Here is a 55,398-nt window from a genome sequence, read left to right on the forward strand (position 1 = left end):
CCCCCAATGCGGAGCTTTCCCATGCGACAACAGCGCACGCAACGATCGCTTGTGGCAGCGCGGGCGGCAACGATCAGGGCGCCGACCGACCTTCCGACAAATGGTTACGCCCTCATCGTGGATGGCCACGCGAAGCGAGAGTTCAAAACCCAAGAAGCTGCTATCCCGGTAGCCAAAAATTTGAAGACGCGTTTTCCCAACCTTCAGATTAAAATTTACGATGCGGAAGCAAAACGGGTTGAGCAGATCGAAATCGAACTTGCTCCAGCGTAAAATGTCCCTGCGGAGGACGTCTATTCCGTCAGAGCCAGGATCCCGGACTGCTAAAAGCTTGGCTCCTCCGGGACCGGACAGGCACATTCCTAGGTTAGAGTCACTGTCCCGCTCTGCGTCAGCTTTCACGACCGTTCCGCTCTCGTGCAATTCCAACCAGGCTAGTGCAATCGCGCGATCGCCCGCCGCGTATCTCGCCACCGGCGCCGCCTGGCGGCGACGGAATCCTTGCGAGGAGCGGGACGGTCCCGGCAATGGCCATGTGGTGTATTGCCCGCATAGTCTTTGTCTGTGGGGCAGTCTCAGCTAGGAACTAGCGGCTTCTAGTGCACTTGAATCCATAGGCCAGTTCCAAAATGTTCTGGCCTAGCACGGTCCCGCCGATAAGCCCCCATTACCCCAGAGGAGGGGCCGTGCTCCAACTCGGAGGATGTGATGCCCGAACCGAGCAAGGAAGAGATCGAGGCCCGAGCGTATCAACTCTGGGAACAAGCCGGCAAACCGGTTGGCCGTGAGAAAGAGTTTTGCAACTTGGCTGAACAGGAGCTGCGCAACGGGGACAAATCCTCGCCAGTGCGCACTCCCGACACGCTGTGAGTCTTCATGAATAGCGACGAAACTCCCGCGTCGGGCAAAAGGGCCGAACAACGGATCGATAGCGCCGTGGATGCGATCCGCAGCATGTCCCAGGACCTTGCCGACGAGCTCGTGCCGCAGCCGACGTGGATTGACCAGCTTAGTATGGCTACACGCGAGGCACCCATTCAGACATTGGCAATTGCATTCTTCATTGGTGTGATCCTGGCACGCCGATGATGCGCCGCGGGTGAAGCAAACCGTGGCAGGGACATTACTGTTGCGGACCGCCCAACACATTTCTCGCTACTAGCTGCCCACGAACGGGAGTAGGACGGACGAATAGAGTCTGCAGGCGGCGTAGCGAGCGTACTGCCACCAACACGTCCAGGCCATCAAAGTGGCCATCTGACCACTACCGGGATTGCCGTGGTCGCCGGAATTTATGACCGTCTACGAAAAGGCCATGGCGACCACCAAACCAACGGTCTCGAAGATTGGGGCCGATCGCATTGTGCCGCGCTCGATCCGTGCGCTCGCAATCGCCTATTACGACAGCGCATCCTTTAAGGCGCTGAAGCCGATTACGCAGGGCGTCTACCGCAATATCATCGACCGCTTCTGTCGCGAGATCGATCATGCCGGGCGGGCATGCGGCGATAAGAGCGCCGTCACGTTGAAGCCGAACCACGTCGAAAAATTGATGGAAGCTCGAGCCGCGAAACCCGATAGCGCCAACGGCCTGCGCAAGGTGTTGCGGGCGATGATGCAGGTGGCAGTCAAGCTGGATTGGCGCGAGGACGACCCGACCCTGAGCGTAAGGAAAATCAAGCCGAAAAAGAGGGGCGGCTTCCACCGCTGGACCGATGCCGAGGTGCGGCAATTCGAGGCGGTGCACCCCATCGGCAGTAAGGCGCGGCTGGCGCTGACGCTCGGGCTCTACACTGGGCAGGCGCGGCAGGACGTGGTCCGGATGGGCGAACAGCACATCAACGACGAGGTGCTGGACTGGATCCGGATGAAAACCGAGGATAGGACCGGCCTTAAATTGGCGATCCCGGTGCACCCGGAACTGCGCCGGATCATTGACGCCACGCCGAGTAAGCATCTGACGTTCCTGGTCACCGAGTTGGGGGCTCCGTTCACCGCCGCAGGTTTCGGCAACTGGTTTCGGGACCGCTGCGACGAGGCAGGGCTCAAACATTGCGCCTTCCATGGCCTGCGCAAGGCTGCGGCCACCCGGTTGATCGATGCAGGGTGCGACGTGGTCGAAGCTGCTGCCATCACTGGCCATGCCAGCCTGAAAGAACTGCAACGCTATATCGAGACACGCGACCGCAGAAAGGCGGCGATGCGCGCGATCGATAAGCTCATTTCAGGAACAAAAGTGGCCAACCCGATTACCCGGTTAGCCAAGCAGGAGAAAACGCGATGAAAGATCAATGGGCAAAAAAGGTGATGGCTCCCCGGGCTGGATTCGAACCAGCGACCATTCGATTAACAGTCGAATGCTCTACCGCTGAGCTACCGAGGAACAGGCGAACCAAAGGCTCGCGAGCGGGGAGCGTATAACAAAGCCGTTCGCGCTTGCAAAGGACCAAATCACGGCCGGCGCATTTGCTCGAAGCGGGCCGGAAAGCTCCCGTGCGCCAATGATTTGTCGGCATTTTAGGCGTCCGGGGGCGGAGGGCGGAACCAATCGCGCGGAATTCCGTCATCCCCGGGCGCCATGGATCGGGCCGCCAGTTCGACCCAATCCGCCCGGAGCCTCTGGCGCGCCGGGTTTCAAGGGAGCTGATTCGATGCCAGCCATTGCAACCGACCTGATGCGGGCCGTGCCTTCGATCGTCCCGAGCGACATTCCCGCCATGAGCGACGACGAATGCCTGCTTCGGCTCGCGCAAGCCATTGAAGCGCACGATACCGACCATTTGGATGAAGTCGCGCGGCTGATCGCCCGGCTCGCCGTCACGGTCGAATAGGCGGCCTTTCCGCTTCACGCGCGGATGGCCTTATCCGCGGCCGGGCGCATGTTGCGTTTTGCCGGAGCTTGTACCAAAGATGGCCTCGGCTTTCAGCCGTCGGTTCCAGTTCTCTTGCGGTAACGCCGCATGCTTTCAGGGTCTTAGCCCAAGGGTCTTAGCCTATGTCCGGTTTTGCGGCCGCGCGCCAGAATATGGTCGATGGTCAGGTGCGTCCGAGCGACGTGACCGACTCCCGAATCATCGATGCCATGCTGGCGGTGCCGCGTGAGGCCTTCGTTCCCGAGAACAAGCGGGCTCTGGCCTATCTGGACCTCGATCTCGATGTCAGCGAAGGCGGCGCGGCCAAGCGCTACCTGATCAAGCCGGCGGTGCTGGCGAAGATGCTGCAGGCGGCCGAGATCAGGGAGAGCGACCGCATCCTGGTGGTCGGCTGCGCCACCGGATACGCCGCCGCCGTGATCGCCCGATTCGCATCCCCGGTGAGCGCGACGGAGAGCGACTCGGCGCTGGCGGCGAAGGCGCAGGCGACCCTGGCTGCCAATGGCTGTGGAAATGTCACGGTCCGGACCGCGGCCGCTGCGGATGGAGATCCGGCGGGCGCGCCTTATGATGTGATCGTGCTTAACGGCGCAACCGAGATCGTGCCGGAGCAGCTCTACGGGCAATTGCGCAGCGGCGGCCGATTGGTCGGCGTTTTTGCGACGTCGCGGCCGGCACGGGCTACCATCGTGACCGCTTCACACGGCGATTTCGGTAATCGCACACTGTTCGATGCTGCTGCCCCGGTACTGCCGGGCATGGAACTTGTTCCAGCCTTCGTTTTCTAGCCTTTCAGCCCTTTCGACGCCCAATATTCGCCCTCCGTGGCCGGCTAAATCCTCTTCGAAATCAGAAGTGTGGCCGGATTGCCCCACGTGAAGAGTTTCGACGGCCTATGCTTCCGGAGTGGTTCCGTCGGGCTTACGTGCGGACTAAGGTGAGCTGGGACTCACTTCGAATGAAGCGACGTTCGGTTAATGATCATGTGGGACCATTGGTCATGGGCCGGGCGACCAAATAGATCGGATTGCTTGGGATGCGTGGGGTGAAGGAATTTGCCGGAGCTGCAGCTTCGGCCCTTCTATTAGTGTTCATGGGCTCGACACCCGTCTTGGCCGACACGATTGAGGCGGCCTTGGTGCGCGCCTATCAGAATAATCCGCAGCTCAATGCGCAGCGCGCGCAGGTGCGCATCACTGACGAGAACGTGCCGCAGGCGCTGTCGGGTTATCGGCCGAGAGTCGCGGTCACGGCGAGCGCGGGTTACCAATATACGGACACGCTGAGCACGCAGGGCGGCGACGCGAACAACCTCGTGCGCACCAATATTCACGGCGCCAATCCGCCGCGCAGCGTCGGCGCCACCATCACGCAGACGCTCTTCAACGGCCAGCAGACCGCGAACCGGACCAGGGCCGCGGAGAGCCAGGTCTCCGGCGCGCGCGAAGCCTTGCGTTCGCTTGAGTCGACCGTCTTGCTCAGCGCTGCGACCATCTACATGGACTATCTGCGCGATGCGGCGATCGTCGAAGTGCAGAAGAGCAACGTCCGCGTGCTCGAGCAGACGCTGAAGCAGACGCGCGATCGCTTCAACGTCGGCGAAGTCACCCGCACCGACGTTGCGCAGTCGGAAGCCCAACTCGCCGCCGGCAAGACGCAGCTCCTGACCGCAGAAGCCAATCTGAACACGACGCGCTCGAACTTCCGTCGCATCATCGGCAACGAGCCGCAAAACCTGGCGCCGGGCTCGCCGGTCGACCGCTTCCTGCCGGCGACACTGCCGGCTGCCGTCGAACTTGGCCTGACGCAAAATCCGAACGTCACCGCGGCGATGTTCGGCATCGACGTCAGCTTCCTCCAGGTCAAGGTGGCCGAAGGCGCGCTGTTGCCGGTGGTCACGCTGCAGGCATCGGTGCAGCAGTCCTATGAGCAGAGCCTGATCCAGTTCCGCTCGTTCGGCGCGTCCGCGGTCGCGCAGCTCAACGTTCCGATCTATCAGGGCGGCGCCGAATATTCGCTGATCCGGCAGTCCAAGGAAACGGCAGCGCAACAACGTCTCGTGCTCGATCAGACCCGGGATCAGACCCGCGCCAATGTGGTCACGGCATGGGGGCAGCTCGTCGCCGGCAAGGCGCAGGTCGCTTCCGCCCAGTCGCAGGTGCAGGCGTCGGAAATTGCGCTCAATGGCGTGCGCGAGGAAGCCAAGGCCGGACAGCGAACCACACTCGACGTGCTGAACGCGCAGCAGGCGCTGGTCAACGCGCGCGTTGCGCTCGTCACCGCGCAGCATGATCGCGTGGTTGCGTCCTATTCCGTGCTGAACCAGGTCGGACGGCTGCAGCCGCAGGTGCTCAACTTGCCGACCACGATCTACGACCCGAGTGTGCACTATCATCAGGTGCGGGATAGCTGGGCCGGCGTTCGGACACCCGACGGCCGCTGATATCTGAGTCTATTCCCGCACAGTCGGGACGAATATCGACGCCCGGCGCCTGTTGCGCCGGGCGCTTTGCTTGCAATCATTTGTGGCCATGACGTACCGTTTCCTGGGCGAGCTGAGCGATTCGCGATCCGCGTCCTTGCATTCGCATGGACGCGCGTCGGGTCGCACATTTGAGGGGAGCAGGTCCTCCCGCGCGGTGCGGCGGGCGGGCTTGATCTGGGGACAAGTCAGGCTTCTGCGATGAAAATCCCGACCTGCATTTCCGGAACCGGCAATTCCTCCGCGGCTTTGGTATAAAATGGTTTCGATGTGGAGTCGGAGATGACGCAGCCTGCAAAGGTCCAAGAGCCCTCGATGGAGGAGATTCTGGCGTCGATCCGTCGCATCATCGCCGACGACGAGGCGAAGCCTGCGGCCGCCAAGCCGGAGGCCGCGCCGGCACCGAAACCGATGATGAAGGACATTCCGCCCTCGGCGCTTGCTCCCAAGCCGGCGGCGCCCAAGCCCGCGCCGGCTCCGCCGCCACCGCCTGCGCCCGAACCGGCAGCCAGCAACAACCAGGATGACATCGACGCGATGCTGGCGAGCCTCGATGCGGCGACACCCGAGGCCGATATCAGGCCGGCGCCGCAGCCCGAGGCCGACGTGTTCGAACTCACCGACGAGATGGCGTTGCCTGACCCGGCACCGCCACCGCCGCCGGCGGCGTCGTTCAGCAAGATCGAGCCGGCGGACGACATCGAATTCAGCGAGGCCCGCAGGGCAAGGCAACCGGTTCACGAGCCGTCGTTCGATAACTCACCACCTGGGCCGGCGATCTTGTCGCATTCAACCGTTTCCGCCGTAGAGTCCGCCTTCAATTCCCTGGCCAATACCGTGCTGAGCAACAACGCGCGAACATTGGAAGATCTGGTCAAGGAAATGCTGCGGCCGATGCTGAAGTCCTGGCTGGATGACAATCTGCCGGGGTTGGTGGAGCGGATCGTCAAGGCCGAGATCGAGCGGGTTTCGCGCGGGCGCTAGTTCCAGGACGCCGGGCGAGACTGCATCAGGGCCCCATCCGGACATTCAAACCGGCGTTATCGCGGCTTCCGGCTGCCCCGGACCGAAGTTGTCAGGTTGACTTGAGGCGCTGTGGCGGGTTTCTAGGGGCCGTCCGGCGTCGATCACATCAGAACCGGCCACTACCACGTTGATTTGACGCGTATTCTTTGAGCAGTCCGGTAACGGATGGCTCGAAGGCGTTCCCCCAGCACCCAACTGCATTGTCATGATCGAGAAAAACTACCAGCCCGCCGATATCGAAAGCCGCATGTCCCGGATCTGGGAGGAGAGCGGCGCGTTCATGGCCGGCCGCCCGGAACGGAAGGACGCCGCGCCGTTCACCATCGTGATCCCGCCGCCGAACGTGACGGGCTCGCTGCATATGGGCCACGCGCTGAACAACACGCTGCAGGACATCCTCTGCCGCTTCGAGCGGATGCGCGGCCGTGACGTGCTGTGGCAGCCCGGCACCGACCATGCCGGCATCGCGACCCAGATGGTGGTCGAGCGCCAATTGATGGAACGGCAGGAGCCGGGCCGCCGCGACCTCGGCCGCGCCAAATTCCTCGAACGCGTCTGGCAGTGGAAGGCCGAGAGCGGCGGCACCATCGTCAACCAGTTGAAGCGCCTCGGCGCTTCCTGCGACTGGTCGCGCGAACGTTTTACGATGGACGAGGGCCTGTCGCGCGCGGTCGTGAAGGTGTTCGTCGAGCTTCACCGCGAAGGCCTGATCTATAAAGACAAGCGGCTGGTCAACTGGGACCCGAAACTGCTCACCGCGATCTCCGATCTTGAGGTGCAGCAGGTCGAGGTCAAGGGCAGTCTCTGGTATCTGCGCTATCCGATCTCGGGCAAGACGTTCAGTCCTGAAGATCCCTCGACCTTTGTCGTCGTGGCGACGACGCGGCCCGAGACGATGCTCGGCGACACCGCGGTGGCGATTCATCCAGACAATGAACGCATCGGCCGCCTGATCGGCCAGCACGTCATCCTGCCACTGGTCGGCCGCCGCATCCCGATCGTCGGCGACGATTACGCCGATCCCGAAAAGGGATCGGGCGCGGTCAAGATCACGCCGGCGCATGACTTCAACGACTTCGAGGTCGGCAAGCGTCACAACCTGCCGCAGATCAACGTGTTCGATCGCGAGGGCTGCATGACCCTCGTCGACAACGAGGACTATCTGCGCGGATTGCCGGAAGGCGCGCTGATGCTCGCCGAAGAGCTGCACAATGTCGACCGCTTCGCCGCGCGCAAGAAGATCGTGGCGCGGCTGGAAGATTTCGGCTTCCTGGAAAAGATCGAGCCGAACACGCACATGGTGCCGCACGGCGACCGCTCCAACGTGGTCATCGAGCCCTATCTGACCGACCAGTGGTATGTCGACGCCAAGACCATGGCGCAGCCGGCGATTGCGGCCGTGCGCTCGGGCGCGACCAGCTTCGTGCCGAAGAACTGGGAGAAGACCTATTTCGAGTGGATGGAGAACATCCAGCCCTGGTGCATCTCGCGCCAGCTCTGGTGGGGCCACCAGATTCCGGCCTGGTACGGGCCTGACGGCAAGGTGTTCGTTGCCGAGACCGAGGAAGAAGCCGTCGGCAACGCGCTCGGCTATTACGTCGAGCAGGAAGTCATCACGGAAGAGCAGGGGCGGGCGATGGCGGAAGACCCCGCCAAGCGTGAGGGTTTCATCACCCGCGATGAGGACGTGCTCGACACCTGGTTCTCCTCGGGCTTGTGGCCGTTCTCGACGCTCGGCTGGCCCGACGACACCGCGGAAGTGAAGCGCTATTACCCGACCAGCGTGCTCGTCACCGGCTGGGACATCATCTTCTTCTGGGTCGCCCGCATGATGATGATGGGCCTGCACTTCATGAAGGATGCGCCGTTCTCCACCGTGTACATCCACCGTCTCGTCCGCGACGAGAAGGGCGCGAAGATGTCGAAGTCGAAAGGCAACGTCATCGATCCGCTCGGCGTGATCGACGATTTCGGCGCCGACGCGCTGCGCTTTGCGCTGGCGCGCGGGGCTGCGCATAACCACGACATCAAGCTCTCGCCGCAACTCGTCGAGGTCAATCGCAATTTTGCGACCAAGCTCTGGAATGCGTGCCGCTTTGCCGAGATGAACAGCTGCGACAAGCCCGACGGCTTCGAGCCGACGGCGGCGAAGGAAACGTTGAACCGCTGGATCGCGCACGAAACCTCGCGCGCCACGCGCGAGGTGACCGAGGCGATCGAGGCCTATCGCTTCAACGACGCGGCGAACGCGATGTATCGCTTCGTCCTGAACATTTATTGCGACTGGTATGTCGAATTGGCAAAACCCTTGCTGATGGGCGAGGAGGGCGCGGCGAAAGCCGAGACCCGTGCCATGGTGGCATGGGCGCGCGACGAAATCCTCAAGCTGCTGCACCCGTTCATGCCGTTCATCACCGAAGAGCTCTGGGCGGTGACGGCGAAGCGCGACGGCCTCCTGGTGCTGGCCCAATGGCCGCGCAAGGCGAGCGCGGTGACCGAGGAACAGATCGCGTCGATGGCGATGGCGGGTCCGGGCGATCCCTTGATCGCGCCCGTGATGGCCGCGCTCGACGCCGGTGATTTCAGCGATCCCGCGGCCGAGGCCGAGATCGGCTGGGTAGTCGATCTCATCACCGCCATCCGCTCGTTGAAATCGGAAATGAACATCCCGCCGGCAACCTTGATTTCGTTGGTGCTGTCGGCTGCGTCTGCTGAAACCAAGGATCGCGCGGGACGCTGGAGCGACATCGTCAAGCGTCTGGCGCGTCTGTCGGACATCTCGTTCGCCGATCGCCCGCCCGAGGGCGCGGTGCAGTTGCTCGTGCGCGGCGAAGTGGTGGCACTGCCACTCAAGGGCGTGATCGACCTCTCGGCCGAAAGGACCCGGCTCGACAAGGAAATCGTCAAGGCCGACGCCGACATCAAGCGCGTCGACGCCAAGCTTTCCAACGAGAAGTTCGTGGCGAATGCGCCCGAAGAGATCGTCGAAGAGGAAAAGGAAAAGCGCGAGGCGGCGGTTGCGCGCAAGGCCAAGCTGCAGGAAGCACTGGAGCGGCTGAAGCTGGCGTCCTGACGGACGCAAGACGCCGAACCATCCCCGTCACTGCGAGCGAGGCGAAGCAATCCATAGCGCCACACGCGGAGAGGTGGATTGCTTCGTCGCTTCGCTCCCTTGCGCAAACGCTTCGCGTTTGTCGCAGGCAATGACGACTGAGAGAGTCATCATCGAGGGCCTGATCGATGCTCGACCACGTCTCCATCACCGTATCCGATTTCGCCGCCGCCGAACGCTTCTACGACGCCATCATGGCCGCCCTCGGCGTCGTCAAGGTCGGCCGCAGCGACCGCTGGCTCGGCTACGGCGAACGCGCCGACGCGCAGTATCCGGACCGCGTCTACCTTGCGATCTACCGGGGCGAGAGGCCGGACGAAGCCACCAGCCGCCACTGGTGCTTCAAGGCCAGATCGCGAGCCGAAGTCGACGCCTTCTGGCGCGCCGGCATCGCCGCCGGCGGCACCGACGACGGCCCACCAGGCCTCCGCCACTACCACGCCGCCTATTACGCCGCCTTCCTGCGCGACCCCGACGGCAACAAGGTCGAGGCGGTGTGCCACCGGGCGGAGTAGCGCGGGAGAATTGTAGCCCGGATGAGCGAAGCGATATCCGGGGCCAGTGGTCCCGCTACTTGCTATCGCAGCGAAGCCCGGGCAGCGTCACTAAACCCGAATTTAATGGAAGCGACGGAGAGCGAGCCCCACCTGTTCATTGTGTAACGGTCTTGGCACAGCAACTCGAAAGGGCAAAGCCATGAAAGTCGCAATGACAGTGCTGGTCGCTGTGTCAATGCTCTCAAGCACGTATGCATTCGCCAATACGGCGCATCATGAAGCTGTAGTCAGATACGCTGCTCCGCACGTCGTCCTGCATCCGAACTACGGCAATCCGAACGGAAATCCGGATGGTCCGACCACGTTGAGCGGCACTGGCGATTCTCAATTCGGCGGCACGTCGGCCGGCACCAGCGGCTACAACTAGGTGCGAAGCAGCAGCGAGGACGAAGCGTGGCCCGGATGAGCGGCTTGTCCGCCGTAGCTCAACGAGCGAAGGCGGAAGCGGCATCCGGGCCACGCTTCGTCCTCGCAGGTCGCTCATGCAGGCGCCTTACTTGCTATGACAGCGATTCGAGGCCCTGCGGGCGCTGCGCGAATACACGAATTTTCTCCGCAACTTCAAGGTGATTTGCCCCGTCCAGCCGTCATCGCGAAAATATTCCGCTTCGCGCGAGACCCAAATCACCCGTAAAACTCCGGCCATCCCGTTCCGAGAGAGGGGCGTTGGCCATCGTCACGAACGTTGGGGCGGGTTGCGGTGGACGCGGCAGCGTCGGGCGCGTGATTGTGGTCGCAGGGCGGTTATCCGTGAGTGAACCCAGCGCGCAGACGACCGGCGCTTAAACGCCTCCCGTCAGAAGCTTCGACCGGCAGGCACTTTGGCTGGTTGACGTCTTTGGCAGAGGTCGCTGCGTACGGCAAAACCGTGTGGACTATATTATGCAATCCCGTGAAAGACGCTGAAAGCAACAAAACTCTATAAAACAAGCGGTTTGGCGCTATGCTATGCCAGCCGTTTTCAGCGCATTTCATCAAATCTAGGTCCATGGGACCTAAGCGATGGAGATTGCACACGATGACCACCCGGCCAAGCCAAACCGCCGACGAAGCCACCAACAAACCCGTCCCTGCCAAGCGGCAGCGCCGCAGCATCATCCTCACCGACCGGCTCTGCGAGAAGCGCGTCACCCAGCGGGACAAAATCTACGACCGCAAATGTCCCGGCCTGTTCGTCTCCATCACGCCGCGCGGTGTGGCGACCTTCTCGGTCAAGTACACCGACAAGGCTGCTGGCCGCCAGCGCATCGGCTGGCTCGGCGTCTACAATCCGGAGACCTTCACGGTCGATCACGCCCGCAGCGAGGTCTGGCGGCTCAAGGGCAAGGGCGGCGATGCCGTGGCTGCTACCTTCCGCCAACAGAAAGCCGCCACTGCCAAGCGCGGCAAGACCGTCGATGAGATCATCGAAGAGCGGATCGCGTGGATTCAGGTGCCGGTCAAGAAGCCTGACGGGGAAATGCGGCCCCGGCTCGAAAGCTGGGAATGTACCGCGAGCCACCTCCGGCGCTTGGTCAGCCCGCGCCTTGGCAAGAAGCTCGCCAGCGACGTCACCAAGAACGACATTGCCAGCCTGTCCAACGACATTGTTGCCGGACGCCACGGCGGCAAGCCATCGGTCTCCAATGCCCGGCACATGCGCCGCGCCGCGTCAGCCCTGTTCAATTGGGCCGCCGAGGCGGGCCGCGAATACGTGACGGCCAGCCCGTGCGTCAACCTGCCGAAGCTCGACGCCGAGCATGCGCGTACCCGCGTGTTGTCTGCCGACGAGATCAGAATTTTCTGGCACGGTCTGGACCGGGAGGACTTGCCGTGGGATCGCAAGACGCGGCTGGCGCTCAAGTTTGAACTCGTGACCATGCTGCGCTCGGGCGAACTGCTTCCCGCCCATCGTGACGAACTGCTGGCGCTTGATGGCGACGCGCCTTGTATCCGCGTCCCTGCCAAGCGGGTCAAGAAGCGCCGCGTGATCGAGCAGCCGTTATCCGATCTGGCGGTCGAGATCATCCGCGAGGCAATGGCCACCGAGGGCCAGCAATTCGTGTTTGAAAGCCCGCTCTATCCGGGCCAGCCGATGCACCGCACCTCGATGGCGACCGCGCTGCGCGGTACCCAGCACGAAAACAACAAGGACAAGAGCAAGAAACCGGGTCTTTGCGAACTGCTCGGCCTCAAGAAGTTCACGCCGCACGACCTGCGCCGTACCGCCGCGACCTTGGCCGGTAACCTTGGTTACTCGGATGCCGCGATTGCCAAGTGCCTCGACCACGCCGTGACCAAGGATGACGGGGAGCGGATCAACCGCGTCACTGGCATTTACAACCAATCGAAACGCATGCAGCAGAAGCGTGCCGTGCTTGAAGGCATCGCCGCCGCGCTGCGGCGGATCGTTGGCGAGCCCGCAGAAAAGGCCGTCGAGCAACCAAAGGTGCTCGTCGCGGCGTAAAATCCGGAGGCGCGGCGGCACAAAAGCCATAGCGGTACGGCAGCGGTTGTAATAAAGTTTCGCACAAAGGAGATCACCACTCTGGATGAGGCGCGCGCCTCGCGCGCCGTGGAGGAAGGTGATGTCCCTCGAACTTATCGAACTGCTCAAAGAAGTGCGCGCCACGCGCGACAATTTCGGTGATGCCGACAGCCACCGCAACGCCCGCATCGACCAACTCGAAGCCACCATCAACGACTTCGCGCGCCGCATCGGCCGCCCCGGCTATAACGGCGAAGGCGGCTTCGTCGATGAGCGCAGGCGCTCGTCAGATTATCTGCGGCTTCGCCATCTCTTGAAGGCCGGTTCATCTGCACCACGCATCGATTTCGCGCCGGAGGAGATCGATTCTGCCGCTATCGCGCGTAGGGCCTTTGGCTCCTATTTGCGATCCGGTGACTTTCAGCGGATGCCAGAGGTTGAGCGCAAGAGCCTGTCCGAGTTCACGATGGGCAATATCGGCCTTCTGGTGCCGCCGGAAGTTTCGGACCGGATTTTGTCGTGCCTTGCCGACCCCGGCGACCTGACTGGCGTCGTCGATAACATGACGATCTCATCGAGCGCGGTGCAATTCCTGATCGATAATTTCGACGGCGAGGAATTGTTCGGTTGGGCCTGTCAAGAAACGTGCGCCTTCAACCAGCCCGGAGCCGATATCGCCAAGGGATTGAGCCAGCTCGAACTTCGGCCAGAGGAATTGCGCGGCCTGATCTGCGCCAGCCGCTCATTCCTAGAAGACGCCGCGGTTGACATCGAAGGCTGGATCGCGCGCAAGGGCCAGCAGGGCGTGCGCCGGATCGCGAGCCGCGCCATCGCGGTCGGTAGCGGCGTCGGCATGCCCATGGGCATTCTCAATCCGAATGCTGGCATCCCGGTATGCGAGACCTCGGCGCTGACGCCTGCGGGGCAGTTTACGTGGCAAGATTTGGTCGGACTGTTGTTCGAGGTGCCAGTCGAATACCACAGCAATGGCGTTTGGCTGATGAACCAGCGCACGCTAGGCCAAGCCTTCTCGATGAGTGATGCTGCCGGTCGCCCGATACTAATTCAGGATTTGCAAAATCCGTTGCGCTGGATGCTGCTCGGCCATCCGGTCATCGTGAGTAATTTTTTCCCGGACGTGATTCCTGGCGCTACTCCAGTGGCTTTCGGCAATTGGAAGGAAACGTATCTGCTGGTCAACCGACGCGCGCTTACAATGCTCCCTGATCCCTATTCCGCGGGATGGTGTGTGCTGTATCGGCTATTTGCCCGGCTCGGCGGCGGAATCATTTGCCCAACAGCCGCTCGGCTGTTGAGGATCAAATAAGGGAGGATGCCATGATCTTTGCAACTCCCAACGACGAGGCCGGGCGCATGCTCTGCCTGGCAACCATGAAGCTGATCGCGCGCAGTGGCAGTCAGGCGACGCACTTGGACGAGGCGGATCGCGTCCATCAGTGGAAGATGGCGAAGCGTGGGCGCTTTGCCTTCATCGAAAAACCGGAGGATGCGCGGCTGCCGCGAAGGATCGATTGTTATGCAATCAAGGAGACACGCGGCGATGCATTCCGGCTCGACCCCAAGCGCAAGCTATTCTCGCTGCATTACAAGGACAAGGGCAATCCACCGGGCCTGCATTTGATCATCCTGCAGCCGTGCGAGGCATGGTTGGCCGAAATGATGCTAGTGCTGTTTACGGCATTAGATGAGCGAGACTAAAGCGCAGGCAATCGCCGCCGCGACTGCATTGCGCTGACTAAATCAGTGTGCAAGCGCTTTGCCGAGGCGCAGTATTTTGTCGCCCACGATCCTTCGGCACTGCGGAAATGCCGTGCAAGCGACGGTGGACCAAGTAGCAATCGTGATAGGCTTCGGCAGTGGAATCTCGCTGCGCCTGATTGTGACGAACTTCCAAGTAAACTCGAACGGCGGCTTTATGACGATCTTATCATTATCAAATGTGTAATGCCGCGGCTCGGCATGCGCCTTCGACCACCCGCAAATGCAAAGTACTATCGTCAAGGCAAGGCTAAATGCTCTGAACGTCATGTGAGCCTCCTATGGCTTTAGTATTGGTGATTGCAGGGTGCTAACCTCTGCAATCGTTCAGATCGGTGATGTAGATCACAGGGTGGGATGGTTCCTTGCACCTGTGGTGCGCGGTCAAGGCCAGTAGCGCCCGTCCCAGGGTCGCGCCCCAAGCCCTAGTGGCTTGCCGATTCCCTTCACGGTGACGCATTCTTTCAATCCATGGGCACCAGATCACGGGAAGCGATATACGGCGGTTCAATACGAGCGGCGACCCTACAAGCGTAGCCCTATCTAGTGGCGCTGCGGCCGACGAAAATTTCGGCTAACGATCCGGCGCGTACATGGTGGCCGGGCGAGCGAGACTGAGAGAAACCATGTCCGCATTTCGCTCACGAGCGGACATCCGCGTGGACATCGTGCGTCCGCTAGGGCCAAAGGCGGACATTGCATGCTAGAGTATGCAGCAACGCCCTCCCTCTCCATGAAACACAGGTACTCGATATGGGGCAATTGCTAAGGCTCGGCGATGTGATTGACAGGCTCTCCGAATTCGACAGTGAGGATACCGTCTACGCCTCCGAGCCGTGGACAGAGAAATCAGAAGCGGTGGTAGCGCGCGAACCGGACGACGGCGGGCTTCCGTCCGATGCGCTGCATGCGGGAATGAAGTATTTTTTGGAAGTCGGTATCGCGAATGAAGTTGTGCAAGACTGGGTTGCTTCATTGAACGAGCGACCAGAACCATCAGCCGTTTGTCGGCGCGTGATAGACTATGCGATCAATGATGCTTAGCTTGTGCAGGAGAAATTTAGCCTGTCCGCTAGGGGTCAAAAGGCGACCTGCGGACGCGGCTGATTTAGGTCTGTTTAACCCCCAAAAGCGGACGTCGAAAGATTAGCGCGTCCGAAAATGCCAGCCTAGCGCCGACGCCACCGTCGAGCCGCAAGCTGTAGTGGCTTGCCGATCCCAGTCTGGCTGACGCATTCTTTCGGCCCATGGGCACCCGGTCACGCGAATCCATCTACGGCAGTTCGATACGGGCGGCAGCGGAGCGCGCGGCCGAGGCACGCAAGGAAGCTGACCGGCTGGCCTGCGAGGCTTGGAACAAGCGCATGCTCGGCTTCCAGGGTCCAGCCCAGCCGTCGCCCGCGCTGGGTGACGCGCTGAATGCGGGCTATCGCTATCTGGAAGTCAAATGCCTTGGCTGCAACACGCACCAGACCGTCGCGCTCGACGTGGTGCGACGGCCGAAGGCGACACCTATCCATGAGCTAGAACGATATATGCGCTGCAAGGATTGCTCGCGGCTTCAAGGGCGGCCATACAAGCGCAGCCACCTCGTGGCGCTACGGCAGACAAAGATTTCGGCGAACAGTCCACCCTCGACATGGTGGCCGGGCGAGCGGTAGGTGGAAGGGCAAATGAACGACATTTTCAGCCCAGAGACTTGGGATTGGCTTTCCACGGTATGGAAGGCCGCCGTCGGCGCGGGCATCGGGACGGCAGCAGTTCAGGGTGGTGTTGCCCTTTACCGGGACCGAACACAAAAGAATGAGAAAGCCGCCTATCTCGCCTTGCGCTTAGCCGTTCTACTGGAGGGTTACGCTTCCAAATGCTGCGATTTTTACTTTGACAATTTGAACGCAGCGGAGCCGCAGGATGAACCATATCCAGCTTGGCGAACGGATTTGCCCGAGATGCCTGAACTTCCGGACGATACCGAGGCTTGGCGCGCGATGGATAAGAAGTTGCTGGCCAAATGCTTGGAGTTTCCTAATCGAGTTCGTGCAAGTCAGAATGCGATTGAATCTTGCGCTGAATACACGATGGATGATCTCGGCGTGACGCTGGACGAACAGGCGTCTGCCCGCGGCGTAGAAGCTTGCGAGATCGCCGCGTCGCTGCGGTCCACGTACAAGCTTGGTCGAGCCGAACCTGTGTTCGACTATTACAGCAGACTTCTCCAAGTCCTGAAAACGTCGAAGCAGCAACGCGAAGAACGCGAGAAGTCTCAAGCCGAATTTCTGCGGGAGTTGTCAGCGAGAGAGAGCAGCTTTCCGGGCTGAAAAGTGTCAACGAGCTATGTGTAACCTCTACAGCATCACCACGAACCAAGAAGCGATCTCGCGCCTGTTCCGCGTCGTCAACCGCTATGTCGGCAACCTCGCGCCGATGCCGGGCGTGTTCCCGGATTATCCTGCCCCAGTGATCCGCAACACTGACGCCGGCACTGAGATGACCCTGATGCGTTGGGGCATGCCACCACCACCACGCACTGGCGGGCCGCCCGTCACCAACATCCGCAACACCTCATCGCCGCATTGGCGCGGCTGGCTCAAGCCGGAGAACCGATGCTTGGTACCGGCCAATAGTTTTGCCGAGTACGCGCCGGAGCCAAACCCGGAGACCAAGAAGAAGGACGTAGTGTGGTTCGCGCTCAACAATGACCGGCCGCTGTTCGTCTTCGCGGGCATCTGGACGACGTTCAACGGTAGTCGGGGCACCAAGTCGAAGCCGATACCGGGGCCGCATCAGGTCTACGGCTTTCTGACCACGGCACCCAACGCCATCGTCGAGCCAATCCATCCAAAGGCAATGCCGGTGATATTGACGACCGATGAGGAGCGGGACATCTGGATGCGCGCGCCATGGGATGAAGCCAAGGCGATGCAGCGGCCATTGGCGGACGATGCGCTGAGGATTGTGATGCGAGGTGCGGACAAGGAAGATATTGCCAACGCTACTTGAAATACTCCGCAGAATGCCAATTCTGCCGGTTTAAGCGCCAACGCGAAAACGAAGATGGGTGCAACTCAGGAAAACCTGTGGACTGTAAATTGCTCCTGCTCGCGAGTACAGCCTCTGATGTGCAATCTGGAACAATCGATTCGCACGAAGGAAGGCTGCGCAGTGCCCGCATATCCTTACGTTCCGAGCCCCGAGAAGGTGATTGCACTTCTCAAGAAAATTGAGGGTATGGGCATTCCTCAGAAATTCACGAACAAAACCCTAAAAAGCCTTGGGTTTACGAGTAGCAACGACCAGCGGCTACTTGGTGTTATTAAATTCATTGGGCTTGTTGATCAGTCCGGCGGACCAGCGCCACTGTGGTCCGAATACCGCCGAGGCCCGAAGACTGCCCTAGCTAAAGCCGTTCGCGCCGCCTATTCGGACCTCTTCCAACATTTCCCAAATGCCAACGAACGGGACGCGGAGGCCCTAAGAACCTATTTCGCAGCGAGCAGCAGCTTGGGTTCAGTCGCCGTCGGACAGATGGTCAGCACGTTCAAAGCGCTCTGTCAGCTCGGTGATTTTTCGACTTCGGATGGTTTTGAGGACAACGAAATCGAACCAGCCGTAAGGGTCAAAGAAATTCCAGCCGCACGGCAGGCAGCGATTAACTACTCGGGAGCGGGCGAATTGACTGTTAACATCAACATTCAATTGCAGTTGCCTGCCGATGCAACGGCGGACACATATGACCGGTTCTTCGAGGCGATGCGAAAACATCTTCTCGCTCCGGCCTGATTGATGTTCGATCAGCTAGTAAAACGCGCTGTCAAGTTCGAGCAGGCCGCACACAAGCTGCTGAGTATGCACGAGGGCGCGGCATCTCGCGTAGTGGATGCTCGCCAGTCACTCGCCCGTGTCACTGCGCTGTCCATCAAGCAGGAAGACATGGTCAAGCAGGCGGTTCGCTGCATTGAGGTTGAGGTCTTCCGGGCTGCGCACGTTCTAGCCTTCGCGGCCTTTATTGATTACCTGCACGAACTTGCTGGGCGCGATGATTTTGTTGCGCTCAATGCCGCGCGCGATAAGTGGAACATTGCGTCCGTTGAGGATATTCGGGAGAGGTTTAGCGATCACAATTTCATTGAAGGTCTGGAAGCAGCAAAGCTGATCACCAAAGCTGAAAAGAAAGCGTTTCAGGGCCTACTCACCCGGCGCAACGAGTGTGCCCACCCATCCGATTTCTATCCTGACATGAACCAATCACTTGGTTATGTGTCGGAAGCGCTGTCGCGAATTGAAGCTCTCAAAAGCAGGTATCCTTAACGCCGCCGCTGATCCGAAGAGACGCAGCCCTATGCCTAGCGGATCGCCACAAAAGCCACCTGGGCGGAGCCGCAATTGCTGGCCGAAATCGAACACCGCGTGAAATCCGCCGAAGGCAAGGTGCGCCCATCCATTCCGCCGCGTGCCAGCAGCGAGGCTTTCTTTGGAGGTTGCCGGGCGATGTCAGGCCCCCGGCAGGTAGGCGTTATGCCTGCCGCCATATCGATGTCGAACGATCCATCCCGGTCAATAGCGCTGGTCTCACTCGCCGCACGAGCGAAGGCAGGGCGCTCATCAACGCGCGCAGAACTAACAATGCAGCGCAATTACCAGCGTTTCCATTTGTGTAACCACGAGAAGTCCGGTTTTTCCCTTGGACGCTGAGGTGCGCTCGGCTGCGGTTCCAGCTTAAACTTGGCCGGATCGACGCCCGTGGCTTCAATCAACCTGTTCCTGAAAAGCTCAACGTCGCCGAAGTAGTTCGGATAGGCGGCTTTCAGGTTTTCGATGTCATCAACTTCAACCAGCACGGTGTTGAACCGGCCATTGGTAGCACTTGGATCGATGCTCTCCGCATTGTCGTAGGATTGAACCGCGTACATAGGACCGTACTGCGGATCGACCTTCACCGAATTGCTGTTTCGGTCATAGCGGATCAGATAATAGTCCGGCTTGTTTCTTGGATCGAAAACATAATTGTCGGTGATCATCACCGCCTGCCGGAGGTCTTCAAGGGTTTGGACCGCGTTGAGTTGTTCGTTCAGCGCGGCGATCTCGGCAACGCGATCTCTTCGTTCCCCATCAGCCTCCGCGCAACCCTCGATCAACAAAAACTCGCTCGACATCAGACGGAATAATCTGAGCCATTCGGGATTGCCTTGACCGGCTTTCATATCCTCTCGGCGAAACAGACCCACCGCCTCAACGGCAGTTGCCCATGAGTGCTGTAGACGGGTTCTTATCTGGATTTCCACGCGGCGATCATTGTAGACCTCATCATCGCCTTTGCCGCGAAACTTAAAAACCATGTGATGGCTCCGGTAGCCATCCGGCTTCGGTTTGATGATGTAGTCGTCCTCCCGGTGCAGCGTGTGCAGCGAATTGTGCCGCATCGAAGTGATCAAGGCATTGGCGTCCTCGATAGTCGGCAAAACCGCGCGACAGCCCGCTAGATCCTGAACCTGATTCAGATGCGATGAGATGGCGCGAAGTTTCCTGCGGACTGATGGCATGCGTTTCAGACGTGCCATGGTAAATCCGCCAGCGATCTTATTGCGGCGAATTTGACCACTCAACTCATAACGAATTTTGCTCATCGGATAAGCATGCGAATCGCGCCAGTTGTTGGCGATCCTGAAAACCTGTCGGATTGTTTCCGCCGTTTCATCGGTCCAGATGAGATCGGTGGCCAGTGCTTCTCCAGCCCTCCTCACGTCTCCCATGGTGTATTTGAAGCGCGGAAATTCGGCCACGAGTTCAGGCATCCGATTCGGGTGAGCAATCCATGGTAGGATTTGCGCTTGGAAGGATGCAAGCGCGGCTTCAAGGAGTTGCGGGACCGTGACCCTGAGGATGATGCCCATCCCCTTGTGGTGACTGACCTGACGGCTCCCCAAGGCTACGGGTAAGCGCGTCACGCAAGGCCGTGGCGCAGTCGCGGCCCAGGCGCTGGAGGAGAAACGGCGCAACGCGATCCGGGTAGCGGCGCAAGTGCTCCAGATTGAGCGGAAGGCCTCCTTGCATGGCCGGGAACGTCGGCGCGGCGGGCTTGGCAACCTCCTTGGCTGCCAAGGCTTTGCGGTGGCGGCGCTGGCGCTCGGCGGCGGTCATCGCACGGTCAAAGATTGCATGGCGGCTCATCGGGGGCCTCCATTCGTGACGTCACGAATGATAGTCCGGCCGCCAGTGCTGGCAAGGAAAAATCTCGCTCATGAAATCAATGGTTTGCATGGGTGGATCGAGGCGTGGTTGGTGCCGGGACCTTTGGGACATGGGACCGGAATCGATCCATGTGGCACGGCAGCATCGGAAAATTTCAAATTGAGTGGGAAGGGTCTGCTCCCGGCCGGTCGCGGAGCTTTTCACGTCGCAAAAAACAACCCCGGCCCCTGTGGTGGCGCGAGGTTGATGAGCAACCGCGACGGATGGCGGCGGCGCGACGAACCGTTAGGTCACCGCGTGACGTTGGGCGATGCGGCCGATGGTCTGGTGTGAGACGTTAAGATCGCGGGCAATCTCGCGGTGGCTGTCACCGGCATCGAGCCGGTGGATGACAGCGCGGCGCTGGTGCCCGGTCAGCTTGAAGTCGCGGCCAAGCCGGGTGCCGTTGGCCTTGGCTTTTGCCCTGCCTTCGCTCGTTCTCGCAGCGATCAATTCCCTCTCGAACTCGGCGAGGCCAGCGAGGATCGTCAAAAACAGCCGCCCATGCGCCGAACTGCTGTCGGCCCATGTCTCGTGCAATGACTTGAACGACGCGCCAGCGGTTCGGACAGCCTCGACAATGTGCAATAGATCGAGCGTCGAGCGCGCCAGCCGGTCGAGCCGGGTCACCACGAGCTCGTCGCCTTCGCTCAACTCCTTGAGCACGCGCTTTAGCTGAGTTCGGTTGTCTTTGCGCTTGCCGCTCATCTTCTCATGATAGACTTGCTCACATCCTGCCGCCGTGAGCGCGTCCATCTGGATATCAAGCGATTGGCCAATGGTTGAAACGCGGGCATAGCCGTAGATAGTCACCGAAAAACCTCCTGCACTTTTGGACCAAATATATGGACCAAATAAGCCGTTGGCGTGCAAGGTGTTTTAGTTGGTCCCGCTCTCCTAAGTTGTGGACCAAACAAATTTAGGCGGGTTGGAAAATAGTCCGCCTAATTCGGCTGAGCAGGCTTGCCGACCAGCCGGGCAATCGCCGCCTCCATTTCGTCCACACTGCTCGGATCGTCATAGGTCTCGACCAGCGTGGCATCGATCCGCAGTGGACTATTGAGGCCAAGCAATTCCGATCGGCGCTCGCTCAAACGGATCAGGATATTCGCAGCAACGCTGTCCCCTTGCATGGCTTTCAGAAAGAACGGCTGGATCAATTGATCGAGCCGAGCCAACTCAACCTTGATGGCCGCGACGCGCGTCAGGTTGTCGATCTGCGGCAAAGCCCTCTCCAATGCGAGGTCAACCTCTCGGGCCGTGATGCGATAGCGCCGCGCAATGGCACGATTGCTGATGCCGAGCATACGAGCTTTCAGGATTTCGGTGTCCAGGTCATCGTCAACAAGATCAGTCATCGGCTTTTCTCCAAATCAGCGTTTTCGATGACGGCATTGCCAATCGTAGCCGCAGCATTGGCGGCACGCGAACTTGCTTTCCTTTTCTGAAAGATAGTAGCAGCCGCGACCGCAGACCGGACAGAAGAAGCGCATGCGCTCCCCTCCATGCATGAGCGTGAGCGGGATGGCGCCGAAGCGAATGGATTGCACGCAATCGCCAGTCAAAAATATCTTGCCGTGTGCGGCGCGGACGTAGGCTTTCACGCCGTTCGCCCACTGCCATTGCGTCACCGCGCCTTCGCACAATGCCCCGGTTTGACGCAGCAGAGCAGCATTGAGCCGCGCGTGATTTTCCACGAGATCATGATCGCGCCAAGTATGCCCGCTTGTTGCACCGCCAATGCCTGCCATCGCGTGAATAGTACACGGTTTCACCGGTCCGCCAGAACGCGCGGCTTCCGATCTCGCTGCGGCATCCATAGCAGGCACCCACTCGGTGCTTCTCTTTCTTTCTCTCAAAACGTCAAAACGTCGAAACCCTTGTATTGCAGGCATTTCTCGCCGCTTCAAAACGTCAGCGAAACGTCAACAAAACGTCTGACGCTTTGAGACCTTTTGCCGGAAACTCTGACGTTTTGCATGACGTTTTGAAAACCGCGAATTATCCCTATCTCTCAACCACATGACGTTTTGACTGAAAATGCAGGAACCTTATGGGTTGGACCAAGGGAATGGGCCACCTATGGCGGCAGGTCGGCGAGATACCGCGCGAAGGCATCCTCGAAGTCCGCCCGCTTGTATCCCTTCGCCGAGCCGCCCTCCTTTGGCGTGACGGTCATCGACACGACCTTGAACCTTCCGGCCAGGGCCGCGAGGCTGCGGGAATTGAAACCCTTGCCGCCCCGGAACTCGGGCCAGCGCCGCTCCGGCATGTCGTTGAACTTCTCGACGATAGCCTTGCTGGCAAGCTGATCATGATCCTCGGCGATGAACAGCGCCCGGAGATCGAACAGAAATTCGGTGCCGACGTCGTCGGCGGCGGCCAGATCGCCACCGGAAAGGATCAGCGCCGACGTTTGTGCCAGTTCTAACCACTCGCTTCCTGCCGCTGCCGCGACCGCGATCAGCGGCTCCCAGTTGTCACCGGCACGATCATGCAGGCCGACCGGAACATGAGCGATGACGTCGCGGCGGAGCGCGGCGGCATTGTCACCGATCCAGCGAACGATGCGCCCGCGCATACCGGTAAACTGATCGCGGAGTTCAGGGCGCAACCGCGCCACAGTTTCCGCTTTCAGCTTCCGCTTCAACGGCACTTCAATGGAGCGGTCGCGCAGCGTATTCCACGGCTTGCCGATCCCGGCAATGACCATCGGCGACCATGTCGAAAATTGACGCGGCTCGAAATCATCGCCAACGGTGCGGATGACTTGCGCGGTAGAGCGCTGATGGCCGCTGTTGACGATCGCCTTGAGGTCGGGATTTTCCTTCGCGGCATTGTCAAACTCGTCGAGGAACAACGTTGGCTGGACCTCATCAATGATGCGAAAGATCGCCGCTGGCGTTGCGCTCGACGACGACACCGGACGGCAGACAAGATTCTGAATGACCTCCATCAGCGTGCTCTTGCCGCAGCGATAAGTAGCCGCGCCGATCAGCAGGCGGGGAAAAATCCGGAATCCATTGATGGCACACGATGCCACTATCCACAGCGCGACCGCGTGTGCAGTCTCGTCCGATAGGACAACATAGCGCCGCACGATGCTTTCGATCTCATCGAGCAGTGCCGCACCGTCAACCGGCTCCGCCGCTGGCTCGTCCTCATCGAAGGTCAGTGCGCAGCCCTGTCGCCGGTCATCTTCGTCCGCATCGTTGCGCGACCGCCGCGCCGGCCCGATCAACTTCTCCAGTTCCGCAATTCTGGCGCCGCACTCCTTGAGCCGCTGACGGGCACGCTCATAATCAGCCGGCAGCTTTTGGTGCAACTGGCGCAGCATGCGGACCGCCTCCGCCTCGAACGGGGCACCGACGTCGCCCGCCTTGATGCGCTCGATCAGTTCATCGACGTGGCGTTCCAGCGGGCCGGGACTGATCACCACCTGTTCAAGCGGCACCGGCTCGGCGATCCCGGCAAGTTGGACGAAGGTCCTGCCGTCGTCGTAACGATTGATTTCAATAACCTTGCAGACTTGGACGACACCCGCCGCAACCGCCGCTGGCGGGTCTTGTACGGGCAGACAAACCGTATCGCCAGGCCGCACCGGATGCATCGGGCGATTGATTCCTCCAACAGACATTTGCGCTTCCCTCATTGCGAGGGCCAGCACAGCGCGCGGCTTATGGCGGTTGCGGAACGGAATGTGGGTGCTTATAGTCCAGACGTTCCTTCGCTGAAACTTAGTAGCACCGGCAATTCCCGGCCCGCATCGTTCGCGCGCATGCGGGCCGTTCTATGTGTTGCTGGTCGGCATGATTGCCGTCCTTTTCTTATTTGCGATCTCCTTTGCGTCTTCCGTGACATCATCGTCGCGCCAGTCACGCGCCGCGCGGAACTGACCCGCGCGCCAGAACCAGCCGAGGCTGTCCTTCTCGATTAGGCCTTGGCCACACAGCACGCGCAGCACGTCCTCGGCAACGACGATGTAGGCGCTGCGCACGCGGGCTGGCGACATGATGGCATCGCATAGTGCAATGCTGACGCTGACGCGGTCATGCGCTGGTTGCTTGTCCGTGAACAGCGACAGCACCAGCGGCTGCAACGGATGGATGAAGGCAGCACGATGCACAGTCTTCTTGCACAGGCGCGGCGCACGGTCGGATGACTTCGGCATCGACAAGCTCCCATGTTTGCGGGGCATCGTTGATGGGAGCTTGAGTTTGGTCCGCTGAAAAATTGCGCGTCAAGCAATCTATCAAGGTATGTTTTGGACGGATGAAAGTTAGTGAAAGCAAGTGAAATCCCCATTTTCGTTTCAGCAGCTTTCACTTCGCGCGCCGTTCGGCTATACTGCTCGCGCTCCCCGGCGTCCTCGAACGCGACAACAGTGCAGCCCCATCGCAAAGGGCGCACGCGCGTATCACTGAAAACGAGCGAAGCGATTGGGAGAACTGTCACCATGAGGAAAGACCAGCAGGCAACCGCCGTCGATTATGCGGCGGGCGGCATCCGCCGCATGCTCACCGAAGAGCAGGTCTTAGCGATCATTCCGGTCTCTGGGGTGACGCTGTGGAGGATGGTGCGCGACGGGCGCTTCCCGCGCCCGCACTACATCTCTCCGAATCGCAAGGTCTGGTTTTCCGACGAAATTGTCGCGTGGCAGAACGACGTCGAGCGCCAGCGCCAGCGCCGCCCGGCACGGGCCAAATCCTGAAAATTTTGAAATAGGTCCTGTGAGGTCCCGCCGCACGTTGGCGGGACCTTTTCATTTGCTCGCCAGCCGCAACAAGTCCTTGTATTTGAATCGTTTTCTGCGACGGGCCGGAACCGAAAATAAAGCTATTCTTCAAGTCGTGTGGTCCTGGCACCCGTGGCTGGTGTCAAGCCGGCGGAGGTTTTTGAAGCCCGACCGGGTTTCGATGAACCGCCAATCTGCCGGCGACGGAGGTCAGAGGAATTCGGCTCCGGGGAGATCACGGCATAAGCCGTAAACCCACTGCGCAGGGAATGCCGGGCTGCTTCGGCTGTACCTGTATGCTCGTGTGCGCATTTCCTGAAGTGCAATTGCACACGGGACCGCGGGTGCGGCAAGCACCCGGCATTCCCTGCGCCCTCTCATTTTTGGGCGAGTCATTCAAAGTATCGCCTCGGGCACAACGTGCCGCGAGAACGTAGAGCCGCGTTTGAAGCTTCGTAGCCCGGATGAGCGAAGCGATATCCGGGACCGCTCTAATACCGCCCCGGATATCGCTTCGCTCATCCGGGCTACAAGGGATCGCTTCGCTCGCAATGACCGATGAAAGAGAAATCGCCTTTGTCAAAACCGCTTGCTCAGAAACCTCGATCCCTTCAGCCCGTAGCGCCATGGCAGGTCGACCGCTTTTGTGATGCCGATCCGCACGCCGACAATGGTCTCGGCCTTGCCGATCCGCGCATGCAGCGCAAATGGCAGCGTGTCGAGCGGCAGTTCGTTGTGCTTGATGGTGATGCCGAGCGCCTCGCACAGCTTGCCCGGGCCGGAGCACAGCGAACGCGCCTCCTGCAGGCCACGGCGGCGGCGCATCGCCGCGATGCCGTGGGTCGGCTCGAGCGCACGGATCAGCACGGCGCTGGCCGAGCCTTCGGCTTCGCAGACGAAGTTCACGCACCAGTGGATGCCGTAGGAACGGTAGACATAGGCGAAGCCCGGTGGGCCGAACATCACCCGGTTGCGCGGTGTCGGTCCGTTGAAGGAATGCGCGGCCGGGTCGGTGTGATGATAGGCCTCGACCTCGGTGATGATGCCGCCCACGCCGCCAACCAGAAGCGTGGCGCCGATCAGGTCCGGCGCGACCTCGTGGACGCTGCGGCCGAAGAACGAGCGTTTCAGCGGCTTGCCGAGTCGGGGGGCGGCGCCGTCGGCCAGCTTCGGGCTTTGAGCCATTTTCAGGTGAGAATCGTTCGCGGAAGGGGTGAAATTCGTCATTATCTTGCACGATCTGCCAGGTTTCGCGAGTCGCGGTTGCAGGCACCGGCGACACGGATTAGCTAAGGTACTCTCGCCATTTCCGGACTTAACATGGTCGTCCTCGTCGATACCGTCTCCGCCAACCAGGTGCGGCCGCGTCACCCCGAAAAGGTGAACCGGCCCGATGCGCTGTCGCCGCCGAAGCCGGACTGGATCCGGGTGCGGGCGCCGAACACCCGCGGCTATGCCGACACGCGGAAGATCGTCAAGGAGAACGGCCTCGTCACGGTGTGCGAAGAGGCGGGCTGCCCGAATATCGGCGAGTGCTGGGACAAGAAGCACGCCACCTTCATGATCATGGGGGACACCTGCACCCGGGCTTGCGCGTTCTGCAACGTCAAGACCGGCATGCCCGGCGCGCTCGATGCCGCCGAGCCGGAACACGTGGCGGAGGCGACCTTCAAGCTCGGGCTGACCCATGTGGTCGTTACCTCGGTCGATCGCGACGATCTCGCCGACGGCGGCGCCGAGCATTTCGCGCAGACCATCCGCGCCATCCGCGCGCGCTGCCCGACCACGACCATCGAAATCCTCACGCCGGACTTCCTGCGCAAGGAAGGCGCGCTGGAGGTGGTCGCGGCGGCAAAGCCCGACGTGTTCAACCACAATCTGGAAACCGTGCCGGCGCGTTACCTCACGGTGCGGCCCGGCGCGCGCTATTTCCATTCGATCCGGCTGTTGCAGCGGGTCAAGGAGATCGATCCGACGATCTTCACCAAATCGGGCATCATGGTCGGCCTCGGCGAGGAGCGCCACGAGGTGCTGCAGGTGATGGACGATCTACGCTCGGCGGAGGTCGATTTCCTGACCATCGGGCAATATCTGCAGCCGACGCGCAAGCATCACGCCGTGATGCGCTACGTCACGCCGGATGAATTCACGGGCTACGAGAAGGTCGCCTACACCAAGGGCTTTCTGATGGTATCGGCGAGCCCGCTGACCCGCTCGTCGCACCATGCCGGCGAGGACTTTGCCAAGCTGCAGGCGGCGCGCATCGCGCGGGGCCGCTAGCCTCGGATCGAACCAATGCAACGTGTTCTCGTCATGGGATCGTCGGGGTCCGGCAAATCGACATTTGCCCGGCGGCTGTCGGATATTGCAGGCATTCCCTTCGTTTCGCTGGATGCCCTGTATTGGAGACCGGGCTGGATTCCCTCGGATAATGCGGAGTTCGGGCAGCGCGTGGCCGAGGTCGTGCGTCAGCCGCAATGGGTCATCGACGGCAACTACACCAGGCACGGCGCGGGCGAGTTGCGCCGCGAGATCAGCGACACCGTGATCTGGTTCGACCTGCCGCGCCGGAGCTGCCTGTTCGGCATCATGAAGCGTATCGCTGGCAGCTATGGCCAAGTCCGCCCGGAGATGGCTGAAGGCTGCCCCGAGAGGATCGACTTCGAGTTCTTCCGCTACGTCTGGACCTATCGCCGGCAGCAGCGGCCGAAACTTCTCGATTATTTCCAGGGGCTGCGTGCCGATCAGTCGCTGGTCTGCTTCACCGATCGGATCCAGGCGGACGACTATCTGAAGCAAATCGCGTTCAAACAGAATCGGGCGAGTATTCACTGATGCCGCGCTTTTCCAGCAAGCGCCGGGTTCATCATACCGCGCAACAGATGTTCGATCTGGTCGCTGATGTCGAGCGCTATCCGGAATTCGTGCCGCTGTGCCAGTCGCTGCGGATCCGTCAGCGCACGGCGAGGCCGGACGGTACCGAAATCGTCGTCGCCGACATGACCGTGTCGTTCAAACTGGTGCGGGAATCCTTCACCAGCCGGGTGACGCTGGACCGGCCGAACCTGAAGATCATGGTCGAATATTTGAAGGGTCCGTTCAGCAATCTCGAAAACCGCTGGACGTTCGAGCCGAGATCGGAAACCGACTGCGACGTCGGCTTCTTCCTGTCCTATGAATTCAAGAGCCGGATGCTGGCGATGCTGATGGGCACGATGTTCGACGCCGCGTTCCAGCGCTTTGCCGCCGCGTTCGAAAAGCGCGCGGACGCAGTTTACGGCAAGGCGGGGGCGGGGCCTGCTACCGGCTAGACATCCGCAAGGTCGGCGCGATCGGCCAGGCGCTGCGCGGCGTTGTCGTAGTGCTCGCGGGCCTTGTCCCGCGCCGCAGCGGGATCGCCACGCTTGATGGCCTCGACCAGGCGGGCCTGCTCCTCGATCGCGACCGTGGCGAGCTCGGTGGCCTTGGTGTTCTTGACGGCGACCGATCGCAGCTTCTCGGCGATCTGGCCGTCGATCAGCATGATGAAGTTGAGGGCGTGCTCATTGTCCGCCACCTTGGCAATCGTGTGGATCAGCTGGCGTTCGGCCTCGAAATGGCGCTCGGCGCCGCGTTCGCGATCGCTGATCGCCTCGCGCATCTGCTTGAGGATGGCCTCCATGCGGACAATGTCGCGGTTGGAGCGCGCGACCGCCGCGTCCGCCGCGACCTCGATCACGACGCCGTTGCGCAGGCGCAGCAACTTCAACAGCTCCCTGCGCTTCTGGAAACATGCCGGGCTGATCCGAAACGCTGTCCGTTCCTGCGGCTGGGCGATGAAGGCGCCGACGCCAACGCGGCTCTGGACCACGCCGTCATATTTGAGCTGCGAGATCGCTTCGCGGACCACGGTTCGCGCAACCCCGAACTCGTTCGCCAGCGCCGTTTCGGACGGCAGGCGGTCGCCCGGCCGAAGCTCGCCCTTGTGCAGGGCGCCGGTCAGGCTGGCGACGATCTCTTCCGGTAATGAAGGACTCCGTTCAAGCGATTTGACTTTCAAGTTGATCATCCTGCCCTGATGACGTTGCAACCGTTGATCCGAACAGTATGGGACACGCCAGCCCGAAGGGATATCGAAATCGAACGGTCGAGACAAAGAACTATCAGGTTGTCAGACAGGTTGCCGACATGGTAGCCCGATGAAAAAAGCCGGGCAGAGCGCGTGACGCGCCTACACGCCAGTGCCAAAAAATTTCAAGAGAACGCCAAAATTACAGGGAAGGCCGGAGATGACATTCGAACGCGTTGGCTTTATCGGCCTCGGTGGAATGGGACGAGGTTTGGTGAAGAACCTCGTCGCCAAGGGCGTGGCGGTCACCGCCTACGATCTCAACCCGGCCGCTGTGTCCGTTGCCCAATCGTTCGGCGCGACCGCTGCCAGCGGTGTTCAGGAAATCCGCGACAATTGCCGCGTCATCATGATTTGCGTCAATGAAGCCGAGGATGTCGAGGCGCTGATGACATGTCGCGACGGCTTGCTCGCCGGTTCCACTCCCGGCTTCATCATCGTGGATCACACCACCGGCAGCCCGCAAATGGTTGCGAAGCTCGATCGCATGGTGCGCGTGGCCGGCGGACGCTACGCCGAGGCGCCGATGACGCGGACGCCGAAACACGCCGAGGCCGGCAAGGTCAACGTGCTGTTCGGCGGCGAGAGCGACCTGCTCGACGATCTCAGGCCCTATTTCGAGCTCTATGCCGAAAACGTCTTCCACATCGGCCCATTGGGACACGCGATCCGCCTCAAGCTCATTCACAACTACATCGCCTTCGCCAACGTGGCGACTTGGTGCGAGGGCTTTGCGCTTGCCGCAAAGGAGGGGCTCGATCTGTCGCAGGTGATCGGCATCATCTCCGCGGCCGGCGGCAAGAGCGGCATGCTCGATCTTTATGGCCAGGCCACGCTCGATGGCGACTTCACCCCGCTGATGTCGCTGGCGAACGCCCGCAAGGATGTTCGCTACTACGCGCGCTGGCTGGAGGAGGCGGGGCTGCCCGGGTTCATGGCTGAGGCCGTGCACCAGACCTACCGGCAGGCGGCGCTGCTCGGGCACGACGGCGAGTCCTGCACCGCCGTCATCAAGGCGTACGAGGCCGTGACCGGCGTCGAGGCGCGGGTAGAGCCGAAAGACCGGCAAGGAACATGACCCGCGACATATCAGATCTCGCAGGAAACCGGTTGCTGGTGCCGACGCCATTCTTTAAGCCGGTCCCAAATCCATAAATCCCGCAAGCGGAAGGGCGAGCCGATGGATGGCAATCTTCGAACCGGTGGACATATTCTGATCGAGCAACTGGCCTTGCACGGCGCCGACACCGTGTTCGGTGTGCCCGGCGAAAGCTTTCTGGCCGCCCTCGACGGCATGTACCAGAGCCAGCGGGTGCGGTTCATCAACGCGCGCCAGGAGGGCGGCGCTGCCATGATGGCGGATGCCTATGGCAAGCTGACGGGAAAGCCCGGCATCGTGTTCGCCACCCGCGGGCCCGGCGCCACCAATGCTTCCGCGGGCGTCCATGTCGCGTTCCAGGACTCGACGCCGCTGATCCTGCTGCTTGGCCAGGTCGGACGCGACATGATGGAGCGCGAAGCGTTTCAGGAAATCGACTATCGCCTGATGTTCGGCCCGATGGCGAAATGGGTCGCGCAGATCGACGATGCGCGGCGGATTCCCGAATTCATCTCGCGCGCCTTCTTCACCGCGACCTCGGGCCGGCCCGGCCCGGTCGTGCTGGCGCTGCCCGAGGACATGCTCACCGACACCGCCGAGGTGCCGGATGCGCCGCCCTATAATCCGATTCCGGTCGCGCCCGATGACGGTGCATTGCGCCAATTCCATGCGCTGCTCTCGGAGGCAAAGAAACCGTTCCTGATCGTCGGCGGCGGCGGATGGAGCGACCAGGCCCGCCGCGACCTCGAAGCCTTTGCGGCGGCACACGAGGTCCCGGTCGGCGTCTCGTTCCGGTGCCAGGACTATTTCGACAATCTGCATCCCTGCTATGGCGGCCATGTCGGTATCGGTCTCGACGCAAAGATCGCCGAGCGGATCCGCACCAGCGATCTCGTGATCGCGCTTGGCGCCCGGCTGGGGGAGGCGACCACGTCCGGCTACACGCTGTTCGATGTTCCGAAGCCGAAGCAGCCGCTGGTTCATGTCTATCCCGACCCGGAAGAGATCGGCCGCGTCTATTCGCCGACGCTCGGCGTGGTCGCGAGCAGCGCGGCCTTTGCCGCCGCGATCAAGCGGCTGGAGCCCAAGCATCGCTCGCGGGCCGACTACGTCAAGGCGGCGCATGCTGACTATCTCGCTTTCGCCGAGCCGACTCGGTCGCCGGGCGATGTGCAACTCTCGCAGGTCGTGCGTAGTTTGAGCGATCGCTTGCCCCATGACACCATCATCTGCAACGGCGCCGGCAACTATGCCGTCTGGGTGCATCGGTTCTGGCGCTATCGGCAATTTCGCACCGAGCTTGCGCCGACCTCCGGATCGATGGGCTACGGTCTGCCCGCAGCCGTTGCCGCCAAGCTGCAGCATCCCGAGCGCACCGTGATCGCATTCGCCGGCGACGGCTGCTTCCAGATGACCGGGTTGGAGTTCATGACGGCGGTCGAAAACCGGCTGCCGCTGATCGTGATCGTCTGCAACAACGGCATGTATGGCACCATCCGCATGCACCAGGAACGGACCTATCCCGGCCGCGTCTCCGGCACTGATCTCGCCAACCCCGACTTCGCGGCGCTGGCGCGCGCCTGCGGCGGCTTTGGCGCGCATGTCGAGCGCACCGAAGATTTCGCGCGCGCGTTCGACGAAGCCGTGGCAAGCGGACTGCCCGCCATCATCGAGCTTTCGATCAGCCCGGAAGCGTTGACGCCGGTAGCTTCGCTGACCGAGACGCGCGCCAAGGCTTTGGCCGCGCAGGCCTGATCGGCTAGGTCCGTGTCGGCCGGCGTCGCTTGACGGCGCTGCGCCGTGGCGTTCGCGCGACCCGTGGACGCAGCCGGCTCATCGTCTGGCGTCGCGGTTTGACCGGGGGCTGCGGGCCGCGCGCCAGTTCCATCAGCATGCGGAGTGCCTCCACCACCGAGCGCTGGCGCACGGTGGTGCGGCCGATGGCCCCAAAACGGATTTCGCGGTGCAGGATCTTGCCGTCCCGCGATGCCACGGCGAAATGCACGAGCCCAACCGGCTTGCCCGGCGTCGCTCCACCCGGTCCGGCAATGCCGGTGATGGATACCGCGAGATCGGCGCCGGCCTTTTCCAGCGCGCCGACCGCCATCGCGGTCGCGGTCTCCTTGCTCACCGCGCCAAAGGTCGTCAGCGTCGAAGCCTTGACGCCGAGCATCGCGCGCTTGGCGTCGTTGGAATAGGTGACGAAGCCGCGGTCGATGACATCTGAAGAGCCGGGAATGTCGGTAAGCGCGCCGGCGACGAGGCCGCCCGTGCAGGACTCTGCCGTCGCGATCATCAGCTTTCGCATCCGGCACAAATCGAGCAGCGAGCGGGCGAGGGCGCGGGCGTCGCTGCCGCTCATGTTACTCGCTCCAAGGGAGGCGAATGGTGGCGCAGGCGGTTGCGGCGATGCCTTCCTCGCGGCCGGTAAAGCCGAGCCGCTCGCTGGTGGTCGCCTTCACCGCAACACGTGAGATGTTCAGCCCCGTGATCTCGGCGATGCGGGCACGCATGACGTCGCGCAGCGGCCCGATCTTCGGGCGCTCGCAGATCATGGTGACCTCGAGATTGGCGATGCGGCCGCCGCGCGCGGTGACGCGGTCGACGGCATATTTGAGGAACTTGTCGGACGCGGCGCCCTTCCACTGCGGATCGCTCGGCGGAAAGTGCGAGCCGATATCGCCGTCCGCCAGCGCGCCGAGAATGGCGTCGACCAGGGCGTGCAGGCCGACGTCACCGTCGGAATGGGCAAGGAAGCCGCGAGTGTGCGGTACCCGCACGCCGCAGAGCATCAGATGATCGCCGTCGCCGAAGGCGTGCACGTCGTAGCCGGTGCCGGTTCTGATGTCGCCGAGCTGGGCGGCGAGGCGGGCTTCCTCGCGGACGAAATCTTCTGGCGTTGTCAGTTTCATGTTTGCAGGATCACCTTCAAAGGTCGCTACCGTCAATCCCGCCCATTCCGCGAGCGCTGCATCATCGGTGAAATCGCTGCGGCCATCGCGCGCAGCGCGGCGATGGGCATCGAGAATCACATCGAAGCGAAACGCCTGCGGCGTTTGCGCGATTCGCAAGCGTGCGCGGTCGGGCGTTGCCTCGACATCGCCGGTATCGCTCACCTGTTTGATCGTATCTGTGACTGATATCGCCGGCACCGCGGCGCCGGTGCGTCCGGCGGCATAGATCGCCCGTGAAATCACCGCAGGCGATACGAAGGGCCGCGCGGCGTCATGGATCAGGACGATGTCGGGCTTTTCAGCCACCAGCGCCTCTAGCCCGGCATGCACCGATGCCTGACGGGTTGCGCCGCCATTGGCCGGAGGCTGGTGACGCAATCCGGCGACAGCCTCGGTGAACACCGCGTCGTCGTCGGGATTGACGACGGGCTGCACGGCGAAGACGTCGGGGTGCCGGCTGAACGCAGCCATGGCACGATAGATGACCGTCTGTCCGCCGATCTCGCGATATTGCTTGGGTCCCCCGGCGCCGGCGCGGAGCCCGCGTCCGGCTGCGACGAGAATGGCTGCGGTACGCTCAGGTCTGGGCATCTGGACTCAAATACGAACGAATCGGGGTTGAGGAGGGGGCGGGCGCTGGCGCCCAGCCCTTACCATGCCGAATACGGAAAACAGAGTGATTCCCATCACCTGTGAGAAAAGCGGTTTTTGTTGCAGTGCACTTGCACAAATGATAGATCTGTCTAAAGTGTAGGCAAGAAGCTTGACTGCCCAAGATTTGTGCTCACAATATGCGCTGACGGTTGCAATGACGCCGCCGCCCCAACCATGAGAACGCCGTGACCGGCCCGGAAAGTTCACGTTCTAAGTCGTTGAAAATAGGCGAGATTGCTGTCGCCAACCGGGTTCTTCTGGCGCCCATGTCCGGCGTCACCGATGCCCCCTTTCGACGCCTTGCAGCCACTCTTGGCGCCGGACTGGTCGTCTCCGAGATGACCGCCAGCGATGAACTCGTGCACGGCAGGCCGATGTCGGTTCTGCGCTGCGAGAAGGCAGGCGTCGGACCACACGTCGTTCAACTCGCGGGCTGCGAAACGCATTGGATGGCGGAAGGCGCAAGGGTTGCCGAAGCCGCCGGCGCCGACATCATCGACATCAACATGGGCTGCCCCGCGCGTCATGTCACCGGCGGGCAATCGGGTTCGGCGCTGATGCGCGATCTCGATCATGCGCTCAAGCTGATCGATGCCACCATCGCGGCGGTGCGGGTGCCGGTGACGCTGAAGATGCGGCTCGGCTGGGACGATCGCTCGCTCAACGCGCCGGAACTGGCGCGCCGCGCGGAAGCCGCCGGCGTGCAGATGATCACCGTACACGGCCGCACGCGCTGCCAGTTCTACAAGGGCACCGCCGATTGGAGCGCCGTGCGCGCGGTCAGGGACGCGATCTCGGTGCCGCTCGTCGTTAACGGCGACATCACCTCATTCGAGAAGGCAATTCAGGCGCTCGAAGCGTCGGGGGCGGATGCCGTCATGATCGGGCGCGGCGCGCAGGGGCAGCCCTGGCTGCCGGGACAAATAGGCCGTCGGCTTGAAACCGGCACGGTGGAAACTGCACCGTCGCTCGCGGAACAACTCGCCCATGTGCGCGCACTCTATGACGAGGTTTGCAGCCATTACGGGCTGCGTATCGGGCTCAAGCATGCGCGCAAGCATCTTGGCTGGGCCCTGGAGATCGCCGCCCAGTGCAGCCGCGCGCCGGCGGAGACGCTGAAAGGCTGGCGGCAAAAGATTCTGACGTCGGAAGATCCGCACCGCGTGCACCGATCGCTGCAGGACGCGTTCGACGACTTCGCATGGAGTGCTGCTGCATGACGTCAGCCGCAGAACATCGCCGGCCAGTGCCTGCAGACAGCGAGGCCATCCTCAACGCGCTGCCGAACCCGGTGCTGCTGGTGGCGCCCGATGGCCGCATCGTCGACGCCAACATCGCCGCCGAATCCTTCTTCGAGATATCGACGCAATTCCTGCGCCGGCAATCCCTGAAAGAGCTGGTGCCGTTCGGCAGTCCGCTGCTGGCGCTGATCGATCAGGTGCGCGCGAGCGCATCGCCGGTCAACGAGTACAAGGTCGATCTGGGCACGCCCCGGATCGGCGGCGATCGCCAGGTCGATCTTCATGTCGCTCCGCTCACCGAACGGCCCGGCCATATCGTCGTGATGCTGCAGGAGCGCACCATCGCCGACAAGATGGACCGGCAATTGACGCATCGGAGCGCGGCGCGCTCGGTGATCGCGCTGGCGGCGATGCTGGCGCATGAAATCAAGAACCCGCTGTCCGGCATCCGTGGCGCGGCGCAACTGCTGGAGCAGGCGGCCTCATCCGAAGACCGCATGCTGACACGGCTGATCTGCGACGAGGCGGACCGCATCGTCACACTGGTCGACCGCATGGAAGTGTTCGGCGACGACCGCCCGGTGGCGCGCGGACCGGTCAACATTCATTCCGTGCTCGACCACGTCAAACGGCTGGCGCAGTCGGGCTTCGCCCGCAACATCCGCTTCATTGAAGAGTACGATCCGTCATTGCCGCCGGTGCTGGCCAATCAGGACCAGCTCATCCAGGTGTTCCTCAATCTGGTGAAGAACGCAGCCGAAGCCGTCGCCGATCTCGGCAGCGACGCGGAAATCCAGCTCACCACCGCCTTTCGTCCCGGCGTCCGCCTGTCGGTGCCGGGCAAGAAATCGCGGGTGTCGCTGCCGCTGGAGTTCTGCGTCAAGGACAACGGCTCCGGCGTACCCGAAGACCTGCTGCCGAACCTGTTCGATCCCTTCGTGACGACCAAACAAACCGGCAGCGGCCTCGGGCTCGCGCTGGTTGCCAAGATCGTCGGCGATCACGGCGGCATCATCGAATGCGAATCGCAGCCGCGGAAGACGACCTTCCGCGTGCTGATGCCGATGTTCAGTCCCACCAAACAGTTCGACCAAAGCAATCGCGACGGCGTTCCGGGTACGCCTTCGCCTGCCTCACAGGACGCAAGATGAGGAATAAATATGCCCGCAGGTAGCATACTCGTTGCCGATGACGACACCGCGATCCGCACGGTTCTGAACCAGGCGCTTTCGCGTGCCGGATATGAAGTTCGCCTGACCGGGAACGCCGCGACGTTGTGGCGCTGGGTGAGCCAGGGCGAGGGCGACCTCGTCATCACCGACGTGGTGATGCCGGACGAGAATGCGTTCGACCTGCTGCCGCGTATCAAGAAGATGCGGCCGAACCTTCCCGTCATCGTCATGAGCGCCCAAAACACCTTCATGACCGCGATCCGGGCCTCCGAGCGCGGCGCCTACGAATATCTGCCGAAACCGTTCGACCTGAAGGAACTCATCACCATCGTCGGCCGCGCATTGGCCGAACCGAAGGAGCGGGTGGCGAGCGCGGCGGACGAGGGGGAATTCGATTCGATTCCCCTGGTCGGCCGCTCGCCGGCGATGCAGGAAATCTATCGGGTGCTGGCGCGGTTGATGCAGACCGACCTCACGGTGATGATCTCCGGCGAGTCAGGCACCGGCAAGGAACTGGTTGCCCGCGCGCTGCACGACTACGGCAAGCGCCGCAACGGCCCGTTCGTCGCCGTCAACATGGCCGCAATCCCGCGCGACCTGATCGAATCCGAGTTGTTCGGCCATGAGCGCGGCGCGTTCACCGGCGCCAATACCCGCGCGTCGGGCCGGTTCGAACAGGCCGAAGGCGGCACGCTGTTTCTCGACGAAATCGGCGACATGCCGATGGAAGCACAGACGCGGCTGTTGCGGGTGCTGCAGCAGGGCGAATACACCACGGTCGGCGGGCGCACCCCGATCAAGACCGATGTGCGGATCGTGGCGGCGAGCAACAAGGATCTGCGCATCCTGATCCAGCAGGGCCTGTTCCGGGAGGATCTGTTCTTCCGTCTGAACGTGGTGCCGCTGCGCCTGCCGCCGTTGCGGGAACGGATCGAGGACCTGCCGGATTTGATCCGCCATTTCTTCTCGCTCGCCGAAAAGGACGGCCTGCCGCCGAAGAAGCTGGATACGCTGGCCCTGGAACGGCTCAAGCAGCACCGCTGGCCCGGCAATGTTCGCGAGCTCGAAAACCTCGCGCGCCGGCTGGCCGCGCTTTACCCACAGGATGTCATTACGGCCTCGGTCATCGATGGTGAGCTGGCGCCACCGGCGGTCACGTCGGGGGGCAATGCCCCGATGGGCGTGGAGAACCTCGGCGGCGCAGTGGAAGCCTACCTGTCCTCGCACTTCTCCGGCTTCCCGAACGGCGTCCCGCCGCCGGGCCTCTACCACCGCATCCTCAAGGAAATCGAGGTGCCGCTGCTCACCGCGGCGCTTGCCGCCACCCGCGGCAACCAGATTCGCGCAGCCGACCTGCTCGGCCTCAACCGCAATACGCTGCGCAAGAAGATCAGGGATCTCGACATCCAGGTTTACCGGAGCGGCGGCTAGCGATTGAATCAGCCCGCTTTCGCAGTGAAAGCGGGGTGATTCGACCGAAGATTGATCGCTTTAGAGGTTGGATGGTCGCGGAATTGTCGCAATTCGGCAACATTGTGATATGAATGCATCAGTCCGCGACAGGCGGGCTTAAAGCCCTTGCATCTCACCGAATTGCCGGATGACCACCGCAGAGACCTCGGCGCCACCGTTCGACCCATCGATTGCCCAATCCACAGGCGGATTCCTGCGGAAGTGGGTGGCGCCGTTTGCGGTCGGGATCGCGCTGCTGTCGGCGTTCCTGACCTTCGTGGTCCTGAGCGGCCTGACGCCGATCGAGCCAACCCGTCAGGTCGTCTACTCGTTCCTGCTGATCAATGCTGCCTCCATCCTGCTGCTGGTCGGCATCATCGTCCGCGAGGTCTGGCTGGTTATTCAGGCGCGGCGCCGTGGCCGGGCTGCGGCGCGGCTGCACGTCCAGATCGTCAGCCTGTTCTCCATCATTGCCGTGCTGCCGGCCGTACTGGTCGCCATCGTCGCCAACGTCACCATCGATCGCGGCCTGGACCGGCTGTTCTCGGGCCCGACGCGCGAGGTCATAGGCAACTCGCTGACCGTTGCCCGCGCGTACATGGAGGAGCATGCGAAGCTCATCCGCGGCGACATCCTGGGCATGGCCAACGATCTTGCCCTTGCCCGGCCATTGTTCGACCAGGACCGCAGGTCATTTCTGCAACTGCTGACCGCAAATGCGGGCGCACGAAACCTGCCGGCGGCAATGCTGGTCGACAAGGATGGCAACATCCTGGTGACGGCAAAGACCGGCATCCAACAGGAGTTCACGACGCCGCCGAAGGATTTTCTCGGCAACGTCAGCGAAGAAGAGCCAGCGATCGCGGTCTTCCCCGAGGCCAATTATGTGGCCGCCGTGATCCGGTTGCGCGCCTTCGACGATACCTTCCTCTACGTCGCACGCGTGCTCGATCCGCGCGTGATCAGCCAGCTCAAGCAAACCGAGGCCAGCGTCGCCGAATACGCCCAGATCGAGGCCCGCCGGCTCGGCATCCAGGTCGCCTTCGCGCTGATGTTTGCCGTGATTGCGCTGACCATTCTGATGGCGTCAGTGCTGATCGGATTGAATTTCGCCAACTGGCTGGTGGCGCCGATCCGCAATCTGATGAGCGCGGCCAACATCGTTTCGACCGGCGATCTGCACGTTCAGGTACCGGTTCACAAATCCGAAGGCGATCTCGCGCAGCTCGGCGAGACCTTCAACAAGATGACGGCCGAATTGCGCACCCAGCGTGACGAACTGGTCAGCGCCTCCGACCTGATCGACAGCCGCCGCCGTTTCATCGAGGCGGTGTTGTCCTCGGCCAGCGCCGGCATCATCGGCGTCGATGCCTCCGGCAGCGTCGGCATTCTTAACCGCTCGGCCGAGAAACTGATCGGCCATGCCGAATCCGAGACGCTGGACCATCCGCTGTCGGATGTGCTGCCCGAGCTCGACGACATGATGAAGACCGCGCGTGAGGGTACGCAGCGCCTGGTGCAGGGCCAGATCACGATCATGCGCGACGGCCATGAGCGTAATTTGTCGGTCCGTGTCAGCGCGGAGCAGACCAGCCATTCGCGCGACAGCTACATCATCACGCTCGACGACATCACGGAGCTGGTCTCCGCGCAACGCACCTCGGCCTGGGGTGACGTGGCGCGCCGCATCGCCCATGAAATCAAGAATCCGCTGACGCCGATCCAGCTTTCAGCGGAACGGATTCGCCGCAAATTCGGCAAGGTCATCACCGAAGACAAGAACATCTTCGAACAATGTACAGACACCATCGTGCGACAGGTCGACGACATCAGGCGGATGGTTGATGAGTTCTCCCGCTTTGCGCGGATGCCAAAGCCGGTGATGGAAGGCGAGGACGTGGCCGACACCGTGCGGCAGGCAGTATTCCTGATGAAGGTAGGCCATCCCGATCTTGATATCGAGGCCGATATCAAGCAGGACCCGATGCGCGCGCAGTTCGACCGCCGACTGATTTCGCAGGCGCTCACGAACATCATCAAGAACGCGACGGAGGCGATCGAACAGGTGCCGCCGGAAGAACTCGGCAAGGGACGCATCGACGTGATCGCCGCGCGCGAAAACGACGACATCGTGATCGACGTGATCGACAATGGTATCGGCCTGCCCAAGGTGAGCCGCGCGCGGCTGCTGGAGCCCTATGTGACGACGCGCCAGAAGGGCACCGGGCTCGGGCTCGCCATCGTCGGCCGCGTGCTGGAAGACCATGGTGGCCGCATCGAACTCAAGGATGCCTCCGATTTCCGGCCCGGGCAGCGCGGCGCCTGGATGCGGCTGCGGTTCGCCGTCTCCGGGCATGCAGCGAAGGCGGAAACACATCAGCACGGCAATGAAACAAAAGGGTCGTCAGGCGAAACCAATGAGGCGGCATCCGCGACCAATGATCGAGCAAAATCCGAAGCCGCAACAGGCAACTGACAAGACAGGTGTAACCCATGGCAAGTGACATTCTGATTGTCGACGACGAAGCCGATATTCGAGACCTCGTTGCAGGCATCCTGGAAGACGAAGGCTTCAATACCCGCACCGCCCGCGACAGCGATTCGGCGCTGGCCGAAATCTCCAACCGCCGCCCGCATCTGGTGTTTCTCGACATCTGGCTGCAGGGCTCCAAGCTCGACGGCCTGCAACTGCTCGAGCAGGTCAAGAAGGAGCACGCCGACGTTCCCGTGGTGATGATCTCCGGCCACGGCAACATCGAGACCGCGGTGGCGGCGATCAAGCGAGGCGCCTATGACTTCATCGAAAAGCCGTTCAAGTCCGACCGGCTGATCCTGGTCGCGACGCGGGCGCTGGAGACCTCGCGTCTCAAGCGCGAAGTGAAGGAATTGAAACAACTGGCTCCGACCGCCAGCGTTCTCACCGGACGCTCCGCCTGCATGAACCAGTTGCGCCAGACCATCGACCGGGCGGCCAAGGCCAACAGCCGCATCTTGATCGTCGGTCCCTCCGGCTCCGGCAAGGAACTGGCGGCGCGGACGCTGCACAATGCATCGAGCCGTGCAGAAGGCCCCTTCGTCGTCATCAACGCCGCGGCGATCACGCCGGAACGGATGGAGGTCGAACTGTTCGGCATCGAGCAGTCGAACGGCGAGCAGGCGCGCAAGCCCGGCGCGCTGGAAGAGGCGCATGGCGGCACGCTGTTCATCGACGAAATCGCCGACATGCCGCGCGAGACCCAGAACAAGATCCTGCGTGTGCTGGTCGATCAGACCTTTCAGCGCTCGGGCGGCACCGCCAAGATTCACGTCGACGTCCGCATCATCTCCTCGACGGCGCGCAATCTGGAGGAGGAGATCGCGGAAGGGCGATTCCGCGAGGATCTCTATCACCGGCTGTCGGTGGTGCCGATCCGCGTTCCGCCCCTGTCGGAACGCCGCGAGGACATCCCCGAACTGATCGACTATTTCATGGATCAGATATCTGTGGCGACGGGCTTGCCGAAGCGGCAGATCGGCCAGGACGCGATGGCGGTATTGCAGTCCCATGTCTGGCCCGGTAACGTCCGCCAGCTCCGCAACAATGTCGAACGCGTCATGATTCTGGCCGGCGGCGGCCCGGAAGCGATCATCACCGCCGATATGCTGCCTCAGGATGTGGGCTCGATGGTGCCGGCGATGCCGACCAGCAATAATGGCGAGCACATCATGGGGCTGCCGCTGCGCGAAGCGCGGGAAGTGTTCGAGCGTGACTATCTGATCGCGCAGATCAGCCGGTTCTCGGGCAACATCTCGCGGACGGCCGAATTTGTCGGCATGGAGCGCTCGGCGCTACATCGCAAGCTCAAGGCGCTTGGAGTCGGCTGAAGCTTGAATGAATCGTTAGTTCGATGGTTCGTGGGCCCGAGCAGGTCCATGCATCTGCTTGGGAATATTTATCTCTTTCAGGTCATTTGAAGAGAATGGCCACTGGGTTCCGAGGGGCTGACGCGTGAACCGGCTTGCCTAAAAAGCGCGCGTGGCCTCTAATCGGATTGCCGAGCCGACCGGAGGGGGATCTCAGGGGAAGCCGGCGAGTCGGGGGCAGGCTCCATGAGAGAGCAACAACCGGCTTAATAAAAAGAAGCACCGAGACGGCGGGACAAAAACAATGGCGGCAGACCGCGCACAAAATCTACAAGACACCTTCCTAAACCACGTTCGCAAAACAAAAACGCCACTGACGATCTTTCTGGTCAACGGAGTAAAGCTGCAGGGGATAGTCACCTGGTTCGACAACTTCTGCTTGCTGCTGCGACGCGACGGTCATTCTCAGCTTGTCTACAAGCATGCGATTTCGACCATCATGCCGGGCGCTCCGATCCAGTTGTTCGAGGGCGGCGAGGATGCTCCGGCTTGAGAGTGAACTGATTGGAACCCTTCGACCGTGAAGGGAGCGCCGACCGTCCGCGGTCGGCGGCCAAACAAAGCGGGCGGGTGATCGTCATCGGCCCTTATTTGCGTATGCGCCGCGGCGATGCCGATGTGCAGGCGAATGAGGCTGTGCGCGATTCAGAAGCCCGGCTCGAGGAAGCCGCCGGCCTTGCACGCGCCATCGACCTCACCATCGCTGACGCATTGATCGCACCGATCAGCCAGATCCGGCCGGCGACCTATCTGGGCAAGGGAAAGGTCGAGGAGATCACCGGCCTGATTGCGGGCCACGACATCGAGCTGGTGGTGATGGATTGCGCGCTGTCGCCGATCCAGCAGCGCAATCTCGAGAAGGCGTGGAACGCCAAGGTGCTCGACCGCACTGGATTGATCCTGGAAATCTTCGGGCGCCGCGCCAAGACCAAAGAGGGTGCGCTGCAGGTCGAGCTGGCGCATCTGAATTACCAGCGCAGCCGCCTGGTGCGGTCATGGACCCATCTGGAGCGCCAGCGCGGCGGTTTTGGATTCATGGGCGGCCCCGGCGAGACCCAGATCGAGGCCGACCGTCGCCTGATCGGCGATCGCATCACGCGGCTGGAGAACGAACTGAAGAAGGTGCAGGCGACGCGGCGGCTGCACCGCGCCGGCCGGCAGCGGGTGCCTTATCGCGTGGTCGCGCTGGTCGGCTACACCAACGCCGGCAAGTCGACGCTGTTCAACCGCCTGACGCGCGCCGACGTGCAGGCAGCCGACATGCTGTTTGCGACGCTGGACCCGACCTTGCGCGCGCTGAGCCTGCCGCATGGCGGCAAGGCGATGCTCTCGGACACCGTCGGATTCATCTCCAACCTGCCGACCCAGCTCGTCGCCGCCTTCCGCGCCACGCTGGAAGAGGTGCTGGAGGCCGACATCATTCTCCATGTCCGCGACATCTCGCATGAGGACGCGGAGGCGCAGGAGCGCGACGTCGACGCCGTGCTGCGTCAGCTCGGCATCGATCCCGGCTCCGGCGGACGCATCCTCGAAGTCTGGAACAAGATCGATCGCTTCGATCCCGAGGAGCGCGAGAACCTGCGCAACATCGCCGCCCGGCGTCCGCCGGAACGGCCGTGCTTTCTGGTCTCGGCCGTGTCGGGTGAGGGGATCGACGAGTTGCTCGGCGCGATCGAGGAGCGGCTGGCGGCGACGCGCACGACGCTCGACCTCTCCATCGATGCTTCCGACGGCGCCGGCATCAGCTGGCTGCATCGGAATGCCGAAGTGCTCACCAAGGAGCTTCACGACGGGCGCTTCGACATGACGGTGCGCGTCGACGAGACCAAGCGCGACATCGTGGTCTCCAGGTTCGACGCCGTGCCACGCGTGGCGTAAACTTGCTGTCGTCCCTGCGAAAGCAAGGGACCCATCCGCGTGATCTTTCGATTTGCTTAAACTGTTCGATGACTTCCCGTAACCACAAGCTCCTGTGGTTATGGGTCCCGGCGTTCGCCGGGACGACGAGCCGAGAGAGTTCGTTTCTTACCGCTGCCGACGTTGCGCTCGCATCGATTCAGCCGCCGGCTTCTCCGCAGCCTTGGCCTCGTTCCACAACGCGTCCATCTCTTCCAGCGTTGCACCCTCCAGCGAGCGTCCCTTGGCCGCCAGCGCGCGCTCGATATAGGCAAAGCGGCGCTCGAACTTGGCGTTGGTGCCCCGGAGCGCGGTTTCGGGATCGGCGTCCACATGCCGCGCGAGATTGACGAGCGCGAACAGGAGATCGCCGGTTTCTTCCGCAAGCTCTTCGACGTCCTTGCGGTCGAGTGCCGCCTCGATCTCATCGGCTTCTTCGCGGATTTTTGCCAGCACAGCGCGCGGGTCGTTCCAGTCGAAGCCGACAGTCGACGCCTTGCGCTGCAGTTCCATCGCCCGTGTCAGAGCCGGCTGGCCGGCCTTGACGCTCGATAGCAGCGATTTGTGAGCCGTCTCTTCCGGCGGCCGGCGCGCCGCGCGCTCGGCCTTTTCCTCGGCCTTGATGCGCTCCCAGGCGCTCTTGACGCCGGCGGGGGCAATGTTGCCGTCCTTGTCGGCGAACACATGCGGGTGGCGGCGGATCAGCTTCCGTGTGATCGCCTCGACCACGTCGCCGAAGGCAAAGGCGTTTTGCTCTTCCGCCATGCGGGCGTGATAGACGACTTGAAGCAGCAGATCGCCCAGCTCCTCGCGCAGGTCGTCGAGATCGCCGCGGGTGATCGCGTCAGCCACCTCATAGGCTTCCTCGATCGTGTAGGGCGCGATCGTCGCAAAATCCTGTTCGAGGTCCCACGGGCAGCCCGTGACCGGCGTGCGCAGCGCCGCCATGATCTCGATGAGGCGGGAAATATCGCGGGAAGGGGTCATGGGAATTCCGTTGTCGGGGAGGACGAGAGCTTTATGCCGCAAGCGGTGGACCGATCCCAGCGGAACGAGCCGAAATAGAGGCAATTTCCACCGATTGGCCTCACGGCCCGGGAATGCTATTGGCCTCCCATGAGCGACCAATCATCGTCCGAAACCGCGCTGGTGCTGTTTTCCGGCGGGCAGGATTCCACCACCTGCCTGGCCTGGGCCTTGCGCCGCTTCGCGCGCGTCGAAATGCTCGGCTTCAGCTACGGCCAGCGCCATGCGATCGAGCTTGCGTGCCGGGACCGGCTGCTGTCCGGGATGAAATCGCTGCAACCTGATTGGGCGGCAAAACTCGGCGATAGCCACACGCTGGAAATCCCGACGTTAGCGGAAATCTCCGACACCGCGCTGACCCGCGACGTGGCCATTGCCATGGGTGCCGACGGCCTGCCGAACACGTTCGTACCCGGCCGTAACCTGGTGTTTCTAACCTTCGCCGCAGCGCTGGCCTACCGGCGCGGCATCCGCCACATCGTCGGCGGGATGTGCGAAACCGATTATTCCGGCTATCCGGATTGCCGCGACGAGACGATCAAGGCGTTGCAGGGCGCGCTCAATCTCGGCATGGCCAAAAACTTCGAGTTGCACACGCCGCTGATGTGGCTCGACAAGGCCAATACATGGAAGCTCGCGCATGAACTCGGCGGGGCAGGGCTGGTCGATCTGATCCGCGAGCACTCCCACACCTGCTATCTCGGCGAGCGTGGTGCGCAGCATGATTGGGGCTATGGCTGCGGGGAGTGCCCGGCCTGTGCGTTGCGCGCGAAGGGCTGGCGAGAGTATGCGGGCGCCTAGCGCCGCCGGCTCACTTGCCAAAATCCTCCGCCGTCAACTCGATCGGCGCGCCGTGCGGCGTGCGGTCGGCGGCGTGGTCCCAGGCGTCGCGGTAGCGATGCAGGACATCCGACGTCGCGACGCCCTTGGCGGCGACGAGCGTTTCCAGCGTGGCAAGCCAGTGCCGGTAATAGGTCTCGCCCGTGTCGGGGTCGCCGGCAGCCTGCGCGCGCTTGATTTGCGCGCCCAGCGTCTCTGCCCATTCCTTCCAGGTGAAGACGCCGGCCTCGTGCAGCGCCAGCGCCATGGCGAACGCGCGCGCCTCCCATGGCTCGCGAAACACCGGGCCGTCCTCGTCGCGGGGGACGCCGGGCACGGCGACGGCCGCCCGCATCGCCTGTTGCGGGGTCAGGTTCATCACACGCGCTCCAGATAGGATTCCCAGGCGTCGACGGAGACGCTGAGCGTCGGGTCGGCGTCCTTGCCCCACAATTCCGGTCCGTCGAAACGCACGGTGTAGAGCCACTGCGGATCCTCGCCCTGGCCGAGCGAGTTGGTGTCGGGAAAGACGTGACAGCCGTGATTGAGTTCGATGGTGCCGAGATGGCCGCGGACATACTGCGGCAGCCTCGTATGCGTCACCGGGTGGATGTCCTTCATCCGCACGGTGTCACCGACCGCAAACATCGCAGGCGCCTTCGCCTCGCGTTCGGTCGGGCCGCCGCGCCGGATCGCCGGCGTAATTTCGTTGGGAGCGACCGGCTTGACGCCGGGTTTTGGCGCAGAAAGCACCTTGCCGGCCTCGATCTCCTCACGCGTCACCAGTCCGCGTTCGATCATCAGCGTTTCCAGCCCGGCCAGCCAGATCTGGAAATAGCTCTTGCTGAGATAATCCTCGGGCGGGCGGTTCTCGCGGGCAAACCGCGACATGTCGATGTTCCAGCCGCCCGGACGCGCCATCGCGACCGTCAGCGCAAAGGCGCGGCGCTCCCAATCGCCGTGAAATACCGGCTCGTTCGGCTCGGGCACGACGGGGCCAAAGCCCTTGGCGCCGCCCATGTCATGCGCGCCGTCCATCAGGCGATCTCGCCGGGTTGTTTCGGCTGGCCGGTGCCGATCATGCTGTCGCGGGTGACGAGTTCGGCGAGCTGTTCGGCGCTCCAGCCTTCGGTGCCCTCGGGGCGCATCGGCAGCACGAGGTAGCGGATCTCAGCCGTGGAATCCCAGACGCGTATCTTCGTGGCATCGGGCAGCGTCACGCCGAAATCCCTGAGCACGCCGCGCGGGTCGGACACGGCGCGGGAGCGATAGGGCGCGGATTTGTACCAGACCGGCGGTAGCCCCAGCACAGGATGCGGGTAACAGGAGCACAGCGTGCACACGACCATGTTGTGCTGCTCCGGCGTGTTCTCCACGACGACCATGTGTTCGCCCTGGCGGCCGGAATAATCCAGCTCGGCAATCGCCGCCGTTGCGTTCTTCATCAGGCGTTCGCGATAAGCGGGGTCGCTCCACGCCTTCGCGATCACGCGAATGCCGTTGCGCGGTCCAATCTTCTTTTCATAGAGATCGATCAGGAGGTCGAGGGACGCCGGATCGACATAGCCTTTCTCGGTCAGGATCGATTCCAGCGCGCGCACGCGCAGCTCGGTCTCCGACAGCTCGGAATGATCGTGGTCGTGATGATGGCCGTGGTGGTCGTGATCATGGTCGCTCATGCCGTCAGGATAGGCGCAAAATCCGGGCTATGTCGAGGCAGGGACTCTGCTAGCATTTGCCGATGGGGATCCGGGCAGGGGGCACGGCAATAACAGTCGCGGCAGGCATTTTGGCCTGGCTTCCGGCCGGAGAGGTGTGGGGGGCCAACGGCGCCTATGCGGTCGACGCCGCCGACATTGGCGAGGCCGGCTCATGCAAGGTCGAGAGCTGGTTGTCGTCGGCATCCAACGCCGATTTTACGGCGGTCGCCAATCCATCCTGCGTGGTCGATGCGTTCAAGCCCGTTGAGTTGAGCATGTTCACTAGCCGCGCGCGCACCGATGGTGAATGGGGCACCACGATCCAGCCAAAAGCCAAGATGAACATTGCGCCAACCGGGGTCGGCAGGCTTGGCATCTCGTTCTACGCCGGCGGAGGTTTCGATGCGCTGACCGGCGAACACGCCTCGGCCTTTACCGTGATCCCCGCGACGTTCCGGCTCAACGAAAACATGCGTCTCAATTTCAACGGCGGCTGGCTGTGGGACCGCAGTGTCGATCGCCATTACCTGCTTTACGGAATCGGGTTCGACTGGAAGTTCACGGAAACCTTGCAGTGGACCATCGAAGCCTTTGGCCAGGCGGGCCAATCGGATACGCCGAGCGTGGTCCAGCCGCGGTTCCAGACCGGCTTGCGTTACCGGCCGAACGAGATTTTCTCGGTCGACCTGATCTACGGCCGCAATATCACGGGCGAGAACGCCAACTGGATCACGCTCGGCACCACGATCCGTTTCCCGGTGCCCGGCGGCAAGCCGGAACACCATCGCACCGGACATTTGTGATCCGCCTCCAGGCCTGCTTGCAGCCTTTCCCGAGACCGCAGATTCATTTCTGGGATAGGTTCGGGAAAACAAGGGCAGGGAGGCCATGCGTGACCGAATTTGTGAAGATTGAAAAGGGCCTGGGACCGGATGGCCGCATTGCCGTCGTGCGTTTCGACCGTGGCGATGGCATCAATGCGCTGTCGCCGGAAGCGATGCGCCAGCTCACCGATGCTGCGCGCAGCTTTGAGGATGACGCCGAAACTTCCGTCGTGGTGCTCACAGGCGGCGCCAAATCGTTCAGCGCAGGCTTCGACCTGAAGGATCCGGAAGGACGTTCGCGACAGACGATGGACCTCGGCAGCTTGCGCCAGCACCTGAAGCTCGGACCGCGGCTGACGCGGGCATGGCAGGACATGGAGCAGATCACCATCGGCGCCATCGAGGGCTTTTGCGTCGGCGGCGGCGTGGCGCTGGCGGTCGCGCTGGATTTCCGGGTGATGGCGCGCGACGCCCATATGCGCGTGCCCGAGATCGGGCTGGGCATGAACATGAGCTGGCAAAGCGTGCCGCGCATGCTGCACCTGATCGGACCGGCCCGCACCAAGCAGGCCGTGATCCTGGCCGATCAGCGCATTTCCGCGGCCGAGGCTTACGAATGGCGGCTGGTGGAGGAGGTGGCTGATCCCGGCAAGGCCTTCGACGCCGCGATGGCGCTCGCCGCCAAGGTCGCCGCCCAGCCGCCGCTGTCAGTCGCCATGACCAAGCTGACGGTCAATCGTCTTGCGCACGCGCTCGATGATCTCGCTGGCCATATGGACCTCGACCAGTTTGCACTCGCGAGTATGACGGAGGATCACAGGGAAGGCGTCGCGGCGTTTCTGGAGCGGCGAAAGCCGAGGTTCAAGGGAAGGTAGCCACACCGTCGGGCACGATTCATCCCATGATGTTCACAGTCGGCATCATTTCGGACACGCATGGCCTGCTTAGGCCCGAGGCCAAGCGTCGTCTGGCTGGAGTCGATCACATCATTCACGGCGGCGATATCGGACGCCCTGACATCATCAGCGAGCTTCGCCGGATCGCGCCGGTCACCGCGATCAGGGGAAACGTGGACACCGGTGATTGGGCCACCGAATACGCCGACACCGAACTCGTGCGGCTCGCGGGACGGGCCATCTTCGTCCTTCATGACCTAAAGACGCTGCGGATTGATCCCGTGGCTTGCGGCATAGATGTGGTCGTCTCTGGCCATTCCCACGTGCCGAATATCAATACGGTCGACGGCGTGCTTTACTTGAACCCAGGAAGCGCGGGCCCGCGGCGCTTCAAACTGCCGATCGCGCTTGCCACGGTCGAGATCACGCCCGACGGCCTGCGACCGGTGATCCACCACCTCGAACTCGGCTGAACCGCACCCAAGCCTGCGAGGGGACGCATTTGGAAACGCTGGCCTCGAATATCCGCAATTCGCATAAGGCATATTATGGAATATTTATATCTACAATTAGATCAGATATTTAGCCGGATATGCTGGCAAACCAGGCCAGCCTGACGGCCATACGGCCATTCGTCTGGGGCAAGCAATCCTGCCCCGCCAAAGCCTGTGTTGCCGTGGCTTGCGGACGCTGCAATAAGCGCGCGAGCGCGAGATCGCCGATGACTTCCGAGCATCTGGTCGTCTCAAGAACAACAATCCTCAAAGGGAGAAACCCAGATGAGTTTTTCACGACGCACGCTTCTCAAGGCATCCGCTGCGTCAGCGGTTTTGGGTGGCATTGGCGCGCCGCTGGTGGCGCGGGCCCAGACCGCCGAATTTACCTACAAGTACGCCAATAACCTTCCTGATGGACATCCGCTGAACGTCCGGGCCAAGGAAATGGCCGCGGCGATCAAGGCCGAGACCAACGGCCGGTTCGACCTCCAAATTTTCCCGAACAACCAGCTCGGTTCCGATACCGACATGCTGAGCCAGATCCGTTCGGGCGGCGTCGAGTTTTTCACGCTGTCAGGGCTGATTCTGGCGACGCTGGTGCCGGCGGCGTCGATTAGCGGCATCGGCTTCGCGTTTCCGGACTACGACACGGTCTGGAAGGCCATGGACGGGGGCTTGGGCGCCCATATCCGTGGCGAGATCACCAAAGCGAACCTCGTGGTGATGGAGAAGATCTGGGACAACGGCTTCCGCCAGACCACGTCGTCCACTAAGCCGATCAACGGCCCTGAGGACTTCAAGGGCTTCAAGATCCGCGTGCCGGTGTCGCCGCTCTGGACCTCGATGTTCAAGGCGTTCGACGCGGCGCCAGCCTCGATCAATTTTAGCGAAGTTTACTCCGCGCTGCAGACCAAGATCGTCGAGGGCCAGGAAAACCCGCTGGCGATCATCTCGACTGCCAAACTGTACGAGGTGCAGAAGTTCTGCTCGCTGACGAACCATATGTGGGATGGCTTCTGGTTCCTGGCGAACCGCCGCGCCTGGGAAAAGGTCCCTGAGGATGTCAGGACCATCGTCGCCAAGAACATTAACGCGGCGGCCGTCAAGGAGCGCGAGGACGTGGCCAAGCTGAATGCCGGGCTGCAGCAGGAACTGGCCGGCAAGGGCCTTGCCTTCAACCAGCCCAACGTCACCCCGTTCCGCGACAAGCTGCGCTCCGCCGGCTTCTACGCGGAATGGAAAGGTAAATACGGCGATCAGGCCTGGGAACTGCTCGAAAAGTCCGTCGGCAAGCTCTCGTAGCGCCTGAGAGAGGCCGTCATGGCTCATGCCGGAATGAGCGAAGCCGTTGGCGGCGAGGTGGGGCAGTCCCCTCCTCGCCGCCATGTGCTGGCGTCGATCGAACATGCCCTGGGAGTGCTGGTCGAGTTGCCGGCCGCGCTGCTGGTTGTCGCCGAGATCGTGATCCTGTTTGCCGGCGTGGTGGCGCGCTATGCGTTGCACCAGCCGTTGATATGGTCGGACGAACTGGCCTCGATCCTGTTCCTGTGGCTTGCCATGCTGGGCGCCGCGGTCGCGTTCCGCCGCGCCGAACACATGCGGATGACGGCAATTGTCGCCAATGCGAAACCCGCTATGCGCGCCTATCTCGATCTGGTGGCGACGTCGGCGGCGTTGGCGTTCCTGATCCTGATCGCCTGGCCGGCTTACGAATACGCCTACGAGGAAAGCTACATCACCACACCGGCGCTGCAGATCAGCAATATCTGGCGTGCCGCGGCGCTGCCGGTCGGCATTGCCCTGATGGCGCTGTTTGCATTCCTGCGGCTGGCCCGCGCGAGCAACCTTCGCACGGTGCTGGGCGCGATCCTCTCAGTGGCGCTGGTCATCGGGATATTCTGGCTGCTCAGGGGCTCGCTCAAGCCGCTCGGCAACCTCAATCTGATCATCTTCTTTGTCGGCGTCGCCGGCTTCTGCGTCTTCGCCGGCGTACCGATTGCGTTCGGCTTTGGGCTCGCAACTTACGGCTATCTCGCGCTGACGACGGGCACGCCGCTGATGGTGCTGGTCGGCCGCATGGACGAGGGCATGAGCCACCTCATCCTGCTGTCCGTGCCCCTCTTCGTCTTCCTCGGTCTCCTGATCGAGATGACCGGCATGGCGCGCGCCATGGTGGCGTTTCTGGCCAGTCTCCTGGGCCATGTCCGTGGCGGCCTGCATTACGTGCTGGTCGGGGCGATGTATCTGGTGTCGGGCATCTCGGGCTCCAAGGCGGCCGACATGGCGGCCGTGGCGCCGGTGCTGTTTCCGGAGATGAAGGCGCGGGGCGCCAAACCGGGCGATCTGGTCGCCCTGCTCTCCGCGACCGGCGCGCAGACGGAAACCATTCCGCCGAGCCTGGTGCTGATCACCATCGGTTCGGTCACCGGGGTCTCGATCGCCGCGCTGTTCACCGGCGGCCTGTTGCCGGGCTTCGTGCTGGCGATCACGCTGTCGGCCCTGGTATGGTGGCGTTACCGGAACGAGGATTTGCGGCATGTCACACGCGCCAGCGGCGGCGAGATTGCCCGTGCGTTTCTCATCGCCCTGCCCGCCATCGCGCTGCCGTTCGTGATCCGCTACGCCGTGGTCGAAGGCATCGCGACCGCGACCGAGGTTTCCACCATCGGCATCGTCTACGCCTTCATCGTCGGCTTTTTTGTCTACGGCCTCCTGATCTATCGCAATTTCGACTGGCGGCGGATCATGCCGATGCTGGTCGAGACCGCGAGCCTGTCGGGCGCGATCCTGCTGATCATCGGATGCGCCACCGGCATGGCCTGGGGCCTCACGCAGTCCGGCTTCTCGCGGACGCTGGCGGCCGCCATGACCGGCCTGCCCGGCGGCTCGGCGACCTTCATCGCGGTCTCGATCGTGGCCTTCGTGATCCTGGGCAGCGTGCTGGAGGGCATTCCGGCGATCGTGCTGTTCGGGCCGCTGCTGTTTCCGATCGCCCGCGCGGTCGGCGTGCACGAGGTCCACTATGCGATGATCGTGATCCTCGCGATGGGTATCGGGTTATTCGCGCCGCCCTTCGGGGTAGGCTATTATGCGGCCTGCGCCATCGGACGCGTCGATCCGGCCGAGGGTATCCGGCCGATCTGGGGTTACCTCTTGGCGCTGATGGTCGGCCTGATTATCGTGGCGATCTTCCCGTGGATTTCGATCGGGTTCTTGTAAGTTTTTCAGATGGGACAAAGCCGATGAGCGCAGCCCAGAACCAGTATTCCATCGGATTGGAGAAGACGCCGGCGAACTACGTTCCGCTGACGCCCCTGAGCTTCCTCGCCCGCAGCGCCGCCGTCTATCCAGATCAGGTCAGCACGGTCTATGAAGGCCGCAGCTTCACCTGGGCCGAGACCTACGAACGCTGCCGGCGCTTTGCGTCCTGGCTCGCCGGCCGCGGCATCGGCAATGGCGATACGATCGCGGCGATGCTGCCGAATATCCCGGCGATGAACGAGGTGCATTTCGCGGTCCCGATGGCGGGCGCGGTGCTTAATGCGCTGAATATCCGGCTCGACGCGCCCTCGATCGCCTTCCAGCTCGATCATGGCGGCGCGAAAATCATTCTGGTCGATCCGGAATTCACCGGCGTGATTGCGGAAGCGCTGACGCTGATGAAGGGGCCGAAACCGTTCGTCGTCGATGTCGACGACGCGGCGTTTGCGGGCGGCAAGCGGATTGGTGAGATCGAGTATGAGGCGGCGGTTGCCCAGGGCGATCCCGGCTTCGTCGCAAGGCTGCCCGGCGATGAATGGGACGCGATCGCGCTGAGCTATACTTCGGGCACCACGGGCAATCCGAAGGGCGTCGTCACCCATCACCGCGGCGCCTATCTCAATGCCGTCAGCAACATCCTGGCCGGCAATCTCGGCCAGCATCCTGTCTATCTCTGGACGTTGCCGATGTTCCACTGCAACGGCTGGTGCTTCCCGTGGACGGTCGCGGCCTCGGCCGGCATCAATGTCTGCCTGCGCAAGGTCGATCCGGCAAAAATCTTCGAGCTGATCCCCAAGCACGGCGTTACCCACATGTGCGGCGCGCCGATCGTCTACAACACGCTGATCAACACGCCCGGCGCCCCCAAGGGCGACAAGGCGCGACGCGTGGTCGGATTGATCGCGGGCGCAGCACCGCCGGTCGCCGTGCTCGAAGGCGCCGAAAGCATCGGCATCAAGCTGACCCACGTCTATGGGTTGACCGAAGTCTATGGCCCTGCCTCCGTCTGCGCCGAGCAGCCGGGCTGGGATGAACTCCCCGCCGACCAGCGCGCCCAGATGAAGCGCCGGCAGGGCGTGCCCTACCCGCTGGAGGAAGCCGTCACTGTGCTTGACCCCGCGACCATGCAGGAGGTGCCGCGCGACGGGGAAACCATCGGCGAGGTGATGTTCCGCGGCAATATCGTGATGAAGGGCTATCTGAAGAACGAGAAGGCCACGCAGGAAGCCTTTGCCGGCGGCTGGTTTCATACCGGCGACCTCGGCGTGCTCGACGAGCACGGCTACGTCATCATCAAGGACCGCTCCAAGGACATCATCATCTCTGGCGGCGAGAACATCTCGTCCGTCGAGGTCGAGGACGTCCTCTACAAGCACCCGGCCGTGCTGTTTGCGGCCGTCGTCGCAAAACCCGATTCCAAATGGGGCGAAGTACCCTGTGCCTTCGTCGAACTGAAGGACGGCGCCAAGGCGACGGAAGCCGAGATTATCGCGTACTGCCGCAGCCACATGTCCGGATTCAAGACGCCGAAGGCCGTCGTGTTCGGAGTTATCCCGAAGACGTCCACCGGCAAGATCCAGAAGTTCATGCTGCGTGAGCAGGTGGATTCGGCGAAGGCGATTTCGGCGTAGGACGGCCTCCCTTGCGTTACTTTGAAGAGGCCCGGACCATCTGGAAGACCAAGGTCCCGTCCAATGGCCAGGCCGACACGGTCGAGGGAGAGTTGCTGCGCGCGGTAGAGAAACTGCGATGGGAGGCGCAGGGCAACGGCAATATCAATTGGGACGACGGATTCGAAATCCTCGTCAGCTTCCTGCAAGCTCATCTGCTCGACGCTACTGTCTACCCCGATGACGTCCTGACATCTACGCGAGCGATTCTCAGCAAGATGTCGGCCACGGACTGGCCGGTTGTCGAGGACGGGCCTTACGACGAACTCGGTGATCGCGTCGTCGAATGGTACCTGCATTACGGTACCCGCCTCCACGCCGGCAATCCGAAACTCCTGCGTTAGTATGCGTGGGGTGGGCAAAGCCAACGGGTCGCGCGAATGCGCGCCCGATGACAGGCTCCGCGTGCCCACCATCTTGCACGCGCAGACAATGGTGGGCACGGCGCTGACGCGCCTTTGCCCACCCTACGATCTAGGCTCGCTCTCTCTTGACCGGCGGATAGTACTGCGGCGCTTCAGTGCGTTCGAACATGCCGTAGTCGCGCATGACCTCGAAAACGCGAAAATACTGGATCGCCGGATCGGCAAACAGGCGCGAGCCGAATTCGACACCGGCTTGTTCGTCCGGCAGATCGATCAGGTGCGCGAAATGCTCGTCGCGATAGACGCTTGCGAAAGCATCACTGCGCCATTCGGTTGCGACCGGAAGCGTCCCGCTCGTCGATTCCGCCGCCAGCATATAGGTCGACTTGCGCCTCGCGGGATCGTTGTAGGGCGTGCGTCGCGCGGGCTGCCAGGCCGGTTGACCGGGCTTTGCTTCGTGAATGACCTGGGCAACGCGGATGCGGTAGTCCGAGAATACCCTCGCGCGGCCAATGGTCTGGACATCGTGATGGTGCGCATGGGCCCGCCACGCCGTCAGGGCCCCCTCGTCCTGCCATATCTGATAGGACAGCAGCAGGTTT

At 62.2% G+C, this 55,398-nt stretch carries 58 protein-coding genes and 1 tRNA gene (1 of these 59 only partly in view); 41 read left to right on the forward strand and 18 right to left on the reverse strand.

Annotated elements, in window-relative coordinates; genetic code table 11:
- From CQ12_RS02450 to CQ12_RS02460, 4 genes are all read left to right on the forward strand, one after another.
- Positions 1 to 273 (forward strand): hypothetical protein (locus CQ12_RS02450; protein ID WP_245309700.1); only part of this gene is annotated, 273 nt, incomplete at its 5' end.
- Positions 274 to 708: 435 nt separating this feature from the next.
- The gene (locus CQ12_RS41720; RefSeq protein WP_083519092.1) at positions 709 to 870 is read left to right on the forward strand and encodes a DUF2934 domain-containing protein; all 162 of its coding nucleotides are present in this window, start codon (positions 709 to 711) and stop codon (positions 868 to 870) included.
- Positions 871 to 876: 6 nt separating this feature from the next.
- Positions 877 to 1,089 carry a hypothetical protein gene (locus tag CQ12_RS02455; RefSeq protein WP_057833777.1) on the forward strand — a complete coding sequence of 71 codons (213 nt, stop codon included), beginning with the start codon at positions 877 to 879 and terminating at the stop codon, positions 1,087 to 1,089.
- Between the two features lie 226 nt (positions 1,090 to 1,315).
- Positions 1,316 to 2,284, forward strand: a complete 969-nt coding sequence (locus tag CQ12_RS02460; RefSeq protein ID WP_198164049.1) for a tyrosine-type recombinase/integrase — start codon at positions 1,316 to 1,318, stop codon at positions 2,282 to 2,284.
- A gap of 24 nt (positions 2,285 to 2,308) precedes the next feature.
- On the opposite strand, the gene CQ12_RS02465 is transcribed toward CQ12_RS02460, so the two are convergent.
- A tRNA-Asn gene (locus tag CQ12_RS02465) sits at positions 2,309 to 2,383 on the reverse strand.
- 268 nt (positions 2,384 to 2,651) lie between these two features.
- Between CQ12_RS02465 and CQ12_RS02470 the strand changes: the two genes are divergently transcribed.
- The 10 genes from CQ12_RS02470 (at position 2,652) to CQ12_RS02515 (ending at position 14,236) form a co-directional block, all read left to right on the forward strand.
- Positions 2,652 to 2,831: a hypothetical protein gene (locus CQ12_RS02470; protein ID WP_057833779.1), complete on the forward strand. Its 180-nt coding sequence runs from the start codon at positions 2,652 to 2,654 to the stop codon at positions 2,829 to 2,831.
- A 164-nt stretch (positions 2,832 to 2,995) separates the two neighbouring features.
- Complete coding sequence (locus CQ12_RS02475) at positions 2,996 to 3,661, forward strand: protein-L-isoaspartate O-methyltransferase family protein (RefSeq protein WP_057833780.1); 666 nt, start codon at positions 2,996 to 2,998, stop codon at positions 3,659 to 3,661.
- Positions 3,662 to 3,909: 248 nt separating this feature from the next.
- Positions 3,910 to 5,316 (forward strand): TolC family outer membrane protein, encoded by a 1,407-nt coding sequence (locus tag CQ12_RS02480; protein ID WP_057833781.1) that lies wholly within the window; start codon positions 3,910 to 3,912, stop codon positions 5,314 to 5,316.
- 321 nt (positions 5,317 to 5,637) lie between these two features.
- Complete coding sequence (locus CQ12_RS02485; RefSeq protein ID WP_057833903.1) at positions 5,638 to 6,339, forward strand: PopZ family protein; 702 nt, start codon at positions 5,638 to 5,640, stop codon at positions 6,337 to 6,339.
- 247 nt (positions 6,340 to 6,586) lie between these two features.
- Positions 6,587 to 9,454 carry a valine--tRNA ligase gene (locus CQ12_RS02490; RefSeq protein ID WP_057833782.1) on the forward strand — a complete coding sequence of 956 codons (2,868 nt, stop codon included), beginning with the start codon at positions 6,587 to 6,589 and terminating at the stop codon, positions 9,452 to 9,454.
- A gap of 167 nt (positions 9,455 to 9,621) precedes the next feature.
- Entirely contained in the window at positions 9,622 to 10,008 is a 387-nt protein-coding gene (locus CQ12_RS02495) for a VOC family protein (protein ID WP_057833783.1), read from the forward strand.
- A gap of 181 nt (positions 10,009 to 10,189) precedes the next feature.
- On the forward strand, positions 10,190 to 10,417 hold the full coding sequence (locus CQ12_RS02500) for a hypothetical protein (RefSeq protein WP_057833784.1): 228 nt from the start codon (positions 10,190 to 10,192) through the stop codon (positions 10,415 to 10,417).
- A 651-nt stretch (positions 10,418 to 11,068) separates the two neighbouring features.
- Complete coding sequence (locus tag CQ12_RS02505; RefSeq protein ID WP_057833785.1) at positions 11,069 to 12,496, forward strand: tyrosine-type recombinase/integrase; 1,428 nt, start codon at positions 11,069 to 11,071, stop codon at positions 12,494 to 12,496.
- Between the two features lie 121 nt (positions 12,497 to 12,617).
- The gene (locus CQ12_RS02510; RefSeq protein ID WP_057833786.1) at positions 12,618 to 13,844 is read left to right on the forward strand and encodes a phage major capsid protein; all 1,227 of its coding nucleotides are present in this window, start codon (positions 12,618 to 12,620) and stop codon (positions 13,842 to 13,844) included.
- On the forward strand, positions 13,808 to 14,236 hold the full coding sequence (locus CQ12_RS02515) for a hypothetical protein (RefSeq protein ID WP_157087956.1): 429 nt from the start codon (positions 13,808 to 13,810) through the stop codon (positions 14,234 to 14,236). Before CQ12_RS02510 ends, CQ12_RS02515 begins: the two co-directional genes overlap by 37 nt.
- Positions 14,237 to 14,278: 42 nt before the next feature.
- On the opposite strand, the gene CQ12_RS02520 is transcribed toward CQ12_RS02515, so the two are convergent.
- A complete protein-coding gene (locus CQ12_RS02520; protein ID WP_057833788.1) occupies positions 14,279 to 14,566 on the reverse strand; it encodes a hypothetical protein in 288 nt (95 codons plus the stop codon).
- A gap of 483 nt (positions 14,567 to 15,049) precedes the next feature.
- Between CQ12_RS02520 and CQ12_RS02525 the strand changes: the two genes are divergently transcribed.
- The 6 genes from CQ12_RS02525 (at position 15,050) to CQ12_RS02550 (ending at position 18,604) form a co-directional block, all read left to right on the forward strand.
- Positions 15,050 to 15,340: a hypothetical protein gene (locus CQ12_RS02525; protein WP_057833789.1), complete on the forward strand. Its 291-nt coding sequence runs from the start codon at positions 15,050 to 15,052 to the stop codon at positions 15,338 to 15,340.
- A gap of 203 nt (positions 15,341 to 15,543) precedes the next feature.
- Positions 15,544 to 15,957 (forward strand): hypothetical protein, encoded by a 414-nt coding sequence (locus CQ12_RS02530; protein WP_057833790.1) that lies wholly within the window; start codon positions 15,544 to 15,546, stop codon positions 15,955 to 15,957.
- 12 nt (positions 15,958 to 15,969) lie between these two features.
- A complete protein-coding gene (locus CQ12_RS02535; protein WP_057833791.1) occupies positions 15,970 to 16,614 on the forward strand; it encodes a hypothetical protein in 645 nt (214 codons plus the stop codon).
- Between the two features lie 16 nt (positions 16,615 to 16,630).
- The gene (locus CQ12_RS02540; protein WP_057833792.1) at positions 16,631 to 17,296 is read left to right on the forward strand and encodes an SOS response-associated peptidase; all 666 of its coding nucleotides are present in this window, start codon (positions 16,631 to 16,633) and stop codon (positions 17,294 to 17,296) included.
- A 117-nt stretch (positions 17,297 to 17,413) separates the two neighbouring features.
- Positions 17,414 to 18,076: a DUF5343 domain-containing protein gene (locus CQ12_RS02545; RefSeq protein ID WP_057833793.1), complete on the forward strand. Its 663-nt coding sequence runs from the start codon at positions 17,414 to 17,416 to the stop codon at positions 18,074 to 18,076.
- A 3-nt stretch (positions 18,077 to 18,079) separates the two neighbouring features.
- Complete coding sequence (locus tag CQ12_RS02550; protein ID WP_157087957.1) at positions 18,080 to 18,604, forward strand: hypothetical protein; 525 nt, start codon at positions 18,080 to 18,082, stop codon at positions 18,602 to 18,604.
- 326 nt (positions 18,605 to 18,930) lie between these two features.
- Here CQ12_RS02550 and CQ12_RS02555 read toward each other — a convergent pair whose 3' ends face one another.
- The 7 genes from CQ12_RS02555 to CQ12_RS02580 all read right to left on the reverse strand — a co-directional run bounded on the left by CQ12_RS02555 (position 18,931) and on the right by CQ12_RS02580 (position 24,695).
- Complete coding sequence (locus tag CQ12_RS02555; protein WP_083519095.1) at positions 18,931 to 20,187, reverse strand: nucleotidyltransferase family protein; 1,257 nt, start codon at positions 20,185 to 20,187, stop codon at positions 18,931 to 18,933.
- A complete protein-coding gene (locus CQ12_RS44825) occupies positions 20,147 to 20,464 on the reverse strand; it encodes a hypothetical protein (protein WP_198164050.1) in 318 nt (105 codons plus the stop codon). The genes CQ12_RS02555 and CQ12_RS44825 overlap by 41 nt, the downstream gene beginning before the upstream one ends.
- Positions 20,465 to 20,770: 306 nt before the next feature.
- Positions 20,771 to 21,337 (reverse strand): recombinase family protein, encoded by a 567-nt coding sequence (locus CQ12_RS02560; RefSeq protein ID WP_083519096.1) that lies wholly within the window; start codon positions 21,335 to 21,337, stop codon positions 20,771 to 20,773.
- Positions 21,338 to 21,468: 131 nt separating this feature from the next.
- Positions 21,469 to 21,831 (reverse strand): hypothetical protein, encoded by a 363-nt coding sequence (locus CQ12_RS02565; protein WP_157087958.1) that lies wholly within the window; start codon positions 21,829 to 21,831, stop codon positions 21,469 to 21,471.
- A gap of 66 nt (positions 21,832 to 21,897) precedes the next feature.
- Positions 21,898 to 22,344 carry a hypothetical protein gene (locus tag CQ12_RS02570; protein ID WP_157087959.1) on the reverse strand — a complete coding sequence of 149 codons (447 nt, stop codon included), beginning with the start codon at positions 22,342 to 22,344 and terminating at the stop codon, positions 21,898 to 21,900.
- A 260-nt stretch (positions 22,345 to 22,604) separates the two neighbouring features.
- Positions 22,605 to 24,134: a DUF3631 domain-containing protein gene (locus tag CQ12_RS02575; RefSeq protein ID WP_057833797.1), complete on the reverse strand. Its 1,530-nt coding sequence runs from the start codon at positions 24,132 to 24,134 to the stop codon at positions 22,605 to 22,607.
- Positions 24,135 to 24,314: 180 nt separating this feature from the next.
- Positions 24,315 to 24,695, reverse strand: coding sequence for a hypothetical protein (locus CQ12_RS02580; protein WP_157087961.1), 381 nt, complete (start codon positions 24,693 to 24,695; stop codon positions 24,315 to 24,317).
- 285 nt (positions 24,696 to 24,980) lie between these two features.
- On the opposite strand from CQ12_RS02580, the gene CQ12_RS02585 reads away from it, so the two are divergent.
- Positions 24,981 to 25,235: a helix-turn-helix transcriptional regulator gene (locus CQ12_RS02585; protein WP_057833799.1), complete on the forward strand. Its 255-nt coding sequence runs from the start codon at positions 24,981 to 24,983 to the stop codon at positions 25,233 to 25,235.
- Positions 25,236 to 25,838: 603 nt separating this feature from the next.
- On the opposite strand, the gene CQ12_RS02590 is transcribed toward CQ12_RS02585, so the two are convergent.
- Positions 25,839 to 26,444 (reverse strand): DNA-3-methyladenine glycosylase, encoded by a 606-nt coding sequence (locus tag CQ12_RS02590; RefSeq protein ID WP_057833800.1) that lies wholly within the window; start codon positions 26,442 to 26,444, stop codon positions 25,839 to 25,841.
- A gap of 135 nt (positions 26,445 to 26,579) precedes the next feature.
- Between CQ12_RS02590 and lipA the strand changes: the two genes are divergently transcribed.
- From lipA to CQ12_RS02605, 3 genes are read left to right on the forward strand one after another with little or no spacing between them, the layout of a single operon-like run.
- The gene (lipA, locus tag CQ12_RS02595) at positions 26,580 to 27,539 is read left to right on the forward strand and encodes a lipoyl synthase (protein WP_057833801.1); all 960 of its coding nucleotides are present in this window, start codon (positions 26,580 to 26,582) and stop codon (positions 27,537 to 27,539) included.
- A 15-nt stretch (positions 27,540 to 27,554) separates the two neighbouring features.
- Positions 27,555 to 28,094, forward strand: coding sequence for a P-loop NTPase family protein (locus CQ12_RS02600; RefSeq protein ID WP_057833802.1), 540 nt, complete (start codon positions 27,555 to 27,557; stop codon positions 28,092 to 28,094).
- Positions 28,094 to 28,570 (forward strand): type II toxin-antitoxin system RatA family toxin, encoded by a 477-nt coding sequence (locus tag CQ12_RS02605; RefSeq protein WP_057833803.1) that lies wholly within the window; start codon positions 28,094 to 28,096, stop codon positions 28,568 to 28,570. The genes CQ12_RS02600 and CQ12_RS02605 overlap by 1 nt, the downstream gene beginning before the upstream one ends.
- Here CQ12_RS02605 and CQ12_RS02610 read toward each other — a convergent pair.
- The gene (locus CQ12_RS02610; RefSeq protein WP_198164051.1) at positions 28,567 to 29,298 is read right to left on the reverse strand and encodes a FadR/GntR family transcriptional regulator; all 732 of its coding nucleotides are present in this window, start codon (positions 29,296 to 29,298) and stop codon (positions 28,567 to 28,569) included. The two genes, CQ12_RS02605 and CQ12_RS02610, sit on opposite strands and share 4 nt — an antisense overlap.
- Positions 29,299 to 29,527: 229 nt before the next feature.
- Here CQ12_RS02610 and CQ12_RS02615 point away from each other — a divergent pair, with 229 nt between their 5' ends.
- Together CQ12_RS02615 and CQ12_RS02620 are read left to right on the forward strand one after the other, a co-directional pair.
- The gene (locus CQ12_RS02615; protein ID WP_057833805.1) at positions 29,528 to 30,445 is read left to right on the forward strand and encodes an NAD(P)-dependent oxidoreductase; all 918 of its coding nucleotides are present in this window, start codon (positions 29,528 to 29,530) and stop codon (positions 30,443 to 30,445) included.
- Between the two features lie 102 nt (positions 30,446 to 30,547).
- Positions 30,548 to 32,221: a thiamine pyrophosphate-binding protein gene (locus tag CQ12_RS02620; protein ID WP_057833806.1), complete on the forward strand. Its 1,674-nt coding sequence runs from the start codon at positions 30,548 to 30,550 to the stop codon at positions 32,219 to 32,221.
- A gap of 4 nt (positions 32,222 to 32,225) precedes the next feature.
- Here CQ12_RS02620 and CQ12_RS02625 read toward each other — a convergent pair whose 3' ends face one another.
- Entirely contained in the window at positions 32,226 to 32,828 is a 603-nt protein-coding gene (locus CQ12_RS02625) for a CinA family protein (RefSeq protein WP_057833807.1), read from the reverse strand.
- A gap of 1 nt (position 32,829) precedes the next feature.
- Complete coding sequence (locus tag CQ12_RS02630) at positions 32,830 to 34,011, reverse strand: bifunctional 2-C-methyl-D-erythritol 4-phosphate cytidylyltransferase/2-C-methyl-D-erythritol 2,4-cyclodiphosphate synthase (RefSeq protein WP_057833808.1); 1,182 nt, start codon at positions 34,009 to 34,011, stop codon at positions 32,830 to 32,832.
- A 281-nt stretch (positions 34,012 to 34,292) separates the two neighbouring features.
- Here CQ12_RS02630 and dusB point away from each other — a divergent pair, with 281 nt between their 5' ends.
- The 7 genes from dusB to hflX all read left to right on the forward strand — a co-directional run bounded on the left by dusB (position 34,293) and on the right by hflX (position 43,720).
- Entirely contained in the window at positions 34,293 to 35,294 is a 1,002-nt protein-coding gene (dusB, locus tag CQ12_RS02635) for a tRNA dihydrouridine synthase DusB (protein ID WP_083519098.1), read from the forward strand.
- The gene (locus tag CQ12_RS02640; protein ID WP_057833810.1) at positions 35,291 to 36,466 is read left to right on the forward strand and encodes a two-component system sensor histidine kinase NtrB; all 1,176 of its coding nucleotides are present in this window, start codon (positions 35,291 to 35,293) and stop codon (positions 36,464 to 36,466) included. Before dusB ends, CQ12_RS02640 begins: the two co-directional genes overlap by 4 nt.
- A 9-nt stretch (positions 36,467 to 36,475) precedes the next feature.
- The gene (gene ntrC / locus CQ12_RS02645; protein WP_057833811.1) at positions 36,476 to 37,918 is read left to right on the forward strand and encodes a nitrogen regulation protein NR(I); all 1,443 of its coding nucleotides are present in this window, start codon (positions 36,476 to 36,478) and stop codon (positions 37,916 to 37,918) included.
- 169 nt (positions 37,919 to 38,087) lie between these two features.
- Positions 38,088 to 40,415: a sensor histidine kinase NtrY-like gene (locus CQ12_RS02650; RefSeq protein ID WP_057833812.1), complete on the forward strand. Its 2,328-nt coding sequence runs from the start codon at positions 38,088 to 38,090 to the stop codon at positions 40,413 to 40,415.
- Between the two features lie 17 nt (positions 40,416 to 40,432).
- Positions 40,433 to 41,803, forward strand: a complete 1,371-nt coding sequence (gene ntrX / locus CQ12_RS02655) for a nitrogen assimilation response regulator NtrX (RefSeq protein ID WP_057833813.1) — start codon at positions 40,433 to 40,435, stop codon at positions 41,801 to 41,803.
- Between the two features lie 283 nt (positions 41,804 to 42,086).
- Complete coding sequence (gene hfq / locus CQ12_RS02660; protein WP_006020546.1) at positions 42,087 to 42,335, forward strand: RNA chaperone Hfq; 249 nt, start codon at positions 42,087 to 42,089, stop codon at positions 42,333 to 42,335.
- 11 nt (positions 42,336 to 42,346) lie between these two features.
- On the forward strand, positions 42,347 to 43,720 hold the full coding sequence (gene hflX / locus CQ12_RS02665) for a GTPase HflX (RefSeq protein WP_057833814.1): 1,374 nt from the start codon (positions 42,347 to 42,349) through the stop codon (positions 43,718 to 43,720).
- Between the two features lie 147 nt (positions 43,721 to 43,867).
- Here the strand turns inward: hflX and mazG are convergent, their stop codons facing one another.
- Complete coding sequence (gene mazG / locus CQ12_RS02670) at positions 43,868 to 44,725, reverse strand: nucleoside triphosphate pyrophosphohydrolase (protein WP_057833815.1); 858 nt, start codon at positions 44,723 to 44,725, stop codon at positions 43,868 to 43,870.
- 129 nt (positions 44,726 to 44,854) lie between these two features.
- Here mazG and queC point away from each other — a divergent pair, with 129 nt between their 5' ends.
- Entirely contained in the window at positions 44,855 to 45,565 is a 711-nt protein-coding gene (queC, locus tag CQ12_RS02675) for a 7-cyano-7-deazaguanine synthase QueC (RefSeq protein WP_057833816.1), read from the forward strand.
- A 10-nt stretch (positions 45,566 to 45,575) separates the two neighbouring features.
- On the opposite strand, the gene CQ12_RS02680 is transcribed toward queC, so the two are convergent.
- From CQ12_RS02680 to nthA, 3 genes are read right to left on the reverse strand one after another with little or no spacing between them, the layout of a single operon-like run.
- On the reverse strand, positions 45,576 to 45,962 hold the full coding sequence (locus CQ12_RS02680) for a nitrile hydratase accessory protein (RefSeq protein WP_057833817.1): 387 nt from the start codon (positions 45,960 to 45,962) through the stop codon (positions 45,576 to 45,578).
- Positions 45,962 to 46,621 carry a nitrile hydratase subunit beta gene (nthB, locus tag CQ12_RS02685; protein ID WP_057833818.1) on the reverse strand — a complete coding sequence of 220 codons (660 nt, stop codon included), beginning with the start codon at positions 46,619 to 46,621 and terminating at the stop codon, positions 45,962 to 45,964. The genes CQ12_RS02680 and nthB overlap by 1 nt, the downstream gene beginning before the upstream one ends.
- Positions 46,621 to 47,262 (reverse strand): nitrile hydratase subunit alpha, encoded by a 642-nt coding sequence (nthA, locus tag CQ12_RS02690; RefSeq protein WP_057833819.1) that lies wholly within the window; start codon positions 47,260 to 47,262, stop codon positions 46,621 to 46,623. The genes nthB and nthA overlap by 1 nt, the downstream gene beginning before the upstream one ends.
- Before the next feature lie 62 nt (positions 47,263 to 47,324).
- On the opposite strand from nthA, the gene CQ12_RS02695 reads away from it, so the two are divergent.
- The 7 genes from CQ12_RS02695 (at position 47,325) to CQ12_RS02725 (ending at position 54,775) form a co-directional block, all read left to right on the forward strand.
- Positions 47,325 to 48,086 (forward strand): hypothetical protein, encoded by a 762-nt coding sequence (locus CQ12_RS02695; RefSeq protein WP_157087963.1) that lies wholly within the window; start codon positions 47,325 to 47,327, stop codon positions 48,084 to 48,086.
- Positions 48,087 to 48,175: 89 nt separating this feature from the next.
- Entirely contained in the window at positions 48,176 to 48,982 is an 807-nt protein-coding gene (locus CQ12_RS02700; protein WP_057833820.1) for an enoyl-CoA hydratase/isomerase family protein, read from the forward strand.
- 26 nt (positions 48,983 to 49,008) lie between these two features.
- On the forward strand, positions 49,009 to 49,476 hold the full coding sequence (locus CQ12_RS02705) for a metallophosphoesterase family protein (protein WP_057833821.1): 468 nt from the start codon (positions 49,009 to 49,011) through the stop codon (positions 49,474 to 49,476).
- Between the two features lie 306 nt (positions 49,477 to 49,782).
- Positions 49,783 to 50,802, forward strand: a complete 1,020-nt coding sequence (locus CQ12_RS02710; protein ID WP_057833822.1) for a TRAP transporter substrate-binding protein — start codon at positions 49,783 to 49,785, stop codon at positions 50,800 to 50,802.
- A gap of 18 nt (positions 50,803 to 50,820) precedes the next feature.
- Complete coding sequence (locus CQ12_RS02715) at positions 50,821 to 52,719, forward strand: TRAP transporter large permease (protein ID WP_057833823.1); 1,899 nt, start codon at positions 50,821 to 50,823, stop codon at positions 52,717 to 52,719.
- Between the two features lie 23 nt (positions 52,720 to 52,742).
- Positions 52,743 to 54,392 carry an acyl-CoA synthetase gene (locus CQ12_RS02720; RefSeq protein WP_057833824.1) on the forward strand — a complete coding sequence of 550 codons (1,650 nt, stop codon included), beginning with the start codon at positions 52,743 to 52,745 and terminating at the stop codon, positions 54,390 to 54,392.
- An 11-nt stretch (positions 54,393 to 54,403) separates the two neighbouring features.
- Complete coding sequence (locus CQ12_RS02725; protein WP_057833825.1) at positions 54,404 to 54,775, forward strand: hypothetical protein; 372 nt, start codon at positions 54,404 to 54,406, stop codon at positions 54,773 to 54,775.
- 130 nt (positions 54,776 to 54,905) lie between these two features.
- Here the strand turns inward: CQ12_RS02725 and CQ12_RS02730 are convergent, their stop codons facing one another.
- Positions 54,906 to 55,398, reverse strand: the 3' portion of a protein-coding gene (locus CQ12_RS02730) for an antibiotic biosynthesis monooxygenase family protein (RefSeq protein WP_057833826.1). The gene runs 140 nt beyond the window's last position; the window shows 493 of its 633 coding nt (coding positions 141–633); its start codon lies off the right edge, out of view — the gene reads right to left on this strand; it ends in the stop codon at positions 54,906 to 54,908.

Origin of the sequence: Bradyrhizobium jicamae (assembly GCF_001440395.1) — a bacterium.
Classification (GTDB): domain Bacteria; phylum Pseudomonadota; class Alphaproteobacteria; order Rhizobiales; family Xanthobacteraceae; genus Bradyrhizobium; species Bradyrhizobium jicamae.

What these genes read in the sequence shown, in the direction of transcription:
- CQ12_RS02500 (WP_057833784.1), top strand. Translation starts at nt 10,190, where the DNA reads ATGAAAGTCGCAATGACAGTGCTGGTCGCTGTGTCAATGCTCTCAAGC.
- CQ12_RS02570 (WP_157087959.1), bottom strand. Translation starts at nt 22,344, where the DNA reads ATGGATGCCGCAGCGAGATCGGAAGCCGCGCGTTCTGGCGGACCGGTG.
- CQ12_RS02580 (WP_157087961.1), bottom strand. Translation starts at nt 24,695, where the DNA reads ATGCCGAAGTCATCCGACCGTGCGCCGCGCCTGTGCAAGAAGACTGTG.
- CQ12_RS02480 (WP_057833781.1), top strand. Translation starts at nt 3,910, where the DNA reads ATGCGTGGGGTGAAGGAATTTGCCGGAGCTGCAGCTTCGGCCCTTCTA.
- ntrC (WP_057833811.1), top strand. Translation starts at nt 36,476, where the DNA reads ATGCCCGCAGGTAGCATACTCGTTGCCGATGACGACACCGCGATCCGC.
- CQ12_RS02590 (WP_057833800.1), bottom strand. Translation starts at nt 26,444, where the DNA reads ATGGCTCAAAGCCCGAAGCTGGCCGACGGCGCCGCCCCCCGACTCGGC.
- hfq (WP_006020546.1), top strand. Translation starts at nt 42,087, where the DNA reads ATGGCGGCAGACCGCGCACAAAATCTACAAGACACCTTCCTAAACCAC.
- CQ12_RS02720 (WP_057833824.1), top strand. Translation starts at nt 52,743, where the DNA reads ATGAGCGCAGCCCAGAACCAGTATTCCATCGGATTGGAGAAGACGCCG.
- CQ12_RS02585 (WP_057833799.1), top strand. Translation starts at nt 24,981, where the DNA reads ATGAGGAAAGACCAGCAGGCAACCGCCGTCGATTATGCGGCGGGCGGC.
- queC (WP_057833816.1), top strand. Translation starts at nt 44,855, where the DNA reads ATGAGCGACCAATCATCGTCCGAAACCGCGCTGGTGCTGTTTTCCGGC.
- mazG (WP_057833815.1), bottom strand. Translation starts at nt 44,725, where the DNA reads ATGACCCCTTCCCGCGATATTTCCCGCCTCATCGAGATCATGGCGGCG.
- CQ12_RS02640 (WP_057833810.1), top strand. Translation starts at nt 35,291, where the DNA reads ATGACGTCAGCCGCAGAACATCGCCGGCCAGTGCCTGCAGACAGCGAG.
- CQ12_RS41720 (WP_083519092.1), top strand. Translation starts at nt 709, where the DNA reads ATGCCCGAACCGAGCAAGGAAGAGATCGAGGCCCGAGCGTATCAACTC.
- CQ12_RS02470 (WP_057833779.1), top strand. Translation starts at nt 2,652, where the DNA reads ATGCCAGCCATTGCAACCGACCTGATGCGGGCCGTGCCTTCGATCGTC.
- CQ12_RS02605 (WP_057833803.1), top strand. Translation starts at nt 28,094, where the DNA reads ATGCCGCGCTTTTCCAGCAAGCGCCGGGTTCATCATACCGCGCAACAG.
- CQ12_RS02540 (WP_057833792.1), top strand. Translation starts at nt 16,631, where the DNA reads ATGTGTAACCTCTACAGCATCACCACGAACCAAGAAGCGATCTCGCGC.
- CQ12_RS02490 (WP_057833782.1), top strand. Translation starts at nt 6,587, where the DNA reads ATGATCGAGAAAAACTACCAGCCCGCCGATATCGAAAGCCGCATGTCC.
- CQ12_RS02650 (WP_057833812.1), top strand. Translation starts at nt 38,088, where the DNA reads ATGACCACCGCAGAGACCTCGGCGCCACCGTTCGACCCATCGATTGCC.
- CQ12_RS44825 (WP_198164050.1), bottom strand. Translation starts at nt 20,464, where the DNA reads ATGAGCCGCCATGCAATCTTTGACCGTGCGATGACCGCCGCCGAGCGC.
- CQ12_RS02535 (WP_057833791.1), top strand. Translation starts at nt 15,970, where the DNA reads ATGAACGACATTTTCAGCCCAGAGACTTGGGATTGGCTTTCCACGGTA.
- CQ12_RS02475 (WP_057833780.1), top strand. Translation starts at nt 2,996, where the DNA reads ATGTCCGGTTTTGCGGCCGCGCGCCAGAATATGGTCGATGGTCAGGTG.
- CQ12_RS02705 (WP_057833821.1), top strand. Translation starts at nt 49,009, where the DNA reads ATGATGTTCACAGTCGGCATCATTTCGGACACGCATGGCCTGCTTAGG.
- CQ12_RS02545 (WP_057833793.1), top strand. Translation starts at nt 17,414, where the DNA reads ATGTGCAATCTGGAACAATCGATTCGCACGAAGGAAGGCTGCGCAGTG.
- CQ12_RS02715 (WP_057833823.1), top strand. Translation starts at nt 50,821, where the DNA reads ATGGCTCATGCCGGAATGAGCGAAGCCGTTGGCGGCGAGGTGGGGCAG.
- CQ12_RS02495 (WP_057833783.1), top strand. Translation starts at nt 9,622, where the DNA reads ATGCTCGACCACGTCTCCATCACCGTATCCGATTTCGCCGCCGCCGAA.
- CQ12_RS02510 (WP_057833786.1), top strand. Translation starts at nt 12,618, where the DNA reads ATGTCCCTCGAACTTATCGAACTGCTCAAAGAAGTGCGCGCCACGCGC.
- CQ12_RS02615 (WP_057833805.1), top strand. Translation starts at nt 29,528, where the DNA reads ATGACATTCGAACGCGTTGGCTTTATCGGCCTCGGTGGAATGGGACGA.
- nthA (WP_057833819.1), bottom strand. Translation starts at nt 47,262, where the DNA reads ATGAGCGACCATGATCACGACCACCACGGCCATCATCACGACCACGAT.
- CQ12_RS02620 (WP_057833806.1), top strand. Translation starts at nt 30,548, where the DNA reads ATGGATGGCAATCTTCGAACCGGTGGACATATTCTGATCGAGCAACTG.
- CQ12_RS02565 (WP_157087958.1), bottom strand. Translation starts at nt 21,831, where the DNA reads ATGCTCGGCATCAGCAATCGTGCCATTGCGCGGCGCTATCGCATCACG.
- CQ12_RS02525 (WP_057833789.1), top strand. Translation starts at nt 15,050, where the DNA reads ATGGGGCAATTGCTAAGGCTCGGCGATGTGATTGACAGGCTCTCCGAA.
- CQ12_RS02680 (WP_057833817.1), bottom strand. Translation starts at nt 45,962, where the DNA reads ATGAACCTGACCCCGCAACAGGCGATGCGGGCGGCCGTCGCCGTGCCC.
- lipA (WP_057833801.1), top strand. Translation starts at nt 26,580, where the DNA reads ATGGTCGTCCTCGTCGATACCGTCTCCGCCAACCAGGTGCGGCCGCGT.
- CQ12_RS02575 (WP_057833797.1), bottom strand. Translation starts at nt 24,134, where the DNA reads ATGCATCCGGTGCGGCCTGGCGATACGGTTTGTCTGCCCGTACAAGAC.
- CQ12_RS02520 (WP_057833788.1), bottom strand. Translation starts at nt 14,566, where the DNA reads ATGACGTTCAGAGCATTTAGCCTTGCCTTGACGATAGTACTTTGCATT.
- CQ12_RS02485 (WP_057833903.1), top strand. Translation starts at nt 5,638, where the DNA reads ATGACGCAGCCTGCAAAGGTCCAAGAGCCCTCGATGGAGGAGATTCTG.
- CQ12_RS02550 (WP_157087957.1), top strand. Translation starts at nt 18,080, where the DNA reads ATGTTCGATCAGCTAGTAAAACGCGCTGTCAAGTTCGAGCAGGCCGCA.
- CQ12_RS02600 (WP_057833802.1), top strand. Translation starts at nt 27,555, where the DNA reads ATGCAACGTGTTCTCGTCATGGGATCGTCGGGGTCCGGCAAATCGACA.
- CQ12_RS02555 (WP_083519095.1), bottom strand. Translation starts at nt 20,187, where the DNA reads ATGGGCATCATCCTCAGGGTCACGGTCCCGCAACTCCTTGAAGCCGCG.
- CQ12_RS02505 (WP_057833785.1), top strand. Translation starts at nt 11,069, where the DNA reads ATGACCACCCGGCCAAGCCAAACCGCCGACGAAGCCACCAACAAACCC.
- CQ12_RS02460 (WP_198164049.1), top strand. Translation starts at nt 1,316, where the DNA reads ATGGCGACCACCAAACCAACGGTCTCGAAGATTGGGGCCGATCGCATT.
- CQ12_RS02625 (WP_057833807.1), bottom strand. Translation starts at nt 32,828, where the DNA reads ATGAGCGGCAGCGACGCCCGCGCCCTCGCCCGCTCGCTGCTCGATTTG.
- CQ12_RS02630 (WP_057833808.1), bottom strand. Translation starts at nt 34,011, where the DNA reads ATGCCCAGACCTGAGCGTACCGCAGCCATTCTCGTCGCAGCCGGACGC.
- CQ12_RS02710 (WP_057833822.1), top strand. Translation starts at nt 49,783, where the DNA reads ATGAGTTTTTCACGACGCACGCTTCTCAAGGCATCCGCTGCGTCAGCG.
- ntrX (WP_057833813.1), top strand. Translation starts at nt 40,433, where the DNA reads ATGGCAAGTGACATTCTGATTGTCGACGACGAAGCCGATATTCGAGAC.
- CQ12_RS02695 (WP_157087963.1), top strand. Translation starts at nt 47,325, where the DNA reads ATGGGGATCCGGGCAGGGGGCACGGCAATAACAGTCGCGGCAGGCATT.
- nthB (WP_057833818.1), bottom strand. Translation starts at nt 46,621, where the DNA reads ATGGACGGCGCGCATGACATGGGCGGCGCCAAGGGCTTTGGCCCCGTC.
- CQ12_RS02455 (WP_057833777.1), top strand. Translation starts at nt 877, where the DNA reads ATGAATAGCGACGAAACTCCCGCGTCGGGCAAAAGGGCCGAACAACGG.
- CQ12_RS02530 (WP_057833790.1), top strand. Translation starts at nt 15,544, where the DNA reads ATGGGCACCCGGTCACGCGAATCCATCTACGGCAGTTCGATACGGGCG.